The sequence below is a fragment of the Lysinibacillus sp. RU7 genome (genome assembly GCF_057837305.1).
In genome coordinates this window covers 1-57671 of the sequence record NZ_JBYQFK010000005.1, presented here as the reverse complement: position 1 = coordinate 57671, position 57671 = coordinate 1, and the positions used below count along the sequence as shown (strand labels likewise).

Sequence of the window (57671 nt, the reverse complement as noted above, 5' to 3'; positions counted from 1 at the left end):
ACAGAATATATTGGACCGTGGGCAGGGTATGTAACAGGTTGGACCTATTGGTTTTGTTGGATTATGACGGCAATGGCAGACATTATTGCTGTAGGTATTTATGCACAATACTGGTTTGATATTCCGCAGTGGGTACCAGCGCTTCTTTGTGTTGTCGTATTGCTTGCTTTAAATTTATTAACTGTAAAACTATTTGGTGAATTAGAGTTTTGGTTTTCACTTATTAAAGTGGTGACAATTGTTGCGATGATTGTCATCGGGTTATATATGATTGTAACCGGCTTGCAAACAGATGCAGGTACAGCAAGTGTGTCAAACTTATGGGCACATGGTGGATTGTTCCCGAATGGCGTTAGCGGATTTTTACTCGCATTCCAAATGGTTGTCTTTGCCTTTGTTGGGGTGGAACTCGTTGGGGTAACAGCTGCTGAAACAGCCGATCCGAAGAAAAACATTCCATCTGCGATTAATAAAATTCCTGTACGTATTTTATTATTCTATGTAGGGGCGCTATTTGTTATTTTAGCCATCAACCCTTGGAATACGATGACAGCCGATAGTTCGCCGTTTGTACAAGTATTTACATTAGCAGGTATTCCCATTGCAGCGGGTATTATTAACTTTGTTGTAATGACTTCTGCTGCATCAGCAGGGAACTCAGGGATGTTCTCAACGAGCCGTATGTTATTTAATTTAGGTTCAAACAATCAAGCGAGTGCAAAATTTGCGAAGTTAAATAAACAAAGTGTACCGCAACATGCATTAATCGTCTCAACGATTGTCGTATCAGTAGGGGCATTACTAAGTAAGTTAATGCCGGATGATGCATTTAGTTTGGTGACGACAATTAGTGCCATCTGTTTTATTTGGGTATGGAGCATTATTTTAATTTCACACATTATTTATAAAAAGAAAAATCGTGCATTACATGAAGCATCCACATTTAAAGCACCGTTTACACCATTTATAAACTATGTCGTACTTGCATTCTTTGTATTTTTATTAGGCATTATGTTATATGCAGAAGCGACACGAACAGCATTGTTACTGACACCTGTTTGGTTTATTTTATTAATCATCTTATATCGTATTCGAATGAAAAAAAGCGCTCAGTCATGAGTGCTTTTTTATACGTTTAAACAGATTTCTAGACGATAGGGAATGGTTATGTTATTATTATCTCGAATTAGAGATAATTGAATTTGAAATAAAAGAGGTGCAAGGATGGAACAGCGCAATCAGGTGTTACATGCGATTACTGTGTTACTTCGAGCCTCGAGGTCTTTAGAGGATTTATTGAAAAAAGATATGGCACAATATCAGTTAAATGCAACGGAATTTGCCGTACTTGAATTTCTATATCATAAAGGGGAACAGCCGATTCAAGTGATTGGGCACAAGATTTTAATCGCGAGCAGTAGTATTACGTATGTCATTGATAAACTGGAGCAAAAGGGGTATGTGAAGCGACGTGGCTGCCCCGATGATCGCCGCGTCATTTATACAGGCATCACAGCTGAAGGGGAGACATTCATGAAGGAGATCTTCCCTGCCCACGAACAAAAGATGATAGAGCTATTTTCGTGCTTATCGAATGAGGAAGTAGAACAGATGACTCAACATCTCAAAACAATCGGCTTAGCGGCGGAAAACAACTAGGAGGTATTCAGATGGAAGTATTAAAAGGAATTCACCATGTAACAGCGATTACAAGTAGCGCAGAGGAAAACTATCGATTTTTTACGTATGTACTCGGCATGCGTTTAGTGAAAAAAACAGTCAATCAAGATGATATTCAAACATATCATTTATTTTTCGCGGATGATAAAGGGGCAGCAGGAACAGACGTTACGTTTTTTGATTTCCCAGGTATCCCGAAAGGACAGCATGGAACAAATGAAATTGCAATTACTGCATTTCGTGTACCAAATGATGAAGCATTAGCCTATTGGGAAAAGCGCTTTACACGATTAAATGTGAAGCATGAAGGAATCCAAGAGCAGTTTGGCAAAAAAATATTACCGTTTGTTGATTTTGATAACCAACAATATCAATTAATTTCAGATGAACACAATCAAGGGGTTGCTTCAGGTACGCCGTGGCAAAAAGGTCCGATTCCACTTGAATATGCGATTACGGGGCTTGGTCCAGTCACAATTCGTATTGCCGACTTTGATTTCTTCCAGCAAGTGCTTGAACGTGTCTTCCAATTTACGTTAACAGCAAGTGATGGAAATGCACATTTATTTGAAGTAGCGGAAGGCGGGAACGGTGCAAGTGTTATCATCATTCACGATGAAACAAGTCCAACTGGCAGACAAGGTTATGGCACAGTGCATCACGTAGCGTTTCGCGTGGAGGACAAAGAGGCATTAGCGGCATGGCAAGAGCGGATTGAAGCTTTTGGTTTCCAAACATCCGGATTTGTGGATCGTTATTTCTTTGGTTCGCTCTATACAAGAGTGGCTCCGCAAATTTTATTTGAACTAGCGACAGACGGGCCAGGATTTATGGGAGATGAGCCGTATGAAACATTGGGTGAGAAACTATCTTTACCACCATTTTTTGAAGGAAAGCGTGCACAAATTGAGCAATTAGTGCGCCCAATTGATACAGTACGTAGCACAATCCAATTTGAAAAAGAATATGAGTAGTTATATGTCATTCGTCATGTGATGGTCATAGATATTCTATCGTCCGTAGTAAGATTCTTTAGTTTAATCGTCGAAGTATTTTTAATTGGGGCAATGATGGAAACACGACTTGCTGCATTTGGTCTAAACCTTGCCGTATTCGAGCAAAAGCCGGCAGTGAACGGTCTAAAAGCTACCGTATACGAGCAAAATATCGCTGGCTCCGGTCTAAAGATCCCCGTACGAGCAAAACACTACCATTATGCTGGAACATTAAAATGCACATATATAATCGGCGTGTTCGTGATGGCGAAATAATAAAGATGTAAATCTAGTGAATGGAGTATCAATAATAGCGATATTATTGGTACTCTTTTCTTTTTGTGTAAAAATAGTATTTAAACATACAAATTTTTGTCGTTTGTTCGTCTAATGTAGAAAGAGGTGAGTGATGTGGATTTTGAAGAGTTGTATGAAAGGTATTTTCATTCGATTTATCGCACGATTTTTTACATGGTAGATGACGAGACGTTAGCAGAGGATTTAACACAAGAAACCTTTTTACGTGTTTATAAAGGTAATTTTAAACAACAAGCGACATTGTCAACATACATACACCAAATTGCAAGAAATTTAGTCGTCGATCATTATAGGCGAAAGGCATTAATTCGTTGGCTACCTTTTCAGACGAAGCACGAGAAAACCGAGCTACGTTTTGTGCCACATACATGGATTGAGCACGAAGAAAGTCGAGCGATGTTATACGCTGCACTACAAACATTAAAAAGAGAACACCGAGCAGTCGTAATTTACCGAAAAATTGAACAGCTTTCAATCGAAGAAACGGCGCATATTTTAGGCTGGTCCACGACGAAGGTTGCTAATACACAGCGTACAGCAATGAAAGCATTAGAACGGTTACTTAGGGGGGATGAAAATGGATTTGCATAAACGATTACAAGAGCTTGAAAAATTACCTGTGGACGAAGGAATGAAAAGAGCGATGTATCATCAGATTCAGCGTCCAAAAAAGAGTAATGCTATTTGGAAAGAGCTAGCATTGATTGTAGGCATTGTGCTACTTGCGATTGTTTTAATAATCCCTCCCCAATCACAGTCTACAGCTACAGGTACTATTCAAGAAGTGTATAAATATTTTGGCGGAGATGAAGATGCATTTTATGGTCGTGCCTCAACGCTTTATATTGGTGTAGACCGTGTGGTAAATGAAGAGGTAAAGGCATTTTTTGCTACCATTAAAAAAGAAGAGTTTACACAACAAGGTAAATTAGGGCGTCATATTGCGGATGTAGTGGTTGTGCAAGATGATGGCGTCCAACATCGTTACCAAGTGTCTGAGTATGATATGCTCGATGTTGAGACAGGACTGTATTATTCGGGGGAATCAGAACAGTACAGCGAAGTATTTAACGAGTTATATAGTGTAGATATATTACCTATTTGGCCACAATTGATCGTGCTTATTGTATTAATTCACCGAGCGATATTAAATCGTATGTATAAAAAGAAGGGGTTTCATCGTCCGAAGCATTTTAAAGGCGCATATGTACTAGTTGGATTGTTTGTCGGGATTTTTAGTAGTTCAGTGCTGTGGCATATTTATATCGGTCCACTGTATCAACCGATATTATTGATAGTTTGCATTGCTTGGGTTTATATAGCTTGGAGAGCCCTAAAGCTACAACTCCCAACGTCGTTATTTTATACAGCGGAAAAAATAAATCTGCTCCTCATACTACTTGGGGTCATCATAGTTATTATGAGCTTGTAATATATTTCTAAAGGAGGGTGTTAACAATCGCTAACACCCTTTTACTCATTTAACAGTACTTATTTTAAGTCATTCAGCACATAAATCATTTTCGCAACTTGCTTTCTGTGTGTTTAGGGATGTGTGTCATACATTAGAAAAATTGTATATTTTCAAGTGTTCTATCATACGCTTTTATGAAAATTCATTCATTATACATTTCAGCAAGTGAAAGGACGTTTCATCCAAATCAGTGCTTTTGCCGATTTCATTAAATAGGAGGAATGAGGATGTCAGAGACACTTGTACAAACGAGTTTCGGACAAGTGATAGGGGAAAACGTTGATGGAATTACGGTTTGGAAAGGGATTCCTTATGCTAAAGCCCCAATTGGAAAACTCCGATTTAGTCCACCGCAAAGTCCTGATGCATGGGAAGGGGTATATGAAGCGACGCAATTCGGTCCTTCAGCTATACAGCCTGAAAGGGAGATGATGAGGTTTCTAGGTGCTCATGTTGAGGAAGACGAGATGAGTGAAGATTGTTTATATTTAAATATTTGGTCACCCGGAGCAGATAATAAAAAAAGAGCGGTGATGGTATGGATTCATGGCGGTGCATTTATGAATGGCTCAGGTAACAGCAAATCTTACAACGGAGCATCGTTTGCAGTCCATCATGATGTAGTCGTTGTCACCATCAATTATCGACTAGGCGTTTTTGGGTTTTTGCATTTAGGTAGTATCGATAATGAGCAATTTGCGGGTACGGGGAACTGCGGCATACTTGACCAAATCGCGGCGTTAAAATGGGTTAAAGAAAATATTGAAGCATTCGGCGGTGACCCGAATAATATTACGGTATTTGGTGAATCTGCGGGGGCTATGAGTATTGGTATATTATTGGCCATTCCTTCTGCAAGTGGTTTGTTCCAAAAGGCGATTTTACAAAGTGGGGCTGCCCGAAATGTATTGCCATCTGTAGTGGCAACACAAGTATGTACAGATATTTTAGCAAAACTCGGAATCGATAAGGAGCATTTATCGAGATTAGAAGAGGTGTCAACATCAGAATTATTAGAAGCATCAAAGCATGTATCACCGATGTTACTTGGTCCGGTCATTGATGGTGTCGTGATTCAAGAGCCACCTGAACTATCTATTGTTAATGGGGCAAGTAAGCATATCGATCTGTTAATCGGAACGACAAAAGATGAATACTGCTTATTTACGTATGTTGATGCGCCATTAGATGGATTAGATGAAGAAGGGATTGATCTGTATTTAAAGAAAATGCTCACACATAAATGGGATCAAATTAAATCAAATTTACAGCACGAAACCTTGAATAAAGCGTTAGTGGAAAAAGTACTCACATTTGATATATTTACAGCGCCTGCCATTTGGCTAGCAGAGCAGCAAGCAAGGCAAGGTGCATCTGTTTGGATGTATCGATTTGATTGGGAGTCGCCTGTATTAAATGGCGAATTAAAAGCATGTCATGCACTTGAAATTCCTTTTGTCTGGCACCAACTCAATAAAAATACAGAGTTTTTATTAGGGAACGCTCCTGACTACGCACTCGCTCACCATATGCATAAAGCATGGGCTACTTTTGCGAAAGAAGGCGACCCGAATATTGAAGAGCTACCGACATGGCCAGCATATCATGTGAAAAATAGAGAAACGATGCTTTTTGATCGGAACTGTCAAATAGTCCAAAATCCTGATAAACAGTACCGATTAATTTGGGATGCCGTATCACTTAGTACTAATTAGGCATGTCGTAACGTATGAAGAATAATCGGTATAAAATAGAATGGCTTGAAAGAAATTAACATTAGATAGCCTACTAGAGACGAATTCAGTAGGCTATCTAGATTTATAAAAGCAAGTAAGGCAAAGGATGTCATCACTGGACAAGTTATCCCGCATTAACGGGCATTAAGACTCCCCCCTCAAGGCTTAAGGAAAATCGAGAAGCATAGGTGGGAGATCAACTGCCCGTAAAAGCCCGATTGGTTCAACTAACAATCAGTGGGGGATGAGGAACCCCCCCCACTGATTGAAGTTTCACTTTATTATAGACAGAGGCAGCTCTTGATAAAAGAAATGCAGAACGGAGTGGATGTATGGAGTTTAGGTTAACGGAAGAGCAAAAAATGGTGCAGGAAACGATTCGTCAATTTGTGAAAGAGGAGCTTATTCCTCTTGAGGATGAAGTACTTAAAAATGAGCGAGAGGGCAGACCAGGTTTACCCCCTGAAAAATTAAAAGAGCTACAATTTAAAGCAAAAGAAATGGGTTTTTGGGGTATTGATACACCAGAAGAGTATGGTGGTGCGGGTCTTGATCCAATGCTGTTAGCTATTGTTTTAATGGAATTGGGAAAAACATTCGTGCCATTTGCGTTTGGGGGCTCTGCTGATAATATTCTTTATTATACGAATGAAGAGCAAAAGAAACGATATTTAATACCAACCATTAATGGAGAGAAGACGTCATGCTTTGCGATGATAGAGCCAGATAGTGGATCAAATAAGCAAAACATTCAAATGACAGCTGTAAAAGACGGCAACGAATGGGTGTTACATGGAGAGAAGACATGGATCACAGATGGACATGAAGCGGACTTTGTGATGGTCATTGCTGTGACAGATAAAGAGGCGTATGAAAAAACAGGGCGAGACGGCGTGACATGCTTTCTTGTAGATCGTGAAATGGGGTGGACGTCTAAAGTTGACCCGACGACGGGAGAAGGAAATCCAGTAAGCTTAGTATTCGAACATGTACGTGTACCAGAAGAAAACATTTTAGGTGATGTGCACGGTGGTTACAATTTAGGACTTGAATGGGTTAGTTTTGCTCGCTGGGTTGCTAGTGTACGAGCTATTGGTGCGGCGGAACATCTATTACAAATGGCGATTGATTATTCAAAAGAACGTGAAACATTTAGCCAGCCCATTACGGAGCATCAAGCAATGCAACAAATGATGGAGAATTATGCTAGTGATATTGAAGCCGCAAAACGGTCAATGTTAAATGCTACATTTACGTTAGATAAAGAGGGAGACAATAAACATGTGGCATCGATGGCGAAACTACCTGGAGCTGGGATAGGGAGTCACGTGGTAGACAGTGTTTTACAAATTTACGGAGATATTTATACGAAAGAATTGCCGATGGATCGTTGGTACCGTGAAGCACGGCTATGGCGAATTTATGAGGGCACAGATGAAAATCAGCACACGATTATTGCTCGTAATCTAGTAGAAGAACAAGTGAAAATAGGGCAATATGTTTAATTGATATTATCCTCTTATAGATATCGTAATTTGTAAGACCAAATTTCAAAAGTAGATTTGGTCTTTTTCTTGTGGTAAATTTATGAGTAATTTTGGGGGGCATAGTTTAATCTTTTCACACGCGTGTTGATTTACCTGTTATTGCTAAAGAGAACATTGGAATACGTTGATTTCCGCTACGGCTGACTCGCTTTCCGCAGGCACGGCTTCAACTAATTTATTTCGGCTAATGCCGAAATAAATGGATTTTCCGCTCGTGCTGTTCCTGCAGGAGTCGAGTCGCCTCCGCTCCAATCAACGAGCAAGCGCCTTTTTATTAATCATTTCAATAAAAAGTACGCTCATAATATACCATTATTTGTATAATCAACACACCTGATCTTTTCACATACTAACCTCATTTTGGTTAAAAAATGAACATTTTCATTTGAAATATGCACGCTGTGAATAGCTGTTGTAATAAAAAGAGAGAAAATTACTAAAAAAGGTGGCTTAGGTAGAGGGCAAAAAAGAGCGACTTTTAAGACAGAAAATAAAAATAATCGAGCTTTTTTCAAAAAATGTGTCGTCATTTAAAATGGTTTAATATGTGCTTATTTATTAAAATATTAAATTTATGGTGTAAACAAACGATAACATGTCATCTTTGAATAAAAAGAATGCTATGTCTACTTTAAAAATCGACTAAACTTTCATTTGTCGATTTTAATATACAACTTAATTAAGGATAAGTGCCATTTAGGTTAATGGTCCTGGTTTAACACTTATTTTAAAATAAGTTGTATCTCGATTTCGCTATGTGACACAATCAAGGTATTAAAATAATTTCTTTTAATTAGTAGCGGTCAAAAAATTTGTGCTTGCTTTCAATTACACTAAGTAGTTACAGAGGTTACGATATAATTGTTTAAATTGACAGCTACGGTTTTTCTCTTTTTACAAATATAGCATAGGCGCCTCACCTTTTTCTGCAGCAACATAATGAGGTACATATGTCGTTATTTTTAGTATAATTTATATAAATCATCTTAAAACTGCCCACATTGAACGGTCAAAAAGCTGCGGTATCCGAGCAAAACGTCGCTGCATCCGGTCAAAACTACCCCGTATGAGTAAAATACTACCGTATCTAGTCAAAACTCCTACAGTGCATCGTTAAAAAACATTTATTTTTAGCGGAAATACAAGTAAATGAGATGAGCTCGCAACATGTAGGCTGATTTTTAAAGGCAATCGTATGCTGGAATATTAAAAGGTACATATAGATAGAAAAAAGCAGGAGGATACTATGGGAAATAGCGGAAGAGTTATACTTCATGTGGATATGAATAGTTTTTATGCTTCTGTAGAGCAAGTGTATGACCCTACTTTAAAGGGGAAACCGATTGCCATTGCGGGTAATCCAAAAGAGCGCAGGGGCATTGTCATTACATGCAGTTATGAGGCGCGGGAAAAAGGAGTTTATACGACGCAACGAGTATCAGAGGCTTTAAAGGTTTGTCCGGAACTAATCATTATCCCTCCTCATTTTGAAAGGTATCGCGATGCTTCCAAGAAATTTTATACCCTTTTAACAGAGTACACACCTTTAGTCGAACCCGTCTCGATAGACGAAAGTTACGTTGATATTAGTTCAATAGAAAATAACAAGCACCCGATGGAAATCGTGCATGAAATACAAAATCGGATATTCAATGAATTGCAGCTTCCTTGTTCAATCGGTGTGGCACCGAATAAATTTTTAGCTAAAATGGCATCAGATATGAAGAAACCGTTAGGCATTACAATTATTCGCAAACGAGATGTGCAGGAAGTATTGTGGCCATTAGAAGTGATTCACATGCACGGGGTAGGAAAGAAAACAGCGGACAAATTAAAGGACATGAATATACATACAATCGGTGACTTAGCTCAAGCAGAAAAACCCCTATTACAGAAAAAGCTCGGTATGAATGGACTGCGCTTACTTGAAAAAGCAAATGGAGTCGATCACCGACCTGTTGACCCAGAGTCCATCTATGATACGAAAAGTGTTGGCAATTCCACTACGCTACCTTATGATGTGTCCAATCTAGTTGAAATACAAGATGTTTTATATACACTAGCAGAAAAGGTGAGTAATCGTTTAAAGGCAAAAGGATTAGTTGGTACGACGATTAGTATTCAAATAAAATACAGTGACTGGAAAAATCAAACAAATAGCAGAACCATTCAAAATAGTACGGATGAAGTCAGTCCCATTTTTGAAGTGGCAAAGGATTTAATGGCGGATCATTGGAAAGAAAAGCCGGTGCGACTGTTAGGGGTTACGGTTGGAAATGTCATGGACAAAACAGAGGGCACAGAGCAATTATCGATCTTTAACTTTGAGGAATATGTAAAAGATGAGCCAATATTAAACTTGATGAACAAATTAGAACGCCAATTTGGAGAAGGGGTTATCCAGCGAGGGGTTAAAGGCAAGCGAGTAGGGAAATATCAAGCGAATACGAGCTTTAGTAAGGATTTTTTAGATGATTTGAAATGATATATGGCGTGTTTGATTGTCAGTTGTTTAGGAAAGCATAAAAAAAAGAAGGTGAGTACACCTTCTTTTTCTATTTTAGTCAAGCTCTGTTTCTTCGTAATATTCCTCTAAATGGAAAGTAGCTAATGTTAAGACCTTGGCAAATTGTGCGCGTGTGATCATCGATTTCGGTTTGAATGTTCCATCATTATAGCCGTTAATAATGCCTAATTTTTGTAAATAGGAAATACTATCCAGTGCTAAAGGATTGATCGATTTCTGATCTTTAAAGGTCGTATTGTAGCCAAAATCATCATCTACACCATATTGTAATAGCAACATGTGTGTCATATAAGCGACTTCTTCTCGTGTAGCTCGTTGAGATGGGATAAAAGTATCTTCACCAAAAATCTCTAAAAATCCATAATTATATAAAATGGCAATCTCTTTTGATGCCCAATGATTGGTTAAATCTTTATAAGGCGCATAACTAGTGAAATCTTCTTTCGTAGATAGTCCAGTTGCACGGAAAATCATCGAAACGAGTTGTGCACGAGTGATGTGTCCGTTTGGATTAAATGCTGTGGCATTTTGTCCGTTAATAATATCTAGCTCATATAAAAACTGAACATAGGGTTCTGCCCAGTGATTTAATGTGTCAAGGAAATAACCACCGTCGCGCTGCAAATCATCGCCACGCCCAAGTACCTCTAAGAAGACAGCTTCATCTTCCGCTGATAATGGGAGCCATTGTTTTGTCACTTTAATTTCTTTTTGGATGCCACTTCGTTGTTTGGTGAAACGCATTTCGATATGGTTGCCAAAAGTTGAGCGAATTAGTGCGATATTCCCCATGAATTCTTCTTTACCTTCTTCATAAGCATTCACATTATCTTCATAGCTTTGAACAATCGCATCCACACTAATTTTCAGAACAAACTGTGTGTTTGATACAGCTGTCACACTATAGTGTTTTGCATCAAAAATTAATTCATTTAAATTGAACATTTTATATAACTCTTCAAATGATGTGTGCTCTGTTTGGGCAACTGTAGATGAATTAATGATAGGAGGTGTAGAAAAAGCTTCTTGCGATTGCGCGGATGCTGTCGTGCCACTAATGCTTGTTAGAAGCATGGTAGCTACCAGTGTTGACGTAAACATCGTCTTTTTAAACATGAACATAAATCCCCTTTCTTTCATAACATGTAAACATATTCCTTATTGTACTCTATCACTTATGTAGTTTTAAGAGGAATTATTACTAGAGAGATTAGGCTAAAGGGAATAATAGAAATTCGTTTTGTGTTACGTACTAAATAGGCATATTTGTATAACAAAGAGATGAATGAAATCTTTAAACGAAAAAGTTTTTAAATAGCAAACAAAATTTTTGTGAAGAATTTATTTTAAAATTGTAAGTTTTATGTTTTTATATAGGAATAAATATTTACTTACTTTTTTCCTATAAAGTAGAATATCAATAATAAATGGATTTGTTACTAAGATTTTGGAGTTACAGGTTAATGAGTGCAAGCTTTGTGACTGCAGAGAAATAGGTATCTAGCTATTGCTGTCGCTCTGCTTTCATTGCAAATAAATTTGGGAAGGAAATCAACTCCAAGTTATGGTGAGCAAGCAATAAATAGATACATAGCCTAGTTTTATGGAGGAGCATGCATGTTTAAATCAATGAAATGGAAAATGATGTTGCCAATATTGGCGGCAGTTATTTTAATTATCTCAGCGTTTTCAGCTTTTATTTACAATACAACAAATAACAGTATTCAACAGCAAGGGGAGGCACTTGTTGAATCGATAAAGTTAGGGCTAGAAGGTGCCATTACGTCTCGCGATGTGGCTGAAAAAATTATGGAAGAAGAAATGATTGCGGAGTCTGTATTAATTTCATGGATTTTAGAAAATGGTGGGCAATTTGAAGATTTAAAGGCTTTAGCTGAACGTGGTGGAATCGATGAAATTTGGAGTACGGATGCACAAGGAAATACAACAATTACGTCGATTGCCGAGAAAATTGATTTTAACTTTGCTTCTGATCCAAATGGACAAGCATATGAATATATGAAACTCATTACAGGGGAAGAAACAGCCATTACACAATCCGCGCAAATCCGTGATGTAGATGACCAATTTTACAAATTTGTTGGTGTGAGTAGCTGGAATCCTGCGTCACCAAAAATTGTGCAAGTAGCACGAAACGGACAGGCACTGCTTGATTTAGAAGCGCAAATTGGGAAAGAGTTTTACATAGGTGAACTGAATAAACATTTGAGTGAGACAGTGTTATATGCTGCGGTTGTCGATGCGAGCGGTGAAGTATTAGCAGCAACAAATGAAGATTCTTTAGAAAAAAATGCATTTACTACATCGATGTTTAGTGCACAAGAGCTTGTAAAAGAAAATACAAGGTATAATGGCTTACGTGCAATGAATTATGTAACACCTTTATCTAACGGTACATATTTAGCCATCACAATTTCAAACAGCGTCTTATCATTTATTTTAATTGCGACAGTCATTGCGGCAGTGTTAGCAATTGCGATTTTAATAGCGATTACAAACTTAACAATCTCACGTCAGGTGAAGCGTATTTTAAGTGTTCGTAACTCACTACTTGATATTTCAAATGGGCAAGGAGATTTAACGAAACGGATTGAAAATGATTCAGCAGATGAAATTGGTCAGCTTGTATTAGCAAGTAATACGATGATGGATAACTTCCAATCCATTATGCATGATTTGCATGAGCAATCTAGTGTGATGAATGATGCGGCTGACGACATTCAACGTCATTCGAATGCAACAATTGCCTCATCGAATGCTATTTTAACGTCATCTGAAGTAATTGAAAAAGATTCACGTACACAGCTTGTCAATATTGAAGAAAGTGCACTCGCAATGGAGGATTTAGCGCGCGGCATTCAAGGGGTGACAGAATCCATTATGGAAATTGCCAATATCGCCACTGATACAGAGCAAAGTGCATTAAAAGGTGTAAAAGTAGTAGACAATTTATTAAGTGAACTAGATCGACTTCACAATCAAACCGATCAATCTGTAACCCGTACGAAGTCATTAGAACAGCTTTCAGAGCAAATTGGCGAGTTTACAAATGTCATTACGGGTATTTCAGATCAAACGAACTTGCTCGCATTAAATGCCTCCATTGAAGCGGCACGTGCTGGGGAAGCGGGGAAAGGTTTTGCTGTAGTGGCAGAGGAAGTGCGTAAATTAGCAGAGGAGTCGAAAGTGGCAGCAGAACGAATTTCACATGTTGTAACAGATGTACAACGTGAAACGGTAGAAATTGTACAGGCGATTGCTTCCACATCGACCGTTTTGGAGGATGGTCGTGCTATTGCAAATGAAGCGCAATCCGCATTCCATCATATTTCGGACGGCATTCAAGTGATTTCCGATCAAGTGGATCGCGTCTCAAGCGCTTCAGAGGAAATGACCGCAAGTACGGAGGAAATTACAGCTTCTATTGAAGATGTGGCGGAGCTAGCCAAACACAATACAGACCGTGTCGAACAAATGGCATCTGATGCAAGAAAACAATCGAAAGATATGGCGGAAATGGCAAAGGCAGTGAACGCTGTATATGCGATTTCACATGACTTAGATATGCGTACAAATAAGTTTAAATTGAAATAATTGTTTTTATAATTTGAAGATAAGGTTGGTCAATAGTAAAAAGTAGCTAAGAACAGTTAGCTACTTTTTACTTATTGTAGAAAAATAATGTTTGTACGAGTTATAATAAGAGAGAAGGGGAGGGGTAATATGGGGAAAGCGAAAAAGAACAAACCATCGATGACATTACAATCAGCAGCGAGACAGGTAACGTCAACACCAGAAATAACGGCACCAAAAATGAACCCTGCTTTATTGCGTTTACTTGTGATTTTTCCAAATGTGTTAAGCTACATATTATTATTTGGTGTAATTGTTTACATCATGACGAATTTTAGCGAATTGCAAGCAGCAGGAGCACTTACATTTTGGGTTATTTTATCATTAGTATTTGCTCCAATGGCATTGTTTACTACATATTCCATTGTGAAACGAATTCGAGCAGGGGTCATGTAAAAAGAGCGCAACGGAAACATAATCCGTTGCGCTTTTTAAGTACTCATAAAACAATGTTGCCAGGTAATCTTCTTTTATGACAAAAAGGGGCATCTCGAATAGGAGATCCCCTCTAAAAGTGTAGTGAATGAATGAATGATGTGTTACCAGCCACGTTTATACGTTGGGATCGGCGTATCAATGGCAACGCCTAGCTGTTTTGCAGCGCGGTATGGGAAATAAGGGTCACGTAGTAGTTCACGACCGATAAAGATTAAATCTGCTTGCTCTTTTTGTAATACGTCTTCCGCTTCATGCCCCGTTGTAATAAGACCGACTGCCCCTGTTGGTATACCCGCTTGACGAATCGTTTCAGAAAATGGAACTTGGTAAAGTGGTTTGACTTCAATTGTCGCCGGTACGACGCCACCTGAAGAAACATCAATTAAATCAATATCTTGTGCTTTCATCCATGCCGCAAATTGGATGAAGTCTTCCGGATTGTTGCCACCTTCTACGTAATCTTTTGCCGAAACGCGGACAAGTAATGGTCCATTCCAAATCGCACGAATACCGTCAATGACTTCTCGCAATAGACGATAACGGTTTTCTGGGCTACCGCCGTATGCATCTTCACGTTTATTCGTTAAAGGCGATAAAAACTCACTAATTAAATAACCGTGTGCCCCGTGAATTTCTAACACATCGAAGCCTACATTAATCGCGCGTTGTGCCGCAGCAACAAAGGCATGCACGACTTCTTTGATCTGTTCGGTTGTTAGTGCGACAGGTGTTTGATAGGTGTCATCAAACGCAATGGCAGACGGGGCATAAATAGGTCCTTCTACCGTAGCTTTGCGTCCAGCATGTGCTAGCTGAATGGCTGCTTTACTGCCGTATGCATGAATTTGGTTGACGATTTGTTTTAGTCCTTCCAGTTGCTCATCACGCCATATGCCAAGGTCACGAGCTGAAATACGACCTTCTGGTAATACCGCCGTAGCTTCTAGCATCACTAGACCGACCTGCCCCATCGCACGGGAAGCATAATGTACGATGTGGAATGGCTGCGCAAACCCAAATTCATTTGCTTCATACATGCACATAGGTGCCATGACAATTCGGTTTTTTAGTTCAATATTTCGTAGTTTGTAAGGTTCAAAAAGTTTGACCATAGACCTTTCCCTCCATCTCGATTAAACCCCTTTAGCTAGCTCACGTGAACGTGATTCGGCACTTTTCACACACGCTTCAATCGTTTCTGTAAAATGATGGTCCTGTAGTGCTTGGATGCCAGCCTCTGTTGTCCCGCCAGGACTCATTATTTTACGACGTAGCTCATCTGGCTCCTCATCGACTGATTGTAACATAGAAGCAGAACCGGCAAGTGTTTGAACCATTAATTGGCGTACGATATCTTTCGGTAAACCAATGTCTGTTCCTACCTTTTCAAACGCTTCCATTAAGTAATAAATATAAGCAGGGCCACTACCAGAAAGAGCTGTGACCGCATGTAGTTTATCTTCCTCTACTTCAACGACAAGACCAATTGTCATAAGCATGTCAATAAATAATGCTTTTTGTTCCTCTGTTACGAGGTCGTTAAAAGCAATACCACTTGCACTCATGCCAATTGTCGCAGAAGTATTCGGCATCACGCGCGCGATAGGACGCGCACATAAACCATCTTCAATCGTTTTAATGGAAATGCCCGCCAGCACGGATAATATTGCTGCGTTAGCTGAAATAAACGGTGCGATATTTTGCATAGCACTGCCAACATCTTTTGGTTTCATTGCTAAAATAATTAAATCTGCATCATGCAGATCAGATAACTGCTCTAAAATTTGTACGCCATATGTGTTGTGTAAGTTTTCTAAGCGCGTAAAGTCTGAACGGTTGGATACAAAAATTTGCTTTGCATCAAAATATCCTTTGTTTACCCACCCTCCGATAATTGCTTCAGCCATTGAGCCAGCACCAATAAATACAATCTTTTGCATAAAAAAGCCTCCTTCATCAATAAAAGCGCTTCCGTCCTCTTCATTAAGGACGAAAACGCTCGTTTCCGCGGTACCACCTTAGTTCACAAATGTGCAACTTAATCCTTATAACGCCAGGTTAGCGGTTATGTTGTCATAACAAGCTCGGAAGTAGGTTCAATGATTGAAGTGGATGATGTTGCTCTCAGCATATGCAACACTCTCTTTCATCGTTCAATCATTTACTTGGCTTCTTCAACGCTTTCATTTCGAATTATGAGAAAATTATATAAATGTAATGTCAAGGTGTCAACCTAAAGCGTGACGAAAAATAAAAAAAGGAGTAAAATAGATGAATAGCTATTCATTTTTATAAATAATAGCGTAAAAGGACATAATGTACATGTCTTTGTAAGAAGAATAAAGGGGTTGTTAAGATGCAATTACATAAAATCATTATGCCGACACCATATCCAGTAGGGGATGTGAATGCATTTTTAGTCAAAGGGGATACCCTGACATTATTTGATGTAGGACCCAAAACAGAAGAAGCATACGAAGCGTTGAAATGGGGGATTCGTGCTGCAGGGTATGAGATGAAGGATGTGGAACAAGTCGTATTAACGCATCACCATCCGGATCATGTGGGCTGGGTTGATGCATTTCCATATGCTAATATACTTGGTCATGAGTATGTAGATTATTGGATGCGGCAGGAGCCGGAGTTTATTAACTATCGTGATGAGTTTTATATTCGTGAACTAGAATCTGAAGGTGTGCCTAAACCGTATATTGATCGTGTTGTAAAAGTACGGGGGGAGATGGAGTTATTTGGAGCGCGACCGTTAACTAGCTTTTTACGTGAGGGCGATGAAGTACCAGGACATCCGGGGCTTCGTGTTTATGAAACGCCTGGTCATGCACAAAGTCATTTAATTTTTTTAGAGGAAACATCACGTGAATGCATAGGGGGCGATTTATTGCTCGAAAAGGTATCTTCTAATCCACTTGTGGAGCCACCTGTGACATTGAAAGGTGACCGGCCGCATTCATTATTACAATATAATGCTTCGCTGCAAAAGCTAAGCGACTTACACGTATCTACCTTATATACAGGGCATGGCGATGAAGTGCGTAATGTGAAGGAGTTAGTGGAAGAGCGATTAGCCAAACAGCAAGCCCGTGCGCTAAAAGTACGCGAATTTTTACAGGAACCAATGAGTGTTTTTGATGTAACGAAAATTTTGTTTGCCAAAATTTATAAAGCACAGCTTGGATTAACCCTTTCAGAAACACTTGGCCAGCTCGATTACTTAGTAGATAAAGGACTAGTAACGGTGAAAGAAGAAAATGGTGTACATTTGTATGTGAGGGCATAGGATGAAAAACATGTAAAATCATTAGGGTTTTACATGTTTTTTAGTCATACAACATGGCGACATCTTCAGCAAGTAAGAAACATAAATCACTTTCCCAGAATACAATGAGGAAAAAGCATAGAGGATGAATACATGTTTGAATCATTGCCCGTGCAAATCGGGACATCTATTATTCATGGTGGACCCAACAAAACCGTCGTATTCCCACAAATCATAGGGATACAAAATAGACAATGGGAACACACAGTGAATCATGCGATTACTCAGCAAACACAGCAGCTTATTAATGAGCAAGTTGGCAATATGCCGACAACCGTTGAGGAAATGATCGGTACGTATGAAATCAAAAACAATCAACGTCAGGTGCTGAGTCTTTCTCTATCGAATTACGCGTATCATTATCATGCAGCACATGGCATGACCTATATAAAATCACTAACATTTGATATGAAAAATCAAAAAATTTGTACACTAAAAGATTTATTTAAGCCTGGCAGTGATTATGTAAAACGGCTTTCTGACAACATTAAAGTACAAATTAAAAGACGTAATATCCAGCTGCTTGGTGAGTTTACATCCATTAAGCCTGACCAAGATTTTTATATTGCAGATAAAGCCCTTGTCATTTATTTTCAGCTATATGAAATAACAGCGTATGTGTATGGCTTCCCGATGTTCCCGATTTCTGTTTATGATATACAGGACATTATCGATGAAAATGGTCCTTTAGGAAGAATGGCTATCAACAATTAAATCAATATGATGCAATTGTGAGGTAAAAAAGGGATTCCTGAAATTGTGGAATCTCTCTTTTATTTCCTCTGGGGGATTTTAATATCCAAAAAATACCGTGTTTTGTGGTTGTTTTGTTGTTTTTTTGATATATTCCTGTAACATTCACATGCTAATATCTTATTTGTGAGAAACGAAAGATGTTAGGAGTTTAGAAATAGATTATGAAAAAGACAAAATGGGGTATGAAGCTAGCGGCACTTGCACTAGGCTCATCATTATTATTCACTTCAGTAGGAACAGCAGATGCTGCGATTTACACAGTAAAATCAGGTGATTCATTATATAAAATTGGTCAGCGCTATGGCGTATCGTATCAACAAATTATGAAATGGAATAACTTGAATTCCTCTGTTCTTCGTATTGGTCAAAAGCTAGAAATAGGTGGTGCCCAAGCGAATGCACCGATAAGTAAGCCGAATGTAGTCAATGTGGCACAAAAATATTTAGGTATACCTTATGTATTTGGAGGTTCAACACCAAAAGCTGGATTTGACTGTTCAGGTTATGTTACATATGTATTAAACCAAGCAGGTTATCAAACATCGCGAAAAACAGCAGCTGGTTTTTATAACACAGCAACGAAAGTATCGAAACCTCAAGTAGGGGACTTAGTATTCTTTAGTGGTACATATAAGAAAGGGATATCACACGTAGGTTTCTATATTGGAAACAACAAAATGATTTCAGCAGCAGGGAAACAAGTAAAAATTGATACTATTGACAACGGCTACTGGGGAAAACATTTCACAGGCTATGGTCGTCTGTAACAGAGGAAAAAACGCTTGGCATTGTCCAAGCGTTTTTTCTATTGAATACAGTATAAGCTGACTTTTTATTTTCATGGGTTTAACTGATTGTCCTAAAGTTACGTTGTTTTATAGATGATTTTTCTTATGAAGCAATTGGAAGGAAGAAAATCATTCATGTTGAAATATATAAAGAAAATGATTTGAGCGTTTAATGATAATCATAAGAAAAGGGAGATAAGTATGCGACTTGAAGTAAATGTTCCGAGAAATAGAACTTATACTGTAGGAGTAACTGCGTTGTTGTTATCTGCTTTATTAACTGCAGCAAGCCAAGTATTTTACGCAAGCCGTGTACAAAATGTGCATCCATTTCTATTTACGGGTATTAGTTTCTTTTTGACTGCCTGTTATTTTTCCTTTTTTGCTAGAAATCAAAAGGTAGCTTATAAATGGCAATCCTCATGGCAATCCTTGCTAAAGTTAAATTTATCCTCTGTTCTCGCATTCATGGGATTTTACTTTGCATTGAAATTCATTGAGCCAGCAATCGTTAGTTCGCTTGAAATGGGGTTAGGTCCACTATTTGTCATTTCCCTCGCATTTACACAAAGAAGGTTTATCGCTAAAGCACAGTGGGGAATTGCATTGGGAACATTATTGGCTTGTTTCTTATTAATCATTTCTATCTTTAATGGTTATTCAGGTATTCAATTGAATCTAAGTACAAATACGACTCTAGGTGTAATAGCGAGTGTTTTTTGTGGTTTAGGAGCTGTACTTTGTACCATCTATTCAAAGGAGCTAAGTGCAGGCGGATGGACAAGCTCGATGATTTTGACACATCGGTTTTATGGTATCGTACTTTTATCATTTATTTTTACCTATGATATTTTAATTGATTATATTTTTGATAATGTACGGTGGATTTTACTTGTAACAATTGCTGGTGTCTTAATCCCGATGTATTTATTACAGAAAGGTATTCAATATTGTGAGACGTTCTTAGTGATGATGTCACTTTGCTTCGTACCTGTCTTTAGTTTTTTCTTTCAATTATTCGATCCAAGAATATCTTGGTCAACAACGACTTTAGTCGGTGTTGTTTTATTGTTTATATTAGGGATGTTTAGTATCTACGCAGAGAAAAATAAGTGAATAGGGGTTAAAAAATATAGTAGCTATTCTATTAAACCCGCTAATAAAAATTCTTTTGATATGTAACAATCAGGCGCTTTAATGGGTAATTTAATTGAATATATGAAGTGCGTATTTTAATTAATGTTTTTCAAAACCCGCTCTTTCTTTTTGTTTGTTTATTAAGATTTTTAGTGTCAATTTGATTAAACTTTATTTTAAGGCTACAATTTTTGCTTAGACAAGTTCATCGTGTATTCATATTGTTTATTCTATTTAATGTCGCTATTATGTACCAGTAGAGATATGTTAACAAAGGAGCATCTTGATGATTTATTATGAAATCCATTGTAGGTATTGTAAAAAGCCTTTTAAGTTAGAAGAAGGGACACGAAAATATCAGCAATACAAACAAAATCGGAATGGGCAGTTTTCTTGTGATGATTGTGACCGGCGCATTGAAAGTGATTCACGTAAATATTTATTTGACCGAGATTGAAGAGGTGAGTGTATGATTGTCATTAGTAGTTGTTTGGCAGGTATGAAAGTTCGCTATGACGGTAATGCCAACACGGTTGAAAAAATTAGGTGGCTAGTGGAAGAGAAGAAGGCGGTGACTGTTTGCCCTGAAGTTTTAGGCGGTTTACCAACGCCGAGAAATCCAGCTGAAATTATTGGTGGAGACGGGGAAGCAGTACTGGATGGTGTCGCACGTGTCGTGGACAATACGGGAGAAGATGTGACGGATGCTTTTTTACAAGGGGCGTATAAAGCGCTTGAAGTAGTACAGCAAGTAGGGGCGCACACTGTCGTTTTAAAAGAAAATAGCCCGTCCTGTGGGAGTCATCACATTTACACAGGGGAGTTTAATGGAACGAAAAAGCAAGGTGCTGGTGTGACAGCAGCGCTACTAAGACGACATGGTATCCATGTATTCTCAGAAGAAAACTTTCTACATTATATAGAAGAAATACGTTAAAAAAGCCGACATGATTTTGTGTCGGCTTTTTCTCTCAAAAGTTTTGATTATACCGTTAATGCTGGGCCGAAGAATTCATAATGAATGCGGTCTTCTGCGACACCTAGCTCTCTTAATTGACCAATAACAGCTTGCATAAATGGTGTTGGTCCACAAATGTATACATCAGACTCGGAAGTTAACATATTTTCAATCTGTTCCTTCGTTACGAAACCATCTGTATCCGAGTAAATCGCTTTATATTGGTCTGCATTTGCTTCAATTTGCTCAGTGAAGGCAGCGACGCGCTCGTTACGTGCACATAAAATGAAGGATGTTTTACGATTATCAGCTGTCAGTAACATACGATATAAAGGTGTTACACCAACGCCGCCTGCGATGAATAATACATCGTTTGTTCCTTCGTTTAATGTGAATAAACCAGCTGGAGCTGATACTTCGATTTCTGTACCGATTTCGGCATCATTGTGAAGGTATGTTGATACGCGACCATTTGGTGTTCCTTCGTCTTCACGTTTGACAGAAATACGGTATTCGTTGTTTTCTGTTACGTCTGTTACTGTGTATTGACGGTTCATTAAATATTGTTCACCCGGCATCGCAAGGCGAATGGAAATGTATTGACCAGGTACTGCTTCTGGTAATTTTTCACCGTCAACGGGAGTTAAGTAGAAGCTTGTGACGATATCGCTTTCCTTTACTTTACGTGCAATTTTGAATGGCTTGAATAAACGCCAGCCGCCATTGTTTTCTGTTTGTCTGTATAAATCTTCTTCCACTGAGATAAAGATATCTGCAATGACGCCGTATGCTTGAGCCCATGCATCAATAATTTCTGGTGTTGCTGCATCGCCAAGTACTTCCTTGATGGCACCTAGTAAGTGTTGTCCAACGATAGGATAGTGCTCTGGTAAAACCCCAAGGCTACGGTGTTTATGGGCAATTAACATCACTGCCGGTACGATAGCTTCTAAGTTGTCAATGTGAACAGCAGCTGCATATACCGTGTTGGCTAAAGCATGTGGCTGACGTCCTCGTTGCTGATTTGTGTGGTTAAAAATGTTAAGTAATTCTGGATGTGCTTCAAACATGTTTTTGTAAAACGTTTTTGTAATTGTTAAACCGTGTTGTTCTAAAACGGGTACTGTCGCTTTAATAATATCAATCGTTTTTTGTTGTAACATATCGTCACGTCCTTTCACTTCTCACTATACGCCTGCTTTTATTTAAAAGCAATATTAAAAATACATCTTTAACAAATTATTCACAAAACACATATTTAAAATATATGTTTTGTTTCTAAGCATATGTATTATTCCTCAAATGATTTGATGGTATACTCATATAAGAAGAAAGTTGGTGGAGAAGTGCGCTTAACTGTATATACGGATTATTCATTGCGAGTGCTAATGTACTTGGGCGTGCGTGGCCAAGACCATTTAGCAACAATTCAAGAAATTGCGGACACATATCAAATTTCAAAAAATCATTTAATGAAAGTGACATATGATTTGGGGAAATACGGTTATATCGAAACGATTCGCGGACGTGGTGGTGGCATTCGCTTAGCAATCGATCCTCAAGAGATTGTCATCGGGGAAGTTGTGCGCAAAACAGAGGAAGATTTTCATATTGTAGAATGCTTCAATCCAGAAAATAATTTATGTCGTATTGCACCTGAATGTAGGTTAAAAAATGCGTTATATGAAGCATTGCAGGCATATTTAAAAGTACTGGACAGCTACACATTAGAAGATGTTATTCATTCAAAGACTTCACTGATGCAATTGTTTGGGCTAGAAGAGAAGGAATAATCAATAAAAGGCATATCTTGAACCAAATAGGTCAAGATATGCCTTTTATGTTAATGTGCTAAGAAAAAGGTTTTCCTTACTACGGAACAGTTATGAGGACATTTTACCCTACACTATAAATGATTAAGAAGAATAATAGAAGTGCGATTACACCGAGCGAAAAAATCGGCATTGTAGCTCTCCAGCTATCTCTTATACGAATATGTGTAAAAATCCCGCCAATACTTACTAAAATTAAAACAATAGCCCCATATATGGCCCACATGTCATTCCAAAAACCTACAATTAGCATAATAGCTGAACCAAATTCGATGATCCCTGTGAACACTCGGAACCATTGTGGTAACTCCCATTTGATGAAGTTTTCTTTATGCATTTTTGACCCAGCTAATTTCCCATAACCAGCGAAAATAAAAACAGCTGCAAGTAAGCCTTGTAATATCCAAATGAAGATTTGCATGTTTTCACCTCCAATTGATTAAAAATGCTTAGTCATTTGCAAATCCAAGCTGCTCTTCCCGTCGCATCCACTAAACATTTCGTCACAATTTTGTGAGAGACATACATCTAGTTGAACAAGTTTAAAGTTTACTTTCGCGTTGCATTGATTCGATTGTGAGCTAATGCTTAGTGAAGCCAGCGCCATACACCCTCTGCCCCTCTATACCTCAACTCCTCTGTATTACCATAGTATGAATTTGATGTATTAATCATGCACCTACTTTTAGTTTATTCCCGTATTGAATGTATGGTTGTGCAATTAACTATTTAAAAGTCAAACTGTAGGGGAGATTTGGAGAAATAACAAAAATTAAAACATAAAAAATGAAGGGATATTCAGTTTTATGGAGAATTTTAATGTTAATACGAGAAAAGGGGTGTTTTTTATGCAATTGCCAGTAATTGTGGCACCGATGTTTTTAATATCAAATCCAAAGATGGTGATTGAATCTGCACGCGCCGGTATCATTGGTACATTTCCATTATTAAATGCGCGTCCGATTAGTGTATGTGAGGAATGGTTAACAGAAATTAAAGAGGCGCTACCAACGGAAAAGTGGGGTGTCAACATCATTTGCCATAAAGGAGAAAATCCGCGTTATGACGAGGATGTGGAGCTAATCAAGAAGTATCAGCCACCACTTGTCATTACATCGCTTGGCAACCCAACACCAATTGTAGAAATCGTACATAGCTACGGTGGAAAGGTATATTCGGATGTGATTATTGAAAAGCACGCAAAAAAAGCAGCAATGGCAGGAGTAGATGGGCTTATTTTAGTATGTGCCGGTGCAGGGGGACATGGTGGGCAGTTAAATCCGTTTGCCTTTGTCGCAGCCGTGAAGTCGTTTTTCAAAGGGGACATTATTTTAGCAGGCGCTATTTCGACAGGGGCAGATATCGCAGCTACACGTGCAATTGGTGCTGATTACGCTTATATGGGGACGCGTTTTATTGTAGCGGAAGAAGGAAATGCACCAGATAACTATAAAGAGATGATTATTAATAGCTCAAGTGAAGATATTGTTTACACAGATGCAATTAGTGGTGTCAATGCGAACTTCCTGATTCCATCGTTAACGGCAAGTGGGATTAACGTATCGGAGTTAACAAGTGGAAAGGGTAAAATGGACTTTGATGATCATAAAGCATGGCGTGATATTTTCTCAGCAGGACATGGGGTAGCGGCCATTTCAGAATGCCAATCAATCGCACAAATTGTCTCGCAGTTAAAAGCCGAATATGAAGAAGCCTGTAACCGTTTAAATGTGCTGATCTAGTTGAAAAGAAGGGGTCACTACCATCCACTGGATAGCCCCCTTCTACAGTTGGAATGCTTTTATTATCGGAAATTGTACATATAGTCAAGCGGACCTTTCAATGAAAGGGCTTATTGATTCCGTCCTTTTTTGCTATGTTGTTCTTTAATAAACTTCCTCGCGTTTTTCATACCGCCCATCGTGTGAAACATATCATTAAACTTTTCTTTTTCAATCATTTTAGAATTCAAGCCGTCATACTTTGTTTCCTTTTGAAGTTTGCGGTAGCTTTCTAACCGTTCTATTGACAGAGTACCATCTTCAATGGCTTTTTGGACAGCACAGTTTGGTTCAGTTTGATGCATACAATCACTAAAGCGGCATTGAGAAGCGAGGCCATCAATGTCAGCAAAAGATTTAGTTAAATCGGCGCTAATAATGCCGAGTTCTCGCATACCTGGCGTATCGATTACGACACCTAAATTGGGTAACAGAAGTAGTTCACGTCTCGTCGTAGTATGCCTGCCCTTATCGTCATTTCTTATTTCATTGGTCACCAAAATAGGTTGACCGAGAAGACGGTTGATTAAGGTTGATTTTCCAACCCCCGATGAGCCAATAAATGCTACCGTTCGACCAGGTGAAAGATATTTAGTAATAGGGTGATGGCCAGTATCAGAAATACTAGTTGTTACGATTACATCTACACCTATTGCAATCGCATATATTTCGCTCAGTTTTTGCTCAATTTCTTGGCATAAGTCTGATTTTGTCAGCACAATAACTGGTGTTGCTCCACTATCCCAAGCAATAGAAAGATAGCGCTCTAGTCTACGGAGATTAAAGTCATTGTTTAGTGACATACAAATAAAAACGATATCAATATTCGTTGCGACAATTTGTTTGTTAGTTGTAGAACCTGCCACTTTTCGCCCAAACACACTTTTTCGAGTGAGCACATGATGAATAATCCCGTTGCCATCAGTCTGATCTGTTCGATCAATCATCACAAAATCCCCAACAGCTGGATAGTCTGTTATATCGTTTATACTGTGATGAAATTTCCCGGATATTTCAGCTATTAATTCCTCATTTTCTGTTATTACTTTGTATAAATTTTTAGATTGGGATGAAATTCGTCCAATGTATAGATGTTTATATTGTTTAGCTTCCTGTAGCATTGCTTCAGTAAGCCCTAGATTTTTCATATTGATCGTATTCAATTTTATTGCCTCCTAAAAGTTGGTTTGTCACTTTTGGGAGGTTTTATGCATTATTTTGCACATCCCTCCCCGTTTATTACAATCTCGCGAAATTGTTTATTGAACATAAAAAAATCCCCTTTCTCCATATGATTGAACTTTACTATAACATAATCGATTTATCATTTGAATTTTCGAATGTAGCATTTTGTTTCATAAAAGAGCATTTACAAAATAAGAATAATTGTGTTAACTTAAAAATGTAAACAGTTAACATAAATGAGGGGGAGGTTAACAATGCCACATTTTTGGGTAGTCGGCACAGATACAGATGTCGGAAAAACATGTGTCACGACATTGTTAATGCGCCAGCTACAGCAGCAAGGGCTTCGTGTAACACCGTACAAACCGGTACAAACGGGCGAGGTGATCGAGCAAGGGAAGGCTTACTATTATGATACAACGATGTATGAAACCTATTCATTGCAAAAACTGAACGAAGCAGAATTGAATGATTATTCATTCAAAGAGCCGGCATCACCACATTTTGCTGCACAACTGGAGGGTCAGCAAATTGATACGATGCGCTTATTACAGCAAATACAAAGACTGCAACAGGCTTATGATGTCGTTATTTGTGAAGGAGCAGGGGGCATTTTCGTACCGCTAGATGCAAACGGAAAGAGAACATTGCTTGATGTCATTACCCAAAGTCAATTGCCAGTCGTTGTCGTAGCACGTACGAAGCTTGGGACGATTAACCACACGTTGTTGACGTTAGAAGCATTAACTGCACGCGGAATTGACGTGCTAGGCATTGTCTTTAATGGCGATACCGGAAGTGATATAGAACAGAATAATATTGCGACGATTTTACAACATCGTGCACTGCCATATGCGGTTATTCCGCAACTGCATGACATATCACACGTCGTCAACTATTCTATCAAGCACACATCATTATTTGAAAGGCTGTATCGACATGAAACAACAGTTATCTGAATGGCAAGCGAGAGATTTACAACATGTTTGGCATCCATGCTCGCAAATGAAAGATTATGAGCAGTTTCCACCGATTGTGATTAAAAGTGGTAAAGGTGTGTGGCTTTACGATGAGCATGACAATCGTTATTTAGATGCTGTGTCTTCTTGGTGGGTGAATTTATTTGGTCATGCCAACCCTCGCATTAGCCAAGCATTAAGTGAGCAAGCCTTTACATTGGAGCATGCTATTTTTGCGAATTTTACGCATGAGCCCGCTGTCAAGGTCGCAGAAAAATTAGTGGCCTTAACACCAGAAGGTTTGAACAAAGTCTTTTTTGCAGATAACGGCTCAGCTGCTATTGAAGTCGCATTAAAAATGAGCTTTCAATACCATATGCAAAGTGGGAAGAAAACGAAAAAGCGATTTCTTGCCTTAACAGATGCTTATCACGGTGAAACACTGGGTGCGCTATCAGTAGGTGGTGTCGATCTTTATAACGAAGTGTATCAGCCGCTATTACTCGATACAGTAAGGGCGCAGGGACCTGACTGTTTTCGTTGTCCATTTAATGACAAGCCTGAGAGCTGTCAAGCACAATGTATTCGCTATGTAGAAGATGAATTAGCTACACATCATGAGGAAATTACAGCTGTTATTATTGAGCCACTCATTCAAGCGGCAGCAGGGATGAAAATGTACCCGCCAATTTACTTAAAGCAATTGCGCGAGTTATGTACGAAGTTTGATGTGCATCTCATCGCAGATGAAATAGCGGTTGGTTTTGGTCGTACCGGAACGTTGTTTGCCTGTGAACAAGCTGGTATTTCACCTGATTTTATGTGCTTATCGAAAGGATTAACAGGAGGCTACTTACCACTATCTGCTGTGTTAACAACAGATGAAGTATACGATGCTTTTTACGATGATTACGGTACGATGAAGGCATTTTTACATTCACATAGCTATACAGGCAATACACTCGCTTGCCGCGTCGCCCTTGAAGTATTGACGATTTTCGAAGAGGAGAACTATATCAATATTGTACAAACCAAGGGAGAGAAGATGAGAAAGCTCGCAATGGAGGCATTTAGTCACCTTCCTTATGTTGGTGAATATCGACAAGTTGGGCTAGTAGGTGCCATTGAACTGGTCGCGAATCTGGACACAAAAGAGCCGCTACCAAGTGAAGAACGCATAGGCTATCAAATTTATAAAAGAGCATTAACAAAAGGGCTACTCATTCGACCGCTTGGCAATATTTTGTATTTTATGCCACCTTATATCATTACAGATGAGGAAATGCATTTTATGATTCAGACAACAAAAGAAACAATCGAACAATTTTTTGCAGAGCGGGAGGGGTAGAGTTATGCAACAACGAAACGCAACTCTTTCACTCGTCATGATTGCGATGTTTGCCGCATTAACGGCTATTGGCGCCTTTATTAAAGTACCACTACCAGTCGTACCCTTTACATTGCAAATTGTTTTTGTTTTTTTAGCAGGGTGTTTGCTTGGTAGTCGGAATGGTTTGCTCAGTCAAGTCGTCTATATTGGCATTGGTTTAGCAGGTTTGCCTGTGTTTACACAAGGCGGGGGAATTACCTATGTGATGCAGCCAACATTTGGTTATTTAATCGGCTTTGCCCTTGCGGCGTTTGTTATTGGCTGGCTCATTGAAAAAGTAGAAGCGCCAACGAAAAAGCATTTTATCGGTGCCAATATTGTCGGGTTGATTCTGATTTACGCCGTTGCGGTACCGTATTTATATGTAGCATTAAATGTTTGGCTAGATGTGAAAACAAGCTGGTCACATATTTTACTAGTTGGATTTTTAAATAGTATTGTTGCAGACTTTTGCTTAGCAATTGCTTCTGCACTATTAGCGGAACGACTATATCCCGTATTTCGTTCGGCACGATCACTTAAAATAGTACACATAAAAAAGGAGCATGTATGATGAATTGGTTACAATTAGCAGAGGAAGTTATTGCTGGTAAGGTGATTAGCAATGAGGAAGCGTTAGCGATTTTAAATAGCGATGATGATGAGTTATTAAAGCTGATGGATGGAGCATTTGCCATTCGTAAACATTATTATGGCAAAAAAGTAAAGCTCAATATGATTATGAATGCGAAAAGTGGCTATTGCCCAGAGGACTGCGGTTATTGCTCACAGTCTTCAAAATCAACAGCCCCAATCGAGAAATATCCTTTTATTACAAAGGAAGAGATTTTAGCAGGGGCAAAACGTGCTTTTGAAAATAAAATCGGTACATATTGTATCGTCGCAAGTGGACGTGGCCCAACACGTAAAGACGTAAATGTCGTAAGTGAAGCCGTGACAGAAATTAAAGAAAAGTATGGGTTAAAGGTATGTGCATGCTTAGGATTATTAAAGGAAGAGCAAGCACAGCAATTGAAAGAAGCGGGTGTGGATCGTTACAATCATAACTTAAATACATCAGAGCGTCACCATTCGTATATTACAACATCTCATACGTATGAAGACCGTGTAAATACAGTGGAAGTTGCGAAAAAGCATGGTATTTCTCCTTGCTCAGGTGCGATTATCGGTATGAAGGAAACAAAAGAGGATGTTGTGGATATTGCACGCGCGCTTCATCAATTAGATGCTGATTCCATCCCAGTAAACTTCTTAAATGCCATTGACGGTACAAAGCTAGAGGGGACGAAGGAATTAAACCCTCGTTACTGCTTAAAAGTATTAGCGTTATTTCGTTATATCAACCCAACGAAAGAAATTCGTATTTCAGGTGGTCGTGAAGTAAACCTTGGATCACTTCAGCCGCTTGGGATGTATGCAGCAAATAGTATTTTCGTTGGCGATTATTTAACAACAGAAGGACAAGAGGCAAATAGCGATTATCGCATGTTAGAAGATTTAGGCTTCGAAATTGAATTAACAGGCAAGCAAGAAGAAGCATTCTGTTCGTAATTGTACATTATATAAACTCTCCCTAATCATATAGTATAAATTGAAAAGTCGTATACACGTTATTGAACAGGCGTGTATATGGCTTTTTATAATGAGAGAGAAGCCAATCGATTTTCCTGCTATAATTTAATTATGTTTTAGCCGGAGGTATGCAGGGAAATGAATAAAAAAACAATTTTTGTTACAGGCGCGACGAGTGGGATAGGGTTAAAAATAACCGAAATGTGTATAGCGAAAGGGTATACTGTATATGCCACAGGTCGCAATGAATCTTCACTAAACACGTTAGCTAGACTGGGCGCACAGGTTATTCAGGCAGATTTACGTAAAATAGAAGAGATCAATCGCGTTGTCGAGGCATTACCACCTATTGATGTAGCGATTTTAAATGCCGGGCTTGGGGTTTTTGAAAATGCGTATGATTTAGCAGATGAAGAGATTGATACGATGTTAGAGATTAATGTACGTGCACCGATGTATTTAACGAAGCGCCTTGCTCCGAAAATGATCGCACGTAGGTCAGGGCATTTTATTTATATTAGCTCACAAGCAGGGAAGGTTGCGACGCGTAAAGCGAGTGTATATGCAGCGAGTAAGCATGCACTAACAGGCTTTTTAAATGGTGTCCGATTGGAATTAGCAGAGCATCATATTAAGGTGACAGGCATTTACCCAGGGCCCATTGATACCCCATTTTTACAAAAGGCAGATGCAACGAATGCGTACCGTGATGCGATTCAAGCCTTTTTACTAAAGCCAGAAAAAGTAGCGCGAGAAGTGGTGCGTACAATTGAGCGACCTGTACGAGAGGTCAATTTACCGCGTGTCATGGGCATAACAGCAAAACTGTATGCAGTTGCACCGGGACTCGTTGAAAAGGTAGGAAAGGGCTTCTTTAATAAGAAGTAAGTAAAAGGCGACTTGCATTACGCAAGTCGCCTTTGGACCTTTTAGTATGCTTGACGAATGATTTCCATTACGTCTTCAAGCGTTGCCTTACGCGGGTTTGTAGCCGCACATACGTCCTTCATTGCATTTTCGGCTAATATTTGAATATCTTCCTCACGAGCACCTAGCTCCTTGAAGCCTGTTGGGATATTTAAGTCTTGCGTTAAGAGTTCAATGCGGGAAACTGCTACTTCTGCTGCTTCGCGTACGCTTAAGCCTTCGATATTTTCCCCTAGCAACTCCGCGATACGAGCAAAGCGCTCTTCACGACCTACTAAGTTAAAGCGACATACGTGCGGTAGTAAAATGGCATTACATACACCGTGTGGGTAGTTGTAGAAGCCACCTAATTGGTGTGCAATCGCGTGTACATAGCCAAGAGAAGCATTGTTAAACGCCATGCCAGCTAAAAACTGTGCATATACCATTTGTTCACGTGCCTCGAAGTCTTCACCGTTTGAATAAGCGCGCGGTAAGTACTTCGGAATAATTTGAAATACTTTTTCAGCACATGCATCCGTAATTGGTGATGCATTTGTCGATACGTAAGATTCGACCGCATGTGTTAGTGCATCGACACCTGTTGCAGCTGTTAATGCAGGTGGTAAACCAATCATAAGCGTTGGATCATTGATCGATACAAGTGCTGTAATATGCTTATCGACAATGGCCATTTTTACAGAGCGCTCTGTGTCTGTAATAATCGTAAAGCGTGTCATTTCAGATGCTGTACCCGCTGTCGTATTAATAGCGATGTAAGGTACTAATGGGCTTTCGGATTTATCTACACCTTCATAATCATGTATACGTCCGCCGTTTGAGGCTAATAAGCCAATGCCTTTTGCGGCGTCATGGGAGGATCCACCACCTAAAGAAACAATCGAGTCACAGCCCGCTGCTTTATAAGCGGCGATGCCGTCATGTACGTTTTTGTCTGTTGGGTTCGGCTCAGCTTTCGGGAAGATTTCAACCTCCACATTTGCTTCACGGATAATGTTAGCGATTTGATCTGCGATACCTAGGTTGTATAAGCCTTCGTCCGTCACTAAAAGTGTTTTTTTAGACTCGAATTGTACTAAATACTTACCAACTTCCAGAATTGTGCCTTGTCCGAATAAATTCGTTGTCGGCATTGTGAATAAGTGTTGCTTACTTCCATTCACTTGTTGCAGTTCCTGTTGTTTCGCTTTTAATACATCTTGTACGCTCATTTAATACCCTCCAGATTGTTCGTTTTAGTGGATAGTCGCATCCGAATGCTGTACCCATGAATTAGTATATAGCAGCGCATAGGTAAATTTCAACTCAATTTACAAATTATTTAAAAAATTAAAATAATTAACTATTTGATGAAAATAGCGGTTTTTTCGTAGGATAATTTCCGATTGAGTAGGAGGTAGTTATTGTATAATTTAATATGATAGTTCTATAGTTTTATTGAGGTTTTTCGTTATGTCTAAAAAGCAATTTTAAAAAAAAAAAATTTTGTATGGTACATAAATAAGGAAGCGGAATGATTACGAGCAAGTGATAGTGAAAAAATACGGAAGTGAGTATTCTGAAAAAACTATTTATTATGAGTTATCTAACAACATGAAAAACTTAAAAATTTTATATAAATACAGTTGCGTTTATGTTTATTACATGTTACTATTCGTGTATAAACTTTTACTAGAATGTATAAACATACACACAACATATATCGGAGGCAATTGAAATGGCTAACAAAAAAGTAGTACTTGCTTATTCAGGTGGTCTAGATACATCTGTAGCAATTCCATGGTTAAAAGAACAAGGTTGGGACGTAATCGCAGTATGTCTTGACGTAGGTGAAGGGAAAGACCTTGAGTTCATCAAAAACAAAGCACTTCAAGTAGGTGCCGTTGAATCATATATGGTAGATGCAAAAGACGAGTTCGCTGAAGAATATGCATTAATTTCATTACAAGGTCACACTTGGTATGAGCAAAAATATCCTTTAGTATCGGCTCTATCTCGTCCATTAATCTCTAAAAAATTAGTAGAAATCGCAAATGAAGTAAATGCGGATGCTGTAGCACACGGCTGTACTGGTAAAGGAAATGACCAAGTGCGTTTCGAAGTGTCGATTAAAGCATTAAACCCAGATTTAGAAGTGCTAGCTCCTGTACGTGAGTGGGGTTGGAGCCGTGATGAAGAAATCGAGTACGCTGCAAAACACGGTGTACCAATTCCTGCAACAATTGACTCACCATTCTCAATCGACCAAAACTTATGGGGCCGTGCAAACGAAGCGGGCGTAATGGAAGATCCATGGGTAGCGCCACCAGAAGAAGCTTATGGCTTAACAGTTTCTGTTGAAAACGCACCAGACGAAGCAGAATATATTGAAATTGAGTTCGTTGAAGGAAAGCCAGTCTCTTTAAACGGCCAAGAAATGAAATTAGCAGATTTAATCCAAGAGTTAAATAAAATTGCAGGTGCACACGGTGTTGGCCGTATCGACCACGTTGAAAACCGCTTAGTTGGTATTAAATCTCGTGAAGTATACGAAATTCCAGGCGCAAAAGTATTATTAACTGCACATAAAGAATTAGAAGATATTACGCTTGTAAAAGAGCTTGCTCATTTCAAACCAATTATTGAGCACAAACTATCTGAAATCATTTACAACGGTTTATGGTTCAACCCAATCCGTACAGCTTTAGAAGCGTTCTTAAAAGAAACACAAAAGTATGTAAATGGTACAGTACGTGTAAAACTTTACAAAGGTCATGCAATTGTGGAAGGACGTAAATCTGCAAACTCTTTATACTCTGAAGAATTAGCAACTTACTCTAAACATGATAAATTCAATCACGCTTCAGCAGTAGGTTTCATCGAATTATTCGGTATGCCAACAGTTGTAGCAGCAGAAGTATTAAAAAACAAATAAGTAATGAGGTGAGCGATTCGGTGCCCGAGTCGCTCCTTCTTTTAAATAGGAGTGTTAGCAATGGCGAAATTATGGGGCGGACGTTTCCAAAAATCAGCAGAGGCTTGGGTCGATGAGTTTGGTGCGTCAATTGGCTTTGACCAACAATTAGTAATGGAAGATATCGAAGGCTCAGTAGCGCACGTAACAATGCTTGGCGCACAAGGCATCTTACCACAAGAAGATGTAGCCAACATTTTAGATGGCTTAGCACAGTTAAAAGTAAAAGCAGAAGCAGGGGAGCTTGAATTTTCGGTTGCAAATGAAGATATTCACTTAAACCTAGAAAAAATGCTGATTGATTTAATCGGTCCTGTTGGCGGTAAATTACATACAGGACGTTCGCGTAACGACCAAGTCGCAACAGACATGCACCTGTTCTTAAAGAAACGTGTACCAGAAGTGATTGGTTTAATCGAGACTTTCCAACAAACAATTTTAGCACAAGCGGAAAAGCATATTGAAACGATTGCACCAGGCTATACACACTTACAACGTGCACAACCCATTTCTTTTGCCCATCATTTAATGGTGTATTTCTGGCAATTACAACGCGATAAAGAGCGTTTTTCAGAGTCCATGAAACGCATCGATATTTTACCGTTAGGTGCAGGTGCGATGGCGGGGACAACTTTCCCGATCGATCGTCTAAAATCTGCGGAGTTATTAGGTTTTGCGGACGTTTACGCAAACTCAATGGATGCTGTATCGGATCGTGATTTTATCGTTGAATTTTTATCAAACTCAGCATTACTAATGACACACTTATCACGTTTTGCGGAAGAAATCATCATTTGGTCAACAGATGAGTTCAAATTTATCGAGTTAGATGATGCATTCTCAACAGGTTCGTCGATTATGCCACAAAAGAAAAATCCAGATATGGCAGAGCTTATTCGTGGGAAAGCGGGTCGCGCATTCGGTAATTTAATGGGCTTATTAACCGTGCTAAAAGGTACACCATTAACGTACAACAAAGACATGCAGGAAGATAAAGAAGGCATGTTTGATACGATGGAAACAGTACTCGGTAGCTTGAAGATTTTTGAAGGTATGGTTCGTACAATGACGGTCAATACTGAACGACTACATGGAGCTGTACATTCAGACTTCTCAAATGCAACAGAACTTGCAGATTATCTAGCAACAAAAGGCATGCCATTCCGTGAAGCGCATGAAGTAACAGGTAAATTAGTATTTACGTGTATCCAAAAAGGGATCTATTTATTGGACTTACCGCTAGAAGAAATGAAAAAAGAATCGGAATTAATTGAGCAAGATATTTACGATGTATTAGCGCCTGAAGCAGCAGTACGTCGTCGTAACTCACTTGGTGGGACAGGGTTCGAACAAGTGAAAATTCAATTAGCCAAAGCAAAAGAACTACTATAAATACACTTTGATTAATGCAGTCCCGTGAGGCAGCAATCAACAAAAGTAGTCCCCGCATATGTCGTATGCGGGGTTTTTGTTTATGTATGACAAGTTTTATACGCGAGTTAAGTAATTTGCCCTGGGTTAATAGGCTTGTCTATGAAAAAAGAGCATACAGCAACAACGTCAACATAAAAAACCCGGAAATATTATTTCCGGGCCTGATTACACTTACATTTTTGTATCCATGACACACTGCCTCGCTTCCGCATTGAATCTTAAGATAATCCTAAGACAACCGTGCTTTGGCTGTATTCAGTATAGATTGTCCTTTTGAGTTATCGCTCATTCGCGCTCATCGGGTTAACCCTCCTAAGTCATTGGATTTGAAGTGAAATCTCTAATAGTATAGGACAATGATTAATTTTTATACACATCATTTAAAAAAATTTAATTTTTCTTTAATGTTGTTTGTGAAAAAGAAAAAACGAAAATTTCATTCCTAAGAACGTTCTATATAGTGAGTTTTGTTGTAGACTAAGTATAATACGGGATTTGAAAGGCTTAAATTTAGAAGGATGTGCTAAAAGATGAATCTCCAAACTGTTATGCAGGAGCTTGAAGCTCTTGGTAAGGAACGAACGAAAAAAATATACATATCTAATGGTGCGCAGGAACCACTGTTTGGCGTAGCAACAGGTGCGATGAAGCCAATCGCTAAGAAAATAAAAATAAATCAACCTTTAGCAGAAGAACTGTATGCCACGGGGAACTATGATGCAATGTACTTTGCAGGCATTATTGCAGATCCAAAAGCAATGACGGAGTCCGATTTTAATCGTTGGATTGATGCAGCGTATTTTTACATGCTGTCTGACTATGTGGTAGCCGTAACTTTAGCAGAAGCAGACATTGCACAAGATGTTGCTGATCAATGGATTGCAAGCGGCGAAGAACTGCGAATGTCAGCCGGTTGGAGTTGCTACTGTTGGCTTTTAGGGAATCGCGTAGACGCGGAATTTTCTGAAAGCAAGATGGCCAATATGATTGAAATGGTAAAAAATACGATTCATGATTCACCAGAACGAACAAAATCGGCTATGAACAATTTTCTATACACCGTAGGAATTTCATATTTACCACTTCATGAAAAAGCGGTCGAAACGGCAAAGGCAGTAGGTCCAGTCGAAGTTAAACGGGACAAGAAAAAGAGCAGTTTCCTCAACGCTTACGAAAGTATTCAAAAGGAAGTAGAAAAAGGGAGACTAGGCTTTAAACGTAAATATGTAAGGTGTTAAACAATAGTATCACAGGCAATCTGTAATAATTAAGGGCATTAATCCAAGAAAGATTAACGCTCTTTTTTGACGTGATTCAGGTGGTCTTTTTTATTGTGAAAGAATATCTAGAAGAAAACGACATCACTAATAATCCCGATACAGAAGTTTAAAATCTGTCATTTCGGGAAATAATAAGAAACTACAGGAAAAAGGGAGTGGTTTCATGAAACAGATTGTAGAACAACTTGAGCGATTTTTTCAACAGATGGAAGACAAACCAAAACAACCGAATGCATCGGCATACAAATATGTTGTGCATATGGATCCAACGGTGAATGCCTTCGATATTTACTTACATTTTTTAAATAGTGAAGGGAAAGAGTTGGAAGGTGATGATTTTACGCCTATTTCAGTCATTGAGAATGGATATGAAGATGATGTTAGCCGTCCTGATTTTAAAGAGGCTATACTGGATGTTTTTAAACAGCTTAACGATGATGGTCATGGTCATTTTACGCAACCTACGTATATTGCGTTTCCAGATGACTCTGAAATTTATCATATACAATGAATGGAATATTTCAACTCTAAAGACAGCTGAATAGGCTGTCTTTTTTTATGGGATATTATTATAACGATATAATAACAGAACCGCTACTTTGTTTTATTTCCGAGGAAATAAAGAATAAAATCGATTTTTCGAGTAATTTTTGTTGTGTAAGGTTTTTAAAACTATAGAAATGAAAGTCAAATTTATAAAAGTACTAGCATTAAAAATAGTGGAAGGTATTTTACAATGCTGAATACTGGTGAGATTAAAGCATAACAGAAAATGTACAAAATACAATTGTATCCGAAAGAGAAGTAGGTGAAACTTCACTGCATCTGAGGAAAAAGATGATTATATGTTTTAACAGAACTGCTTAATAGTAATTTCTAGAAATACACTTTTCAGTGGGATCGTATCAGTCAAAAAAACAAGCTATTCTGTTTCATATAAGCAAGAAGTATAAATAGTGCTGTTACACGCATAATAAGACCGTTTACGACACATTAGCTGTCGTAAGTATGTACCATAAAAAGTGTCACATTGCTACCAACTAGTCATTTGCTGTTCAAATGAATGCCTTCACTACTTGTAAAATAGCGCTGAATTTTCAGGAGGAGCATATTCGTATTTCTTTATGATGAAACACAAATATCTGTCGTGCCTGCAGTATATTAGCGTCTCTAGAAGGGCATGACTCAATTCTTGATGTACATAAGGAGTGGTGAAATTGGAAACATCTGTGTATTGGAGTAGGGCGTTAACCGAATTAACGCTAACATTTCATATCGTCTTTGCAACACTTGGGGTAGGAGTACCGCTCTTTATATTAATCGCACAGTATGTAGGATATAAGCGAAATGATATTCATTATACGATGATGGCAAGGCGTTGGGCGCGTGGCTTTACGATTACTGTAGCAGTGGGTGTTGTAACCGGAACAATTATTGGCTTGCAATTATCACTATTATGGCCACAGTTTATGGAGCTAGCTGGAAAAGTGATTGCACTCCCTTTATTTATGGAGACATTTGCCTTCTTCTTTGAAGCCATTTTTTTAGGTATTTATTTATACACATGGGACCGTTTCAAAAACCCAAAATACCACATGTTACTCCTTATTCCAGTCATGATTGGGGCATCGATGTCGGCTATTTTTATTACGATCGTCAATGCCTTTATGAATTCACCACAAGGCTTTGATATTCAAAATGGGGAAATCGTTAATATTCACCCTGTATTAGCGATGTTTACGCCATCCATGCCGACTAAAGTAACACATGTATTAGTGACAAGTTATATGGCGGTTGCCTTTGTGTTAGCGGCGATTGCAGCATACAGATTGCTACGTGGTGAAAACCATGTGTATCATCGTAAAGCATTATTATTAACGATGAAATTAGGACTAATTTTTTCCATTGCATCTGCTATTATTGGTGATTTCTCCGCAAAATATTTAGCCGAATATCAACCTGAAAAATTAGCTGCAGCGGAATGGCATTTTGAAACAGAGGCAGGCGCAGAGCTCATTTTATTCGGGATTATGGATGAAGATGAGGGTGAAGTGAAATACGCCATTCGTATTCCGAAGTTATTAAGTTATCTTGCCTTCGGAAACCTTAGTGCAGAAGTCATTGGACTCAATGAATTTCCCGAAGATGAACGACCACCACTTATTAACCATTACTTTTTCAACATTATGGTCATCATTGGTATGGCACTTATGTTCTTATCACTTGTCTATATATTGGGTAAATGGAGGAAATGGAAATGGGTCGATTCGAAATGGGTTTGGACCCTGATCGTTGCGAGCGGACCGCTTTCCATAATCGCTATTGAAGCCGGTTGGTGGTTAGGAGAGAAGGGACGTCAACCGTGGATATTATATCGTATTTTGCGAACAGATGAAGCCGCAACATCTGCAACTGGTCTTGAGTATTTGTTTATTTTGTTTACTGTTGTGTATTTAATATTAGGCATTGGATGTGCAGTTGTTCTACATCGGATGTTTAAAAAGAACCCAATTGTGAAAGAATTAACATCAAGACAGGGCGGTGAAGATACATGGCATTAGAGATACTCGGGATATCCGTGTTATGGGTCTTCTTATTTGGCTATGTCATTATTGCATCGATTGATTTTGGGGCAGGATTTTTTAATGCATATAGCTTAGTACGTGGCCATCACCATATTTTATCGAAAATTATTAAACGGTATTTATCACCCGTATGGGAAGTTACAAATGTCTTTTTAGTATTTTTCTTTGTTGGGATGGTTGGATTTTTCCCACAAACTGCTTACTATTATGGAACCATTTTACTAATGCCTGCATCAATTGCGCTTGTTTTATTAGCCGTACGGGGGAGTTACTATGCATTTGAGGCATATAGCGGGGTACGGGGACATAAAGGGTATGCGCTTGCTTATGGGATAACCGGGTTATTTATCCCTGCTGCCTTTTCTGTCGTATTGACAATCTCTGAAGGAGGCTTTGTCAATATAGTGGAAGGTAAGCCGGTGCTTGATTATGCCGCCTTATTTATGAGTCCCCTTTCTTGGTCGATTGTTGTACTAGCTGTTGTAGCCGTCCTTTATATTTCTGCTGTTTTTTTGACTTGGTATGCAAGTAGAGCGGAGGATATGGAAGCAAGTGAGTTAATGCGAAAATATGCTCTCATTTGGGCAGTGCCGTTAATTTTAAGTGCACTAGGCATCATTATTGAGCTGAAATCGCTCGGTAATTGGCATTATGAGAACATTTTTGATTTGTGGTGGCTATTTTTAATTTCTGGTTTGCTATTCGTTGCGACGATTTGGCTCATTGGGAAAAGACAGCATTACGGTGTCGCTGTTATTTTACTGATTATACAATTTGCAGCCGCCTTCTTTGCATATGGCATTTCACATTATCCATATTTGTTATATCCGTATTTAACGATTTACGACAGTTTTACAAACGAGGCGATGGCCGTAGCACTTGTAGTCGCATTCATTGCAGGATTAATGTTATTACTGCCATCTTTGTACTTAGTGTTCAAATTGTTTTTTACAAAAGATTATGTTTCAGGTAAAGATGAAACACATGTGTAAGAGGTGATTTAATGACAGATTTTATAATATTTCAAGCGCCGTTTATTATTTGGATCCTTGCTGTAATTACAGCATTTGTAGCAGCGGCTAAAATGAAATCTGACGATGAAACAGAAGGCGGAGAATAATAGCTAGTCAAACGATATAGAGTGGACTAATTGAATTGCTATATGGTCAAAAAATGAGCAGGGGAACTGATATTTCTCCTGTTTTTTTTATGTGCAGTTGAAGGTCTGCTCATTTTTCTGCTCGTTCTTTAATAAATTGCTACAATAGACTGTTTCAAAGGTTTTCAAATTAGAGAAAAATGCTAAGTTTTAGAATCATCTAATTTTAATTGAAACTTTTAACAGTGATATACCGTATAAAAAGTTAATGACATCAAAAGGAGGGGGGGAACTTGAAGCTAGTTCTCAAGGCGGCTTGTATTTCGCTGATTGTACATATTATCTATTGTGTCATAACAGTGAGTTGGGGGTATATACAAACCCTTTTTTATACACCTAACTTTTCGGACACGAATGTATTCATTTTACAAAATGAAGTAGTGTTTGCGTATGTGGCATCACCGCTTTCATTACTAATATCCTTTATGATTATTCTGCTCGTTTCTTGGCTTATTTTAAAGCTTGCACAAACAAAGCAAGTAATCGATTAAAGACATATGGAGTAGATTTTTTGAAGGGCAAGGAAGTATAAGTTTCATAGATATTAGTAAAGATATGTCCGTATGAGTAAGAGGGTATGGAATCCTATATAATTAATCAACTATATTACATAGCTCCTTTAAAGCAAACATATACCCTTGTCAATATGACTGGTTGAAATGAAAGGGGAGTAAAAGTTGAAAAAGCTATCACTGTATATAGTGTTTGTCTTTTTATTAGTTGCGTGCGGTGACGGTGAAGCCAAAAGTAATAACACCATTTCAGATGCAGCACTATCCGATCGTGAAAAAACATTACTCAATGCAGCAGCAGGTAACATCCTATTTACGTATGATTTTTCCATTGAGTCGGCAGGTGCATTAGAAGTATGGATGGAAAAGTACGAATACGGCGAGTTAACAGAAGAACAAATTGGCGGTGTAGGTACAGAAGTAAATAAAAACGGTCAAATTATTGTTACATTAAAAGAAGTCCCGCAATCTAAGGAAACGATTGTACGTGTCGCCATTGTAAATGGTGGAGCCGTTTCCTCAAGTGAAGGGCTCATGACGTTACCAGACATCGGCTCATTTGGCTACGGTTCACTTATTTCGAATGAACCGGCGGCACTACAAGGGAATATGGCAATCGGTCAAATCATTTATTCAGGAGAGTCAAATTTCTTTAAAACGAGTTGGGCAGAGTTAGCGAATAATCCGGTAGCAATTATAAAAGAATTAAAAGACCGACCTGTTGTTTATCTCATTCGAACATCATTTAAGGAAATTAAATCTACTTCTTAATCATACACATCTCGATCTGTAAAGGAACGAGATGTGTTTTTCTATTACAATCATAAAAGAGTAAAATAAACAGAGGTTATTCTCTAAATGTTTGTTATACTAGTAAACAATTATATAAGATATATGTTTAAGGGGGACAAGTTTTGGAAAAAGTAGAACAACAAGAGCAAATAAAAATGAGCTGGTGGTATGAATATTTTCGGAAAATGCTTGGGCAACACCAGCAAGTCAATCATCAAACAAATATAGCAGATGCTTTAACAGGAGCAGTTGGCGGATGCATTGGCATTGGGACATTATTGTTTCTAACACAACTAACACATACCTCTTGGCTGATGGCATCACTCGGTGCAAGCTGTGTGCTCGTATTTGGTGCTTGGAATGCGCCATTTTCTCAGCCAAGAAACGTCATAGGTGGCCATTTCTTATCAGGCATTATTGGTATTTCCTTTTACATGCTCTTTGGTTCACACCCACTAGCCATTAGCGTAGCAGTTGGCTTCACGATTTTTGCGATGATGCTAACAAGAACCGTACATCCACCAGCAGGGGGCAATCCGATTATTATTATGCTAGGTGGCTATGGTTGGCCATATTTAGTTGCCCCAGTCATTATTGGTGCAGTCGTTATTGTCATTTACGCTGTACTCATTAATAACATTCGGCAAAAACGCCATTACCCATTGTATTGGTGGTAAGGTAAGTAAAGATACATATGGAGAGGTATAGTGAAATTTACCTATAAAGATGGAACCGTACAAGAACTAACACATACCCTTTATGTTAGAGCTAATAGTGGTCATAAGAAGAAAAAGATTACCAAAAAAGGCACTTTTACGTATAGCTTTCGTAAAGGTGCCTTTTTTATGATAACGCTTTGGTGGAGAAGTAATCGTTTAGCTAAGTAGCTATTGTAGATATTTCGGATTTTCTTGTCGTTCATTAATTTCTTCAAAGAGGTTAGGCGTATCAGACGTTTTTTGCATGTTAGATGTATTAAGGGGCATTTCTTCAAAATAAATACTCATTAACTTTTTAAATTCTCCTACAGTTAAAGGTTTAGCATCTTCTTTTAATTCAAAACCAAGTTGTCCATTCGGCTCAATAGTTGCTGTTTGAATATCTTGAATGTTTGCAATACCTTGGTTACGCAACCTCATTTCCAATTGATCAACCGTTAAACGTAATTTTTTTAAGTTTTGAATATTTAATGTCCCATTGCTTATGACTACTTTTGATTTCCCTGTAATGAATTTTTCAAATGCATTAGATTTTAATTGGATATACTCTAAAATGATAACAGAAATCACAAAAATGGCTGCTGCTATAATCGCTTTAACCATGCTCTTCTCGACAATGGGTTGCACAATAATTGTACCAATTGAAATCATGACAATTGTTTGAGCTAATGTCATTTGTGCAATAGATTTTCTCCCTGCGATTCGTAAGAGCAAAACGCCAGCTAAAATTAAAATAAATGATTGCCAAATAAAATTCATATAATCACCCTTTTTTTAATACGTATAACGAATAAATGGGTAAACATATATACCCATCTGAATAACGATTCCTTTTCGCCTCAGCACGCGTTTTCTACGGTCGGTCATAAAAACCATAGCTGTTATGGGTTATTGTCTCCAGGTTTATAATTATTTGCTCCGCCAACATGATCAAACGGGTTGTTTGTATCGATAGTTAAAAAACCTTTTTGATTATTAAATAGCAAGCGTAATGTCGTTTAGATTATTCAATTTTATCGTTAAAAACAAAATCCATACAAACCATCCCACCTTTTTAATCTTTACCTTATAATTGCAAAATACTCATGGCATAAATTGGAGCCTTTGGATTCCTATATTCATTTCAGAAAGTAGGCAATGCAATGAAAAAAGCGAAATGAAGCCCAAAAAGTAGCAGGATAATCCCTGCTTTTTGAGCTTTGGATGTATGTTAGCTTTTCAAATAAAAAAGGCGCTGTTATTTAATAATGGGTTTGGTTGTTGAGTACAAAATGTAAAAAAGTAATATTAACACGAGCGGTATTTTTACTATTTGGGTAAATCTAGATTCACAACGATAAGAAATATACAAGATTTAATGCATACTAAACGGTAAGCCATAAAAAGCATTGATATAACAGCATTTTGTGGCTTTTGGGTGTACGCCCAAACTTTGATTTGGGAACGTTTATTAGGTTTGTTTTGTATACTTTATAAATCCTGAGATAAACGAATCATACCCTTTATTTCTTCTAATGCTGTGTTTCATTATTATGTAAAAAATGGTAGTATAGTTTTTATACAATATTTGTAATTTAAGTGAAAAATATTGGTTGGGGAGAAGGTTATGGTATCTAAAAATAAGAGAAGTATAATCATTTTACTTGTATTAATTATTACTTTAATAGGGATAGTCGTAAAAAATGAGTTTGCAAAAGACGAAACATTTAACGCATTGATTAAAAAAGAAGATGGGACACAGCAACTAGTGTATGAAACGAAACTCATTGGTCTAGATAAATCTGAAACAAGCTTAGAGAATTACAAAAATAATGTGGTTGTTTTGAATTTTTGGACATCATGGTGCGGCTATTGTATAAATGAGATCCCTGAATTAAATAAATTTTATAAGAAGCAGCCAGAAAATGTTGAATTTTTAGCTATAAATATGACCGCTGATGAAAAAAATGCTAAATCAGCTGTGAAGTTTAGGAAACAATACGATATTAAGTTCCCGATTTTTTTAGATGAGACCGGTTTTTTACAAGAATCATTTGAAATTGTTGGTTTTCCAACAACATTAATTATCGATTCGTCTGGAGTCGTTCGACACAGAATTCAGGGTGAAGTCACCCAAGAACAGTTAAATGAAATGATATCAAAGCTTTAATAGGATATCACCGAAAAGGTGCTTATTTAAAGTGAATTGAACAGCCTTCTTTAAAATTACTTTTCGTAGCGTCTCAGAAAAAAACAGCGACAAACACTGTTAAATCAGTGTTTGTCGCTGTTTGAAATGTTATCAAGCTTTCATTTGGAACGTTTTTTGTATAGAAGTGCATTTAATAATAGTCTAATTAAACATTATTTTCAAATCTGGCAAAGTAAAATAATTATTTTTTTGAAACAATATAAGTGTCTAATTCACCTTGAGTTGCTCTTTCAACTGGAGGGTTGGTAATTTTAAAGCCTTGAACACCATCACCATATTCATATTCTACAATGTCAGCTTTAATTGCTGAAATTGGATGGCCCATAAAAAATACACGTGAGCGAATTGCCATTTCAGGTGTAGCGTGAGAACCTAAAATTAAACCAATCAATATTAAAAGAAAAGATATTTTTATAATTTTCACAGTATCTCTCCTGTAAGGTACTTGTTGTATTCAATATTCTATAAAAACCTAGTTATCACCTTTCAAAACCTTACCAAATCGAGATTTGGGTACTTTTTGCTGTTAATGTTGTAATGCCGTATGAATCTCAATAAGTAATTATTTTTTATTTTTTAGTTCTAAAAGTATAGGTGTTATATTTAGTAAGATAGAAACAATTGTCAAAAACCAAAACGCCTTATTTATATTAGGTACTTCCAATAAAGCCGACCAATCTTCACGTTTTATCCAGTTAGATACAAGGCTATGTTCTGCACAGAGTGTCAATGCTGTAAATGATAACCCCATTGCCATTGCCAATTTATAATCTTTGCCTGTTGTATACATATAAAGATTTATAAAAGTTGCTACCATTGCAATAAGACCTAATATTACCCACATAATGATACCTCCATTATAGTTTTATTTAAGATTAACGTTTGATTGAAACTAATAATCAAGGAAATTTCCAAGCAGTTAAATAATTCCTTTTATGATAGACTATTTTTATTTTAGTAAGTTCCCAAACCAGCGTTAGGGTACTTTTCTTGGCGTAATAAATTTTTCATCTACCAGAAAGAACAGAGTAGAAACTCAATGAAAATTAAATGTTCAAAAAGGCAACGGTTATTGACCGATGCCTTTTATTGTGCTTTTTATAATGTTAAATATGGTTGGATTTTGATGCTAATTTCATTGCTATTTATGATGTTTATTTAAGTTTTGTACTGCTGAACCGACCCCGTTAGTTATTAAAAGCTTCCTTAGTTTAATGTAAAGGTCATCGCTACGCGTTCTTTTACATATTGAATGCCTGCTTGTTCGATTGCTGCGACATAATCTTCAATAGGATCGTTATAATGCATGGCGTAAATTTTTGAATGCACTTCTTTTGGATAGTAGGCGAGGATGTCTGAAAATAGGGCATGCGCTCCATTACTTGTAAAGCTAGTATCTTGAAAAATGGCGACCGTATTGGTATTCACAAATCGCATTAAATTGGCGCCTTGTAAATCCTTCACATCGCTTGAAAATAGCACATTACCTAGCGGGCCACGAATAAATAGACCAGAGCTTACCATCCCTTGGATATGTGTATCGCTTGTATCAAAAATGTGCAATTGCAGTCCCTCAAAATTGATATGCTCCTCATCTCCCACAACTGTAAAATCACAAAAATCGTCTACTGTTGCGCCACCGTTTTCAAGAGGGAAAGATAATAATTGTCTTAATAACGGATAAATCGTTTGGTGGACAAAGATATGTGTTTTCATCGGATGATGAATATCATTTTTTAAATGCCAATAACGTTGGAAAATCAGTTCCTCTAACCCACCTACATGATCACAATGCAAATGTGAAATCCATACAGCATCGATATCTAGATAAGAGTAACCCGCTTTCTTAATACTTGTGCGAAGTGTTGTGCCAGCATCGATGAGCAGCTTTTTTGTCCCAATTTCAGCGATATAATTATTATGATAAAAACGTGAAGTAAATGCACCACCAACACCTAATGGCATGAATTTCAATACAATCAGTCCTTTGTTTATGAATAGTCTTATTTTACGACATCACTGCCATTTCTAAAACGATATAAAATGAATAGGTAATATATTTCTATTATTCGAATGAAAAATCAATTTATCGAAAAATATTGTATAATAAAGTAAGTAAATATCTCGTATTAACGGGCAGTTGATTCAACTACATAGTAGAAGAACTTAAGGGAGTATAAAAATGGATAATGAAATGGCTAAAAATATAAGAGCAAGCTTAACCGCTGATTGTATACAATGCTTTGGGCTCTGTTGCACAGCGCTGAATATCGTAGCATCAAGTGATTTTGCAGTAAATAAAAATGCAGGAACACCTTGTCCTAATTTACAAGGAGATTTTCGATGTAAAATTCATAACAACCTAAGGGAAAAGGGATTTAAGGGCTGTACAGTGTTTGATTGTCTCGGGGCGGGCCAACAAGTTTCTCAAGTCACGTTCAATGGCCAAAGTTGGCAAGCACATCCAGAAATTGCTGAAAAAATGTTTCGTGTATTTCCAGTCATGGAACAATTATATGAAATGATTGCATTTATAGCGGAAGCATTAACTTACGAGATTTCAGATGCATTGCACAATAAGTTAAATCAACAATTAGAACAGTTACAAAGCTTGACGGATATGAATGCTGATCGCTTATTGTCATTAAATATCCTGGAATGTCGACTACCTATAAATGAATTACTTCTAGAAACAAGTGAATACATTCGAAGTGAGCTAAGCGCGAAAGTCTTCGCCATTAAAAAAGGAAAAAATTGCAGGGGAGTGGATTGGGTTGGGAAGAAATTAGCAGGTAAAGATTTAAGAACGACTGATTTACGAGGGGCTTATTTAATTGCTACAGATTTGCGAAATACAGATTTAAGAGGTGTAGATTTTATTGGAGCAGATTTGCGTGATGCCAACTTAAGTGGGGCAAATCTTTCTACAAGTATGTTTTTAACTCAAATGCAGATTAATTCAGCTAAAGGCAACTATAAAACGATACTGCCTGCTCATATACAACGACCAGCTCATTGGACGAGCTGACTTTATTCTTTTTTATACTACCGCTGATTTTGGGAAGATGGGGAAATGAAAATAAAGTTATTTAATTTTAAAAGTTCAAACAAGCATAACTCCGTTCTAATTTAGGACGGAGTTAAAATATAGTTGTTTAATTTTTAATTTGAAAAACGTCACTATACTAACAAATATAACAATAAAGTCGTTTGAAAATCTAAGTTTTATTGAACAATCACGACCTTTACCGGAAGACCCGTTTTCAAGATAATCAACAATAATGCTCTTTCACTATTGCCCTTCGTTAACTAAAGAAGAGATACTTAGTTCACTTCACTTCACTTCACTTCACTTCACTTCACTTCACTTACTTCAATCGGAATCTTCATCCTTAATTCCTTAATTTTACCTTTAGTACTACTAATGTACGGTTCAATTATTAAATAATCGGGAATTACATCTAAAGGTTCATACTGAACACTAGTATCCAATGTTATTTTTCCATCTATATTTTCACAATCGGTACAACCACTGCCACCAGCACTTAGTTCCTTTAACCAATTTCCTTTATCATCATATAAGTTAAAACGTATAATCTGATTTAATTTTTCAGCATTGATTGGCTCAGTTAAATCAAAATTGATTTCCGTTGTTGCAGGTGTAAAAATTACTTTTTTCATTCTTATTTTGTAATCTTTAGAAGAGGCCTCCTGCATAACAAGAAATGAATTTCCTGCAATTTTAGTAACAGGAATATTTAAACTCCATTTTCCCTTCTCACCATTAAATTCATTGAAAATAATAGAAAAATTAAAAGAATCCTTTTTCAGTTCATTTGGAATAATAAAACTTACTATTCCAGCATAATCTTTATCATTTATAAACTCACCTTGACTAGCTAATCCACCATAAAAATCAATGCCATCAATTTTAAATGATGCATGATTAAAAGGTATCTCATTTTGATAATTAGTAATAATAAATCCTAATGAAAGTCTACTCCCATCGTAAATTACCTCTGTAATAGTAAAAGATGAATCACCTACTGAAAATGCTTCATTTGTCGTTTGAGTTAAACCAAAATTTCCAGCTTCCTGTAATCCTTTATCTCCTATCCACCCAAATATCGATCCTATTATTGGTATTGATTGTAAAGTTGTTGCAAATGCAGGAGACAGATGGCTTCCACCAAACAATAAAATGAAAACCACTGCTGTTGCTAGTAATATACTTTTAAACTTCGATTTCTTTACACCGTTTACTCCTAACCATTTCTGCTTTTGTTTTTTGGGGGAAATCTTGTGATGAACATCTTTTAAAATACGTTTATCTTCATATTCCGATAGTGGAATTTCCTCAAATTCTTTTAAATCTAACTTTACATCATTTAAATCATTAAAAATCGACATCTCCATTACCCCTCATCTTTCAATAAAATGGTTCTCAATTTTTTTCTTCCTCGTGACAGCCTATTATGCACCCAAGATTCCTTTGCTTGAAAATCATTGGCAATTTCTTTAGAAGAAACGCCTTCAACATAATATTTTTCAAATATTTTACGTTCAGTATCATTAAGCCCATTAAATAGACTTGATATATCGATACTGTCTTGCATTGTACTTGGTTGGCTAGCTATAATACGCTCATCAAACTGGAATTTACTTTCATGTTGCTGGAGTTTTACAGATTTACGCATATAATCTATTGCACGGTATTTAGCAATTGCGGCAATCCATTGCTTAAATTCATTCTTTGTGGGGTCAAACGAATCTATATGGAACCAAACAGAAACGAGTACATCCGCTATACATTCCTCGATATCTTGTGGATTACCATTTATGTATTTCCGAATTATAGCATTGAGTAGACCACCGTAAGTTTTTAGAAGAAAGGGGATTGTTTCTTCATTTTTAATTTTATTTGTTGTACAACATTTTCGTCCATAACCCTCAATTCGAGTTCTCCTTCATTCGTTTTTCGTTACCTGCCTATTAATACGTCTGTTATTTCAAAATCCTATCAATCAATTAAAAAAGACCAATAGAAAAAATTCTATCGGTAAGCAACAAATTTCTACTATTATTTTACATTAAAAACTTTATTAGCTGTATACAGATAGGGTGTACAGAAAGTAAAAGCTTTCCGTACACCCTCTTTACTCCTTAATAATTATCCATTACGAACTACTGTAGTCGTAAGAGCTCATCTCAAAATATTTTCAAACGTCACATATTAAATACATACCTAATGCTCTTCTTGCTGTAAAAGTAAAGACTCAAAACGTCGTAATGGAATGGAGTTATTTTCTTTTCGGTAAATGAGCTGTGTTTCGATGAGTGAAAACTTTTTCGGTACTGTAATGGCTTGCAGTGGGTAATAGCGAACATACTGCTCATACACGGTACGAGGTAGCATCGTTATGCCTAATCCCGCTGCTACACAACCGGTAATGCCCTCCAGCGATCCAAATTCCATTAAGCTATAAGATTTAATTCCCCGATGACGTAAGTAGCTCTCTAAATGAAAACGATAGGAGCAGCCTGCTTTAAAGACTAAAATGGTCGCCGCTTCTAGTGGGATGCTTTCATTTCCCTTTGGATAAATAACGACCATTTCCTCCTGAAAAATGGTTTTAGCTTGTAAGGAAGAATGTGAAATCGGACCAGATACAAAGGCGGCGTCTAATTTAAAGTCGACAACCGATTCGATTAATTGGGCTGTCGGTCCTGTTTTTAACGTAAGGTTCACGTTAGGGAATTGCTGATGGTAATGGGCTAATATGTTAGGTAAGCGGATGGCAGCGGTTGTTTCCATTGCGCCTAGTTTTAAATCACCGGTTGGATTATGCTCATCCTGCATCGCCAACTCAGCAGTATGAATGGAATGAAAAATTTGCGCTGCATATTGCAGTAGCTCTTGCCCCTTTGGTGTGACGACACACCCACGATTATGACGATAAAGCAACGTCGTGTTTAACTGTTGCTCCAGTTTATGAATTTTTGCCGTTACATTGGATTGTGAATAATTCAGTTCATCCGCGGCTTGAGAAATACTACCATATTTGGCCACAATCTCAAATGCCTTTAGTGCCTCAATGTCCATAATATCTCCTTTGCTATTAATATTTTTGATATCAAACATCATTTATTTGAATTATATTATATATCAAAATGTTGCTAATATAAAAATAGATTTTAAATTAGCAAGGGGTGATGACTAGATGAAGATAGTTGTAGGAGGAATTTTAGCATTATTTATCGCCATGGGCATTGGGCGTTTTGCTTATACGCCACTTTTGCCTTTTATGCAAGCAGATTTGGTATTAACCGATGCACTAGCTGGTTATTTAGCAACAAGTAATTATGCTGGTTACTTTGTCGGTGCAATCGGACTTACTTTTTTTGCTTTTAAAGAGAAGCGGTTCATTGTGATGAATGGTGCGTTATTTTTGAATGTGCTAACAACCATCATCATGGGCGTAACAAATCAGTATTGGTTGTTGCTGTTCATTCGATTTATTTCAGGTGTGTCGAGTGCGGTTGTTTTCATACTAGCTTCGAGTATTGTGTTGACGTATTTAGGTAGGTTGAAAAAGCCACAGTGGAGCGGTTTATTTTACAGTGGTGTTGGCTTTGGTATTGCTTTTTCAAGCATTAGCATTTCCTATATAGTGGCCGCATTATCATGGCAATCCACTTGGCTCCTTTTAGGTATTACTTGTGCAGTTCTTGCGTTATTTAGTAGTAACTTCTTAAAAGAGCAACAGGAGATAGAATCGAGTAATGTGATACATCAAAGGAATGAATGGATCCAAAAAAGATGGTTGCCTTGGCTTTTAGTTGCCTATGGACTGGAAGGAGTAGGCTATATTGTAACAGGCACATTTATTGTGTCGATTGCAGCGCAGCTCCCAACGATACAATGGAATCCCGCATTTGTATGGTTAATTGTAGGTTTAGCAGCCATTCCTTCTTGCTATATTTGGTCTAGAATGGCTGAAAGAATCGGGTATGTAAATGGATTAGTCATAGCATTGGGCATACAGAGCATCGGAATCGTGTTACCTGTATTACTACCAACAACGTTCGGACTTTCAGTGAGTGCATTCCTTTTTGGGATGACCTTTATGGGGATTACAACCATTGTAAATACAGTAGCCCGTGGTAGTGGAACGCGCATTTTAGGCGGTTTAACGGCGATGTATGCGGGCGGACAGATGCTTGGACCAACGATTGCGGGACTTCTCATGACATCGTCTAATAGTTACGAGTCAGCTCTTATGTTTGCTACGATTTGCATAGTGCTCGCTACGTTGATTGCTTATTCAGGGCGTCCATATGAACTACATGTAATGGAGGGGAAGGAAATTGTTAAATAAATTACGTTATCCCATTATTCAAGCACCCATGGCAGGTGGCATATCGACAGTTTCATTAGCAAAAGTCATTTCATCATCGGGTGGTTTAGGTTTTTTAGCTGCGGGTTATAAAACTGTAGAGGCACTTAAGCATGAAATACTAGAGATGCAACAAGGAAATGATTTATTTGGCGTTAATCTATTTGTACCACAAACGGATGCGGTAAATGAAAAGGAACTGAATGCTTTTATAAATGTATTGCAGCAAGATGTTGGTAGAGAGCTAGGGAAGCCGATGTACTCAGATGATGAGTGGGAAGGGAAGCTTGCTTTAGTCAAAAAATATAAAGTACCTGTTGTGAGTTTTACGTTCGGTTGTCCAGACAAACTACTCATCGAACAGTTGCAGGCGATTGGTACATACGTAATTGTAACCGTAACGACTGTTCAGGAAGCAATACTAGCTGTTAGTCAAGGCGCTAATGCCATTTGTTTGCAAGGATATGAAGCGGGCGGGCATCAAGCCTCATTTGAAAATACCGACATAGAAAATCCACTCCTATTAGAAGCACTTCTTCAACAAGTAAAAGAGGAAGTGCATATACCGATTATTGTGGCAGGCGGTATTATGAACGGTGAACAAATTCAACAATTGTTAGCGGATGGAGCAGCGGCTGTTCAACTTGGTACAGCGTTCGTATGCTGTGATGAAAGTGGAGCAAATGAGGTATATCGTCAAGCTTTACAGAGTGGAGAATTTGCTAGCACTAAGCTAACGCGTGCATTTACAGGGCGCTTAGCAAGAGGGCTTGAAAATACCTTTATAAAAAACTATTCTTCGATAGCACCTAAGGCATATCCAGCACTGCATTATGTGACGCAACCAATCCGAAAAAGAGCTATTGCAGAAAAGAATGCACAAGTGATGTCACTTTGGGCAGGGATAGGCTATCAACAAATTCGCCCATTGCCCGCTAAAGAACTATTTGAGCTATTAGTAAAAGAGGCAGAGCTGGAATGAGGCAAGATTTCTACGATTGGGAAAATAATTTTGTCAGATTAAGTGCAAAACCTGTATTAACGGAGCAAGATTTCTATGCATATCTTCGATTATTGAACATGCCACTTGATTGGGGGAGGGTAAGTGTGCTTGTAAGAAATCAAGGGATATTCCAACAAATGAAACAACATTTAATGAAGGTGAATAAAAGGATAATGAACGATCAAGATAGCTGGAAGCAGTTATTAAACTACGCCGAGAAAGAGTCAAGTCATATTAAAAGATTCGTTATAGATTCAACAAAATCGTTAGAAGAGCAAATCGCCATAATGGCGGATGAACTATTTGAGCTTTATCAATTGAAAGAGGTCAAATTATGTCACTATAGCCTTTTATGTCGCTTATTAACCGAATATCCTATATCTCTTTGCAACCTCTTTCAGAAAGAGTCGCGTGCCTTTAGTATTTTACAAACGATTTATTTATTTGAATTAGAGGATCAATATACATCTCTTCCTATAAAATGTACCCTGTTTAATGAAACATATGATTATTTAGCAGAAATACTAGAGTTTAGGGTGTATGATTCTATGTAGTTTTTTAGCAGTGCATTTTCTAGATAAGAAAAATAACAGTGTATTGTTGCTTTGAAATAAAGTTTAATCAAAAAAATCCAACTAGCATTTTACAATAAATGTAAAGAATCCAGTTTGAAAAAGATTGATCAAAATGGATTCTTTATCAGCAGATAGTAGTTTCGTTTTTAAAAAGTTTAATCATTTCGTAATGGTGTTGCTCCACAATCGCGCCCTTTAATGGAATATTACAAAGTTGTTTTATAGATACGAGAATTATCTCCCCACGGATGATATCCAGTACCGATAAATTCAAATCCAAATTTTTCATAAAACCCGATATGAACTGTACTGAGGTATAAATGGTTAAAACCTCCTGCTTTTGCATCAATCTTCGCCTTCTCTAATAATATCGAACTATAAGCATTTCCCCTGTATTCCTCTTCGATGTATACAGCACACAACCAAGGATATAAATCCATACGGCTAATAAAATCGTTTGTAACAATACCTGCACAACCAATTATTTTATCACCGTCCATCAATAAATACCATTGTGGCAATGGATTAGAGGGGGTAATACAATGGGTAATACAGTCTTCAAATACCATCATACTTTGTTCGCTTGCCCATTTACTTTGAATAAATTTAATGGCTCTATCCTTAAATTCAGGATTTTCTTTTACAGAAATGATTTTCATTTTCTTCACACCTCATCATTTAACTTTCTTTGCAGGTAATTAAAATCACTGTTAAAGAACCACTTCGACATTCTTAATAAAACTCCTGCTTGTTTAGCAATCTGGTCCGATTGTGGAATAAGAAAGATCCTGCAGTTCACACATGATTTAATCAATCTTTATTTTAAATAATCGAACTTTGTTATAAATGATCAATCTTTTTTGTAAAACTACAGGTACAGTAAGATGAGTTTACTACTTCATTTAGGATGTAAAATCAAATAATGAATGTATGCAAAAGGAACTATAGAAACTTTAGCCTAAAAAACGTAAGGGAGTATGGATCACTCTCTTACGTGCTAAAGGACCACTACCCACGATTTAAAAATGCACGAATCATATGGATTGGTGACCATTCGGTATTGGATACATGAATAATCGGATACGGGATAGGGAATAGTTCTGCAGTAATTTCATGAACGTCTTTTCCTTGTTTGGCGAGATCAAGTACTTTCCCTTCAAGTTCTTCCAAATACTCAATTTTTAATCGTATCAATTGCTTCCCATCTTTTACGTGACCTGCATGACAGCAGTACATATCATCGAAATCATAGCTTTCAATTTTCTTTAATGAATCAAGCGTAGATAAAATATTTTCATCGATTAATACCATCTTTACTTTTGGCGCAATAAATAAATCGCCTGTGAAAAGAGCACCTAAATCACGATTGTAAAATGCAACATGATCTTTTGTATGACCTGGCGTTTCGATGACATCCCATGTATGATGACGAGATGTGAACGTTTCGCTCAGTGCTTCGGATGTAAAAGGTTCTGACGGTCCCCACACCATTTCACGATACTTTGGTAAACGGAGTGGCTTATTTGTTAAGTGAGTAGACATTGGATGGATAAACGTAGGAACGCCCCACTCTTTTTGCAAGTATGCGGTATTTCCGATATGGTCTTCATGGAAATGCGTTATGTAAACCGCATCAAAATCCGCTTGATCGAAATATGGTTTAAATTCATTGAATAAAGAGCTAGAGCCTGTATCTATTAAAATGCCATCGACATTAAAGCTATACACACTCATCGGGCTGCCCGGTATATTTGTCGTACATTTTGCCATCAATACATCGTTTGCTCTTGAAATTTCACCGCTTTTTTCTACTTTAAACAACCAAATCACTCCTTTATACGTTTTATTTAGTATAGCAATAAGTTTGGAGAATGAGCAATCATTCATTTTTGAGGTTGCGATATATTCCTAATGGTTTTAGCATATATTTTCATGATTCTGTATTGTGCCAATTGATTAATTGAAAAATGTTGGAGCGAGCAAAAGTCCAACTAAGCCAGCAGTTGATGATAAAAGTTGTACATAGTGCTTAAAAGGGGGGAGAAGATATGGAGTGGGTTTTACCAGTACTAACGACGGAACGACTTGTGTTACGCCCTGTGACAATGGAGGATGCGGAGGCGTTATTTGCATATGGTTCCAACCCGCAAGTGACACAATATGTGTTGTGGGAGACACATCAAACGCTTGATGATGCAAAAGGATTTATTGACATGATACTCGATGCATATGAAACGCGCGGCTTATATCTTTGGGGCATTGAATATGAAGGAAAGTTCATTGGCACAATCGACTATGTAGGGCTGAATGATTATAGTAAAATTGGAGAAATCGGCTATGTGTTGTCAGAGGATTATTGGAATAAAGGAATTGTAACAGAAGCAGCTAAAAGGATTATTGACTTTGGCTTTACAGAGCTAGGTCTTGTGCGTATCCAAGCACGATGCATCGCTGAAAATATTGCTTCATCACGTGTAATGGAAAAAAGTGGAATGATATTTGAAGGTACGCACCGCAAAAGCTTATTTGCCAAAGGAAGGCACTATGATGTTCATATGTATGCTATTATCGATCACGATAGAGGTTAACATTTTTGAGGACGAAAAGCGGCATGTGTAGAAAGGTCAAGCTTTCAAATACACATGCCGCTTTATGTTGAACTGTCCATTTTAATCTCCTTTAAAAATCATTGTCATCGAATTGGTCTAATGTCCCATCATACTTTTCTTCATGTAAATACGCTACATCATTTTCTAAGATGTTTTCGTACGTGTATGGATGGATGTTTTGCGCAGGGTTTAAGTAAGCTTCATATGGCATATGAATCACCTCCTATTCTTATTTTATAATATTCAGAAAAATAATGAAATAAAATTAACTGATAAGAGGAGAAAAACTTTTTTCATTTTTTGAAAAATGTTAACAATATGTGAGGTAAGGTAGAGATTTAACTAAAGTACTCATAATGAGCAAATTAAAAAACATATATTACTATTTTTGTAACTGTTGCTTTCCGCTGCGGCACTCGCTTTCCACGGGCGAGCATCAAGCTCATAGCTGTAAACTTAAGCTTTTTCAACCGTTCCACAGTAGATGAAATCACCTGTTTTCACTGCTTTAGTTGAGGTAGAGGGAGCTCTTTCGATGCCGTTGTTTATTTTATTTGATACATGGGTAACTTATAGAAAGAGCAGTCCCTTTTCAGGACATGCTAAATAAACCTTCTTCCACTTAAGGAAAAGGGTTTTATTAACTACTTTGGTAGTTCTTAAGTTTTTCAAGAGGCAATGTGCTACCTTTTCGGGGTGACTTGGTCGCATTTCGGCTTAATTCCTGGCAATAGACATGTAATAATGCTTGCCAGGTGTGTCGATCCTGTTGAAATGCTTGATAGAACTGAGCGAGTTGTTCTGCGATAATGCGTATGGCGTTCAATTCACTCAGTTCTTTTCCTTTCACTCGCCAAATGCTATAGCGCATTTGCCCCATGATGATTTGACTGACTAACATCACAAATAATTCCCCGTAAAGATGGGCGACCCACCGATCCTTTTTGATCGCTTTCTGCTTCGTCCCTTCTAACTGTAAAAATGATTTCCATGCTTTAAAATGTAACTCGATTTACCAACGTAACCGATACAAGTCACATACATGCTCGGCAGAGACCGTCATCGGTAAATTGGTCATAAAGAGCGAAATCCCTGCCAGTGCCGCTACTTTTTCTTTCGGTGCTTTTCCAGAACGTTGTGCACGACGACGCATTTTCTTCTGTCTTTTCTGTTCTGGTGCTTCATCATGATGATAAATAATGAGTCGGGTTGGATACCGTTCTTCTCTACCTAAATAGACACATGCTAAATCAAGATAACTACCTCGTTGGATGGTTGGAAGAAGTGCTTGTAAATCCAGTGTTTCATATCGACTACTTTCAATGATCCGTCCGTCTGGATGATAACGTAGATGGGCCGATTCCATTGCGATTGTACTATCTAAACGAACGCGGGAAATCACGTACCCCTTCGCTTGATGAATCTGTCGAAATATTTCATATTGAAAATAGCCCAAGTCTTGGATACATAA

At 37.8% G+C, this 57671-nt stretch carries 59 protein-coding genes and 1 other annotated feature (1 of these 60 running past the window's edge); of the genes, 40 read left to right on the top strand and 19 right to left on the bottom strand.

Features of this window, described 5'->3' with window-relative positions:
* The 9 genes from AC3II9_RS05180 to AC3II9_RS05140 form a co-directional block, all read left to right on the top strand.
* Positions 1-1119: the 3' portion of an amino acid permease gene (locus tag AC3II9_RS05180; RefSeq protein WP_489153717.1), read on the top strand. The gene continues 225 nt to the left of window position 1, outside the view; the window shows 1119 of its 1344 coding nt (coding positions 226-1344); its start codon lies beyond the left edge, outside the window; the stop codon is at positions 1117-1119.
* A gap of 105 nt (positions 1120-1224) precedes the next feature.
* A complete protein-coding gene (locus tag AC3II9_RS05175) occupies positions 1225-1659 on the top strand; it encodes a MarR family winged helix-turn-helix transcriptional regulator (RefSeq protein WP_489153715.1) in 435 nt (144 codons plus the stop codon).
* An 11-nt stretch (positions 1660-1670) separates the two neighbouring features.
* Positions 1671-2654, top strand: a complete 984-nt coding sequence (locus AC3II9_RS05170) for a ring-cleaving dioxygenase (protein WP_489153713.1) — start codon at positions 1671-1673, stop codon at positions 2652-2654.
* Positions 2655-2750: 96 nt separating this feature from the next.
* On the top strand, positions 2751-2951 hold the full coding sequence (locus tag AC3II9_RS05165; protein WP_489153711.1) for a hypothetical protein: 201 nt from the start codon (positions 2751-2753) through the stop codon (positions 2949-2951).
* A gap of 135 nt (positions 2952-3086) precedes the next feature.
* Positions 3087-3584: an RNA polymerase sigma factor gene (locus AC3II9_RS05160; RefSeq protein WP_489153709.1), complete on the top strand. Its 498-nt coding sequence runs from the start codon at positions 3087-3089 to the stop codon at positions 3582-3584.
* On the top strand, positions 3571-4425 hold the full coding sequence (locus tag AC3II9_RS05155; RefSeq protein ID WP_489153707.1) for a hypothetical protein: 855 nt from the start codon (positions 3571-3573) through the stop codon (positions 4423-4425). The genes AC3II9_RS05160 and AC3II9_RS05155 overlap by 14 nt, the downstream gene beginning before the upstream one ends.
* A gap of 269 nt (positions 4426-4694) precedes the next feature.
* Positions 4695-6182: a carboxylesterase/lipase family protein gene (locus tag AC3II9_RS05150; protein ID WP_489153705.1), complete on the top strand. Its 1488-nt coding sequence runs from the start codon at positions 4695-4697 to the stop codon at positions 6180-6182.
* 353 nt (positions 6183-6535) lie between these two features.
* Entirely contained in the window at positions 6536-7708 is a 1173-nt protein-coding gene (locus AC3II9_RS05145) for an acyl-CoA dehydrogenase family protein (RefSeq protein WP_489153704.1), read from the top strand.
* Positions 7709-8996: 1288 nt separating this feature from the next.
* Positions 8997-10235, top strand: a complete 1239-nt coding sequence (locus tag AC3II9_RS05140) for a DNA polymerase IV (protein WP_489153702.1) — start codon at positions 8997-8999, stop codon at positions 10233-10235.
* A 75-nt stretch (positions 10236-10310) separates the two neighbouring features.
* On the opposite strand, the gene AC3II9_RS05135 is transcribed toward AC3II9_RS05140, so the two are convergent.
* On the bottom strand, positions 10311-11393 hold the full coding sequence (locus tag AC3II9_RS05135) for an S-layer homology domain-containing protein (protein ID WP_489153701.1): 1083 nt from the start codon (positions 11391-11393) through the stop codon (positions 10311-10313).
* 501 nt (positions 11394-11894) lie between these two features.
* Between AC3II9_RS05135 and AC3II9_RS05130 the strand changes: the two genes are divergently transcribed.
* Positions 11895-13892 (top strand): methyl-accepting chemotaxis protein, encoded by a 1998-nt coding sequence (locus tag AC3II9_RS05130; protein ID WP_489153699.1) that lies wholly within the window; start codon positions 11895-11897, stop codon positions 13890-13892.
* Between the two features lie 129 nt (positions 13893-14021).
* The gene (locus AC3II9_RS05125) at positions 14022-14327 is read left to right on the top strand and encodes an acyl-phosphate glycerol 3-phosphate acyltransferase (RefSeq protein ID WP_489153697.1); all 306 of its coding nucleotides are present in this window, start codon (positions 14022-14024) and stop codon (positions 14325-14327) included.
* Between the two features lie 143 nt (positions 14328-14470).
* Here AC3II9_RS05125 and namA read toward each other — a convergent pair whose 3' ends face one another.
* Both namA and proC read right to left on the bottom strand, forming a co-directional pair.
* Entirely contained in the window at positions 14471-15481 is a 1011-nt protein-coding gene (gene namA / locus AC3II9_RS05120; RefSeq protein ID WP_489153695.1) for an NADPH dehydrogenase NamA, read from the bottom strand.
* Positions 15482-15502: 21 nt separating this feature from the next.
* Positions 15503-16309, bottom strand: coding sequence for a pyrroline-5-carboxylate reductase (gene proC / locus AC3II9_RS05115; RefSeq protein WP_391373887.1), 807 nt, complete (start codon positions 16307-16309; stop codon positions 15503-15505).
* 42 nt (positions 16310-16351) lie between these two features.
* Positions 16352-16556, bottom strand: a binding site (T-box leader).
* Positions 16557-16725: 169 nt separating this feature from the next.
* On the opposite strand from proC, the gene AC3II9_RS05110 reads away from it, so the two are divergent.
* From AC3II9_RS05110 to AC3II9_RS05085, 6 genes are all read left to right on the top strand, one after another.
* Positions 16726-17667 (top strand): MBL fold metallo-hydrolase, encoded by a 942-nt coding sequence (locus tag AC3II9_RS05110; RefSeq protein ID WP_489153693.1) that lies wholly within the window; start codon positions 16726-16728, stop codon positions 17665-17667.
* A 132-nt stretch (positions 17668-17799) separates the two neighbouring features.
* Complete coding sequence (locus AC3II9_RS05105) at positions 17800-18420, top strand: DUF3298 and DUF4163 domain-containing protein (RefSeq protein ID WP_489153691.1); 621 nt, start codon at positions 17800-17802, stop codon at positions 18418-18420.
* Positions 18421-18623: 203 nt separating this feature from the next.
* Positions 18624-19229, top strand: coding sequence for a C40 family peptidase (locus AC3II9_RS05100; RefSeq protein ID WP_489153690.1), 606 nt, complete (start codon positions 18624-18626; stop codon positions 19227-19229).
* Between the two features lie 222 nt (positions 19230-19451).
* On the top strand, positions 19452-20366 hold the full coding sequence (locus AC3II9_RS05095) for an EamA family transporter (protein WP_489153688.1): 915 nt from the start codon (positions 19452-19454) through the stop codon (positions 20364-20366).
* Between the two features lie 307 nt (positions 20367-20673).
* Positions 20674-20844: a DUF2197 domain-containing protein gene (locus AC3II9_RS05090; protein ID WP_391373872.1), complete on the top strand. Its 171-nt coding sequence runs from the start codon at positions 20674-20676 to the stop codon at positions 20842-20844.
* Between the two features lie 12 nt (positions 20845-20856).
* On the top strand, positions 20857-21324 hold the full coding sequence (locus tag AC3II9_RS05085) for a 2-thiouracil desulfurase family protein (protein ID WP_489153686.1): 468 nt from the start codon (positions 20857-20859) through the stop codon (positions 21322-21324).
* 47 nt (positions 21325-21371) lie between these two features.
* Here the strand turns inward: AC3II9_RS05085 and hmpA are convergent, their stop codons facing one another.
* Positions 21372-22508 carry an NO-inducible flavohemoprotein gene (gene hmpA / locus AC3II9_RS05080; protein WP_489153684.1) on the bottom strand — a complete coding sequence of 379 codons (1137 nt, stop codon included), beginning with the start codon at positions 22506-22508 and terminating at the stop codon, positions 21372-21374.
* A gap of 183 nt (positions 22509-22691) precedes the next feature.
* Between hmpA and AC3II9_RS05075 the strand changes: the two genes are divergently transcribed.
* On the top strand, positions 22692-23138 hold the full coding sequence (locus AC3II9_RS05075) for an RrF2 family transcriptional regulator (RefSeq protein ID WP_391373864.1): 447 nt from the start codon (positions 22692-22694) through the stop codon (positions 23136-23138).
* Positions 23139-23241: 103 nt separating this feature from the next.
* Here AC3II9_RS05075 and AC3II9_RS05070 read toward each other — a convergent pair whose 3' ends face one another.
* Complete coding sequence (locus tag AC3II9_RS05070; RefSeq protein ID WP_489153682.1) at positions 23242-23598, bottom strand: DoxX family protein; 357 nt, start codon at positions 23596-23598, stop codon at positions 23242-23244.
* Positions 23599-24025: 427 nt separating this feature from the next.
* On the opposite strand from AC3II9_RS05070, the gene AC3II9_RS05065 reads away from it, so the two are divergent.
* Complete coding sequence (locus AC3II9_RS05065; RefSeq protein ID WP_489153680.1) at positions 24026-24919, top strand: NAD(P)H-dependent flavin oxidoreductase; 894 nt, start codon at positions 24026-24028, stop codon at positions 24917-24919.
* Positions 24920-25029: 110 nt separating this feature from the next.
* Here the strand turns inward: AC3II9_RS05065 and rsgA are convergent, their stop codons facing one another.
* Positions 25030-26121 (bottom strand): ribosome small subunit-dependent GTPase A, encoded by a 1092-nt coding sequence (gene rsgA, locus AC3II9_RS05060; protein WP_489153678.1) that lies wholly within the window; start codon positions 26119-26121, stop codon positions 25030-25032.
* 276 nt (positions 26122-26397) lie between these two features.
* Here rsgA and bioD point away from each other — a divergent pair, with 276 nt between their 5' ends.
* The 5 genes from bioD (at position 26398) to AC3II9_RS05035 (ending at position 30952) form a co-directional block, all read left to right on the top strand.
* On the top strand, positions 26398-27102 hold the full coding sequence (gene bioD, locus AC3II9_RS05055) for a dethiobiotin synthase (protein ID WP_489153676.1): 705 nt from the start codon (positions 26398-26400) through the stop codon (positions 27100-27102).
* Positions 27083-28450 (top strand): adenosylmethionine--8-amino-7-oxononanoate transaminase, encoded by a 1368-nt coding sequence (gene bioA, locus AC3II9_RS05050; RefSeq protein WP_489153675.1) that lies wholly within the window; start codon positions 27083-27085, stop codon positions 28448-28450. Before bioD ends, bioA begins: the two co-directional genes overlap by 20 nt.
* A 4-nt stretch (positions 28451-28454) precedes the next feature.
* The gene (locus AC3II9_RS05045) at positions 28455-29045 is read left to right on the top strand and encodes a biotin transporter BioY (protein ID WP_489153673.1); all 591 of its coding nucleotides are present in this window, start codon (positions 28455-28457) and stop codon (positions 29043-29045) included.
* Positions 29045-30043, top strand: coding sequence for a biotin synthase BioB (bioB, locus tag AC3II9_RS05040; RefSeq protein WP_489153671.1), 999 nt, complete (start codon positions 29045-29047; stop codon positions 30041-30043). Before AC3II9_RS05045 ends, bioB begins: the two co-directional genes overlap by 1 nt.
* 159 nt (positions 30044-30202) lie before the next feature.
* Positions 30203-30952 (top strand): SDR family NAD(P)-dependent oxidoreductase, encoded by a 750-nt coding sequence (locus tag AC3II9_RS05035; protein WP_489153670.1) that lies wholly within the window; start codon positions 30203-30205, stop codon positions 30950-30952.
* 41 nt (positions 30953-30993) lie between these two features.
* Here the strand turns inward: AC3II9_RS05035 and AC3II9_RS05030 are convergent, their stop codons facing one another.
* On the bottom strand, positions 30994-32124 hold the full coding sequence (locus AC3II9_RS05030) for an iron-containing alcohol dehydrogenase (RefSeq protein WP_391373915.1): 1131 nt from the start codon (positions 32122-32124) through the stop codon (positions 30994-30996).
* A gap of 584 nt (positions 32125-32708) precedes the next feature.
* On the opposite strand from AC3II9_RS05030, the gene AC3II9_RS05025 reads away from it, so the two are divergent.
* The 10 genes from AC3II9_RS05025 to AC3II9_RS04980 all read left to right on the top strand — a co-directional run bounded on the left by AC3II9_RS05025 (position 32709) and on the right by AC3II9_RS04980 (position 42383).
* The gene (locus AC3II9_RS05025; protein WP_489153668.1) at positions 32709-33905 is read left to right on the top strand and encodes an argininosuccinate synthase; all 1197 of its coding nucleotides are present in this window, start codon (positions 32709-32711) and stop codon (positions 33903-33905) included.
* 60 nt (positions 33906-33965) lie between these two features.
* The gene (gene argH / locus AC3II9_RS05020; protein ID WP_489153666.1) at positions 33966-35336 is read left to right on the top strand and encodes an argininosuccinate lyase; all 1371 of its coding nucleotides are present in this window, start codon (positions 33966-33968) and stop codon (positions 35334-35336) included.
* A gap of 572 nt (positions 35337-35908) precedes the next feature.
* Entirely contained in the window at positions 35909-36616 is a 708-nt protein-coding gene (locus AC3II9_RS05015; RefSeq protein ID WP_489153664.1) for a DNA alkylation repair protein, read from the top strand.
* 205 nt (positions 36617-36821) lie between these two features.
* Entirely contained in the window at positions 36822-37169 is a 348-nt protein-coding gene (locus tag AC3II9_RS05010) for a hypothetical protein (protein WP_489153662.1), read from the top strand.
* Positions 37170-37869: 700 nt separating this feature from the next.
* The gene (locus AC3II9_RS05005; RefSeq protein WP_489153660.1) at positions 37870-39219 is read left to right on the top strand and encodes a cytochrome ubiquinol oxidase subunit I; all 1350 of its coding nucleotides are present in this window, start codon (positions 37870-37872) and stop codon (positions 39217-39219) included.
* The gene (locus AC3II9_RS05000; RefSeq protein ID WP_489153658.1) at positions 39210-40235 is read left to right on the top strand and encodes a cytochrome d ubiquinol oxidase subunit II; all 1026 of its coding nucleotides are present in this window, start codon (positions 39210-39212) and stop codon (positions 40233-40235) included. Before AC3II9_RS05005 ends, AC3II9_RS05000 begins: the two co-directional genes overlap by 10 nt.
* 11 nt (positions 40236-40246) lie before the next feature.
* The gene (cydS, locus tag AC3II9_RS04995) at positions 40247-40363 is read left to right on the top strand and encodes a cytochrome bd oxidase small subunit CydS family protein (RefSeq protein ID WP_391373821.1); all 117 of its coding nucleotides are present in this window, start codon (positions 40247-40249) and stop codon (positions 40361-40363) included.
* Between the two features lie 272 nt (positions 40364-40635).
* Entirely contained in the window at positions 40636-40893 is a 258-nt protein-coding gene (locus tag AC3II9_RS04990) for a hypothetical protein (RefSeq protein WP_489153656.1), read from the top strand.
* A gap of 186 nt (positions 40894-41079) precedes the next feature.
* Entirely contained in the window at positions 41080-41685 is a 606-nt protein-coding gene (locus AC3II9_RS04985; RefSeq protein ID WP_489153654.1) for a hypothetical protein, read from the top strand.
* 176 nt (positions 41686-41861) lie between these two features.
* The gene (locus tag AC3II9_RS04980) at positions 41862-42383 is read left to right on the top strand and encodes an HPP family protein (protein ID WP_489153928.1); all 522 of its coding nucleotides are present in this window, start codon (positions 41862-41864) and stop codon (positions 42381-42383) included.
* Positions 42384-42593: 210 nt separating this feature from the next.
* On the opposite strand, the gene AC3II9_RS04975 is transcribed toward AC3II9_RS04980, so the two are convergent.
* Positions 42594-43184, bottom strand: coding sequence for a DUF421 domain-containing protein (locus AC3II9_RS04975; RefSeq protein ID WP_489153653.1), 591 nt, complete (start codon positions 43182-43184; stop codon positions 42594-42596).
* An 847-nt stretch (positions 43185-44031) separates the two neighbouring features.
* Between AC3II9_RS04975 and AC3II9_RS04970 the strand changes: the two genes are divergently transcribed.
* On the top strand, positions 44032-44574 hold the full coding sequence (locus tag AC3II9_RS04970; protein ID WP_489153651.1) for a TlpA family protein disulfide reductase: 543 nt from the start codon (positions 44032-44034) through the stop codon (positions 44572-44574).
* Positions 44575-44797: 223 nt separating this feature from the next.
* Here AC3II9_RS04970 and AC3II9_RS04965 read toward each other — a convergent pair whose 3' ends face one another.
* The 3 genes from AC3II9_RS04965 to AC3II9_RS04955 all read right to left on the bottom strand — a co-directional run bounded on the left by AC3II9_RS04965 (position 44798) and on the right by AC3II9_RS04955 (position 46581).
* Positions 44798-45040 carry a hypothetical protein gene (locus AC3II9_RS04965; protein ID WP_489153649.1) on the bottom strand — a complete coding sequence of 81 codons (243 nt, stop codon included), beginning with the start codon at positions 45038-45040 and terminating at the stop codon, positions 44798-44800.
* A gap of 138 nt (positions 45041-45178) precedes the next feature.
* Positions 45179-45460, bottom strand: a complete 282-nt coding sequence (locus tag AC3II9_RS04960) for a hypothetical protein (protein WP_489153648.1) — start codon at positions 45458-45460, stop codon at positions 45179-45181.
* Positions 45461-45822: 362 nt separating this feature from the next.
* The gene (locus AC3II9_RS04955) at positions 45823-46581 is read right to left on the bottom strand and encodes an MBL fold metallo-hydrolase (RefSeq protein ID WP_489153926.1); all 759 of its coding nucleotides are present in this window, start codon (positions 46579-46581) and stop codon (positions 45823-45825) included.
* Between the two features lie 217 nt (positions 46582-46798).
* Between AC3II9_RS04955 and AC3II9_RS04950 the strand changes: the two genes are divergently transcribed.
* A complete protein-coding gene (locus AC3II9_RS04950; RefSeq protein WP_489153646.1) occupies positions 46799-47644 on the top strand; it encodes a pentapeptide repeat-containing protein in 846 nt (281 codons plus the stop codon).
* A gap of 326 nt (positions 47645-47970) precedes the next feature.
* Here the strand turns inward: AC3II9_RS04950 and AC3II9_RS04945 are convergent, their stop codons facing one another.
* The 3 genes from AC3II9_RS04945 to AC3II9_RS04935 form a co-directional block, all read right to left on the bottom strand.
* Positions 47971-49026 (bottom strand): DUF4179 domain-containing protein, encoded by a 1056-nt coding sequence (locus AC3II9_RS04945; protein ID WP_489153645.1) that lies wholly within the window; start codon positions 49024-49026, stop codon positions 47971-47973.
* 5 nt (positions 49027-49031) lie between these two features.
* A complete protein-coding gene (locus tag AC3II9_RS04940; protein ID WP_489153924.1) occupies positions 49032-49457 on the bottom strand; it encodes a sigma-70 family RNA polymerase sigma factor in 426 nt (141 codons plus the stop codon).
* A gap of 404 nt (positions 49458-49861) precedes the next feature.
* On the bottom strand, positions 49862-50719 hold the full coding sequence (locus AC3II9_RS04935) for a LysR family transcriptional regulator (RefSeq protein WP_489153643.1): 858 nt from the start codon (positions 50717-50719) through the stop codon (positions 49862-49864).
* Between the two features lie 118 nt (positions 50720-50837).
* Here AC3II9_RS04935 and AC3II9_RS04930 point away from each other — a divergent pair, with 118 nt between their 5' ends.
* The 3 genes from AC3II9_RS04930 to AC3II9_RS04920 are packed head-to-tail and all read left to right on the top strand — an operon-like array spanning position 50838 to position 53570.
* Entirely contained in the window at positions 50838-51995 is a 1158-nt protein-coding gene (locus tag AC3II9_RS04930; RefSeq protein ID WP_489153641.1) for a YbfB/YjiJ family MFS transporter, read from the top strand.
* On the top strand, positions 51985-52995 hold the full coding sequence (locus AC3II9_RS04925) for an NAD(P)H-dependent flavin oxidoreductase (RefSeq protein WP_489153640.1): 1011 nt from the start codon (positions 51985-51987) through the stop codon (positions 52993-52995). Before AC3II9_RS04930 ends, AC3II9_RS04925 begins: the two co-directional genes overlap by 11 nt.
* Complete coding sequence (locus AC3II9_RS04920) at positions 52992-53570, top strand: hypothetical protein (protein ID WP_489153638.1); 579 nt, start codon at positions 52992-52994, stop codon at positions 53568-53570. Before AC3II9_RS04925 ends, AC3II9_RS04920 begins: the two co-directional genes overlap by 4 nt.
* A 227-nt stretch (positions 53571-53797) precedes the next feature.
* On the opposite strand, the gene AC3II9_RS04915 is transcribed toward AC3II9_RS04920, so the two are convergent.
* The gene (locus tag AC3II9_RS04915; protein WP_489153636.1) at positions 53798-54250 is read right to left on the bottom strand and encodes a GNAT family N-acetyltransferase; all 453 of its coding nucleotides are present in this window, start codon (positions 54248-54250) and stop codon (positions 53798-53800) included.
* Positions 54251-54599: 349 nt separating this feature from the next.
* On the bottom strand, positions 54600-55412 hold the full coding sequence (locus AC3II9_RS04910; RefSeq protein ID WP_489153634.1) for an MBL fold metallo-hydrolase: 813 nt from the start codon (positions 55410-55412) through the stop codon (positions 54600-54602).
* Positions 55413-55639: 227 nt separating this feature from the next.
* On the opposite strand from AC3II9_RS04910, the gene AC3II9_RS04905 reads away from it, so the two are divergent.
* Positions 55640-56179, top strand: coding sequence for a GNAT family N-acetyltransferase (locus tag AC3II9_RS04905; RefSeq protein WP_489153632.1), 540 nt, complete (start codon positions 55640-55642; stop codon positions 56177-56179).
* Between the two features lie 91 nt (positions 56180-56270).
* Here AC3II9_RS04905 and AC3II9_RS04900 read toward each other — a convergent pair whose 3' ends face one another.
* From AC3II9_RS04900 to AC3II9_RS04890, 3 genes are all read right to left on the bottom strand, one after another.
* Positions 56271-56411, bottom strand: coding sequence for a hypothetical protein (locus AC3II9_RS04900; protein ID WP_391373778.1), 141 nt, complete (start codon positions 56409-56411; stop codon positions 56271-56273).
* Positions 56412-56840: 429 nt separating this feature from the next.
* Complete coding sequence (locus AC3II9_RS04895; protein ID WP_489153630.1) at positions 56841-57101, bottom strand: hypothetical protein; 261 nt, start codon at positions 57099-57101, stop codon at positions 56841-56843.
* Positions 57102-57212: 111 nt separating this feature from the next.
* On the bottom strand, positions 57213-57671 hold a 459-nt coding region (locus tag AC3II9_RS04890; protein ID WP_489153628.1), incomplete at its 5' end, for a transposase.

Coding starts and splice junctions, on each gene's coding strand:
- AC3II9_RS05175 (WP_489153715.1), top strand. CDS start 1,225: ATGGAACAGCGCAATCAGGTGTTACATGCGATTACTGTGTTACTTCGA.
- AC3II9_RS05170 (WP_489153713.1), top strand. CDS start 1,671: ATGGAAGTATTAAAAGGAATTCACCATGTAACAGCGATTACAAGTAGC.
- AC3II9_RS05165 (WP_489153711.1), top strand. CDS start 2,751: ATGGAAACACGACTTGCTGCATTTGGTCTAAACCTTGCCGTATTCGAG.
- AC3II9_RS05155 (WP_489153707.1), top strand. CDS start 3,571: ATGGATTTGCATAAACGATTACAAGAGCTTGAAAAATTACCTGTGGAC.
- AC3II9_RS05150 (WP_489153705.1), top strand. CDS start 4,695: ATGTCAGAGACACTTGTACAAACGAGTTTCGGACAAGTGATAGGGGAA.
- AC3II9_RS05145 (WP_489153704.1), top strand. CDS start 6,536: ATGGAGTTTAGGTTAACGGAAGAGCAAAAAATGGTGCAGGAAACGATT.
- AC3II9_RS05140 (WP_489153702.1), top strand. CDS start 8,997: ATGGGAAATAGCGGAAGAGTTATACTTCATGTGGATATGAATAGTTTT.
- AC3II9_RS05135 (WP_489153701.1), bottom strand. CDS start 11,393: ATGTTTAAAAAGACGATGTTTACGTCAACACTGGTAGCTACCATGCTT.
- AC3II9_RS05130 (WP_489153699.1), top strand. CDS start 11,895: ATGTTTAAATCAATGAAATGGAAAATGATGTTGCCAATATTGGCGGCA.
- AC3II9_RS05125 (WP_489153697.1), top strand. CDS start 14,022: ATGGGGAAAGCGAAAAAGAACAAACCATCGATGACATTACAATCAGCA.
- namA (WP_489153695.1), bottom strand. CDS start 15,481: ATGGTCAAACTTTTTGAACCTTACAAACTACGAAATATTGAACTAAAA.
- proC (WP_391373887.1), bottom strand. CDS start 16,309: ATGCAAAAGATTGTATTTATTGGTGCTGGCTCAATGGCTGAAGCAATT.
- AC3II9_RS05110 (WP_489153693.1), top strand. CDS start 16,726: ATGCAATTACATAAAATCATTATGCCGACACCATATCCAGTAGGGGAT.
- AC3II9_RS05105 (WP_489153691.1), top strand. CDS start 17,800: ATGTTTGAATCATTGCCCGTGCAAATCGGGACATCTATTATTCATGGT.
- AC3II9_RS05100 (WP_489153690.1), top strand. CDS start 18,624: ATGAAAAAGACAAAATGGGGTATGAAGCTAGCGGCACTTGCACTAGGC.
- AC3II9_RS05095 (WP_489153688.1), top strand. CDS start 19,452: ATGCGACTTGAAGTAAATGTTCCGAGAAATAGAACTTATACTGTAGGA.
- AC3II9_RS05090 (WP_391373872.1), top strand. CDS start 20,674: ATGATTTATTATGAAATCCATTGTAGGTATTGTAAAAAGCCTTTTAAG.
- AC3II9_RS05085 (WP_489153686.1), top strand. CDS start 20,857: ATGATTGTCATTAGTAGTTGTTTGGCAGGTATGAAAGTTCGCTATGAC.
- hmpA (WP_489153684.1), bottom strand. CDS start 22,508: ATGTTACAACAAAAAACGATTGATATTATTAAAGCGACAGTACCCGTT.
- AC3II9_RS05070 (WP_489153682.1), bottom strand. CDS start 23,598: ATGCAAATCTTCATTTGGATATTACAAGGCTTACTTGCAGCTGTTTTT.
- AC3II9_RS05065 (WP_489153680.1), top strand. CDS start 24,026: ATGCAATTGCCAGTAATTGTGGCACCGATGTTTTTAATATCAAATCCA.
- bioD (WP_489153676.1), top strand. CDS start 26,398: ATGCCACATTTTTGGGTAGTCGGCACAGATACAGATGTCGGAAAAACA.
- bioA (WP_489153675.1), top strand. CDS start 27,083: ATGAAACAACAGTTATCTGAATGGCAAGCGAGAGATTTACAACATGTT.
- AC3II9_RS05045 (WP_489153673.1), top strand. CDS start 28,455: ATGCAACAACGAAACGCAACTCTTTCACTCGTCATGATTGCGATGTTT.
- bioB (WP_489153671.1), top strand. CDS start 29,045: ATGAATTGGTTACAATTAGCAGAGGAAGTTATTGCTGGTAAGGTGATT.
- AC3II9_RS05035 (WP_489153670.1), top strand. CDS start 30,203: ATGAATAAAAAAACAATTTTTGTTACAGGCGCGACGAGTGGGATAGGG.
- AC3II9_RS05030 (WP_391373915.1), bottom strand. CDS start 32,124: ATGCCGACAACGAATTTATTCGGACAAGGCACAATTCTGGAAGTTGGT.
- AC3II9_RS05025 (WP_489153668.1), top strand. CDS start 32,709: ATGGCTAACAAAAAAGTAGTACTTGCTTATTCAGGTGGTCTAGATACA.
- argH (WP_489153666.1), top strand. CDS start 33,966: ATGGCGAAATTATGGGGCGGACGTTTCCAAAAATCAGCAGAGGCTTGG.
- AC3II9_RS05015 (WP_489153664.1), top strand. CDS start 35,909: ATGAATCTCCAAACTGTTATGCAGGAGCTTGAAGCTCTTGGTAAGGAA.
- AC3II9_RS05010 (WP_489153662.1), top strand. CDS start 36,822: ATGAAACAGATTGTAGAACAACTTGAGCGATTTTTTCAACAGATGGAA.
- AC3II9_RS05000 (WP_489153658.1), top strand. CDS start 39,210: ATGGCATTAGAGATACTCGGGATATCCGTGTTATGGGTCTTCTTATTT.
- cydS (WP_391373821.1), top strand. CDS start 40,247: ATGACAGATTTTATAATATTTCAAGCGCCGTTTATTATTTGGATCCTT.
- AC3II9_RS04980 (WP_489153928.1), top strand. CDS start 41,862: ATGAGCTGGTGGTATGAATATTTTCGGAAAATGCTTGGGCAACACCAG.
- AC3II9_RS04975 (WP_489153653.1), bottom strand. CDS start 43,184: ATGAATTTTATTTGGCAATCATTTATTTTAATTTTAGCTGGCGTTTTG.
- AC3II9_RS04970 (WP_489153651.1), top strand. CDS start 44,032: ATGGTATCTAAAAATAAGAGAAGTATAATCATTTTACTTGTATTAATT.
- AC3II9_RS04960 (WP_489153648.1), bottom strand. CDS start 45,460: ATGTGGGTAATATTAGGTCTTATTGCAATGGTAGCAACTTTTATAAAT.
- AC3II9_RS04955 (WP_489153926.1), bottom strand. CDS start 46,581: ATGCCATTAGGTGTTGGTGGTGCATTTACTTCACGTTTTTATCATAAT.
- AC3II9_RS04950 (WP_489153646.1), top strand. CDS start 46,799: ATGGATAATGAAATGGCTAAAAATATAAGAGCAAGCTTAACCGCTGAT.
- AC3II9_RS04945 (WP_489153645.1), bottom strand. CDS start 49,026: ATGTCGATTTTTAATGATTTAAATGATGTAAAGTTAGATTTAAAAGAA.
- AC3II9_RS04935 (WP_489153643.1), bottom strand. CDS start 50,719: ATGGACATTGAGGCACTAAAGGCATTTGAGATTGTGGCCAAATATGGT.
- AC3II9_RS04930 (WP_489153641.1), top strand. CDS start 50,838: ATGAAGATAGTTGTAGGAGGAATTTTAGCATTATTTATCGCCATGGGC.
- AC3II9_RS04920 (WP_489153638.1), top strand. CDS start 52,992: ATGAGGCAAGATTTCTACGATTGGGAAAATAATTTTGTCAGATTAAGT.
- AC3II9_RS04915 (WP_489153636.1), bottom strand. CDS start 54,250: ATGAAAATCATTTCTGTAAAAGAAAATCCTGAATTTAAGGATAGAGCC.
- AC3II9_RS04905 (WP_489153632.1), top strand. CDS start 55,640: ATGGAGTGGGTTTTACCAGTACTAACGACGGAACGACTTGTGTTACGC.
- AC3II9_RS04900 (WP_391373778.1), bottom strand. CDS start 56,411: ATGCCATATGAAGCTTACTTAAACCCTGCGCAAAACATCCATCCATAC.
- AC3II9_RS04895 (WP_489153630.1), bottom strand. CDS start 57,101: ATGTTAGTCAGTCAAATCATCATGGGGCAAATGCGCTATAGCATTTGG.